The following is a 56,585-nucleotide window of genomic DNA, read 5'->3' on the forward strand; positions in this document are numbered from 1 at the left end:
CATGGTGTTGGTCCATGGGCTCTTATCGAAAAGGAAACGTCCACCCTTATTGGTTTCTGCGGGGTAGGCCCGGAGCGGGTCGGCGATGTGGAAGAGATCAATCTCGGATATCGGTTGGCGCAGCGGTGCTGGGGGAAAGGTCTCGCCACTGAGTCGGCGCTTGCGGCTCTCGCCTATGCATTTGGAACTAGGGCGTGCGATTCCGTCGTGGTCATTATCGAGCCTGAACACGTTGCGTCATTGCGAGTCGCTGAAAAGGCCGGATTCTGTCAATTCCAGGAGGTCGCGTTTCATGGAAAGACGGTTCGATTGTATCGACTGACTCATGACGATTGGACCAAATCGCATAATATAGTTTTTGATCTGACCCCAAACAAAATTGCAAACAAATGGATGACCCCAAACAAATGTTGAGATTTACTGCTCGGGCACAGATCGGCGGCTTGCCGAACTCAAGAAGCGCTACGCTGACAACTCTGTCGTACTTTCCCTGTTAGGGAAGTACGAGCCCGCAATTGAGGTGGCCTGCCAATGAGGCCTAACAGTTCATTCAAGCCGACGCCGCTTCGCGGCTCGGCTTAATTCAGGCGTTCGCCAGGAAAAAGGTCGAGGGCAGATACTCGCTAAGGATTAAGAAGAAAGAGAAACGGCAATAGACGGGAAAGCAGCAAGTATTTTCTTGTCTGTAGTGACGAGAGGGACCGAAAGGCGTGTGGCTAATGACACAAATTCACAATCGTAAGCGGAGCAGCCGGAATCAATAGCGAGGTGCAGGACGTCAAAGCTGTTCACCTCGTATTCACGGTCCGATAGAAGAGCCTCAGCTTCAGTCTGTATCGCGAAGGCCTCGTCGAAGTCCAGAAGTTTCTTGCGAAGGTACAAGGCGAGCACGTTTCGTAACTCACTTCGCCAAAGAACGGGTGCGGCCCATTCAGAATCATGAACCAGGAGTTCCTCGGCTTTCTGGGTGAACTCTGTTGGAAGGTAGAGATAAGCGATTACGTTCGTATCAACAACGATCATGGGCGGCCCTGTTCAATAGCTTGGGCAATGTCTTTGGCACTGAACCTCCGGTCCTTGAGGCTTCCCCGGAGGGCTCGGGCACGAGCCAGGTGTTCGGAGGCGGGCACTCGAGAGGGCAAGAGAACCCGCTCAAGGCAAGCGATGGCCTCATTGTTGATGCTGCGGTGGTGAGATTTAGCAACTTCACGCAACCGGGCGTAAATATCTTCGGGAACGTTCTTCAGTGTAATGGAAGTTGGCATGGGCAGGTCCATCGAAACCAATATGGTGTCATATTGGTGTTTCGTGGGGCCGATGTCAAGAGCCGAACCATGCGTTCAATCCGACCAACCTCCGCTGCGCTAGGGTCGGCGGGTTAACGCAACGTCAAGCGCAGCAGGACCATGCGTATTGAGCAATCAAAATAGCTTACCCACAATAAAAAGAATGATGGGTGTCCTGGAGTTGTTCCGGTCGTGCGTATTCCGGTGATCGTGACCGATTTTCCCATCGACGAGACACTGGGGTCGTTCTCAACGAGGCGCGGCAGCCGACCGTGAACATTCACAAAAAACGGCCCTATTACATCGCGGGCCGTTGGCGCTTTTCCTCCATCATGACTGCAATCGGTTCGCTGGACTGGTGACCCCGGCAGCGCTCCTGCCCGGCACGTCGCCAGGGATCGGGCGATGGTGAGTTCGGCCGCACATGTCCCGGTTATAGGCACAAGTCGATGGTGGTCTCCGTGCCGCGATCCCAGCCGTCCCAGAGGAAATCGTCGGCCTGGCCGTCGGCGATCAGGCGGAAGGCGTAGCGCACCTGCTCCTCGTAGAATTCACAGAAGGCGCCGGTGCGGTCCTGCCCACCGTTCATCTCCCAGGCTTCGGCGGGGCAGGGCGAGCCGCAGAAATGGCGGATGGCGCAGTCGCGGCAGGGCTGGAAGTGGTCGACGTTGCGCTCGGTGACCTTGCGGAAGGCCTCGCTCTCCAGCACCGTCTGTATCGGGTCGCGGAACAGGTTGCCGCCGTTGAACGCCTCCAGCCCGATGAATTCGCTGCACGGAAACAGGTCACCGCCGGGTGCCAGGGCGAAGAAGGCGCGTCCGCCACCACAGGGGGAAATGTCGCACATCAGCCGGCGCGCGGTGGGCGCCAGGATCGACAGCAGGATATTGGCGAAGTTGGCGACCACCAGTTTGCGCCCCGTCGCTTGGCAGAGCTGGTGGCTGCGCTCCAGTGCCGCCAGGAAGTGCCGGGCCAGCGCGGCGTCATCGGGGCGCACCTGGCGCGCGCCGGCGAGGGTGCAGCGCACCTGATTGAGCATGCAGGTGGGCACCTCGTAGTCATGAAACAGCTCCACCATCCGGGTCAGGTTGACCAGGTTTTCGGTGGTGGCGGTGGCGATGACGCTGTAGTGGGGGTAGCCGCGCAGCGCTTCCATCGCCGCCAGTACCTGGTTGTGGACGCTCTTGCCGGTCCAGGTGAGACGGGTGCGGTCGGTAATGGCCGCCAGCGGGCCGTCCAGGGAGAGGCCGATACTCACCCCGCGGGCGGTGAGGAAGTCGATGGCCTTGCTGTCCAGTTTGGTGCCGTTGGTCTGGACCCCGAACCGGAAGTCGCCGTCGAACGCATCGATGGCGGCGAACAGCGCCTTCTTGTTCATCAGTGGTTCGGCGCCATGAAAAATGATCTGCGGCTGGCGGCCGTCGTCGAGCGTGCCGGCGAAGTGCTCCTTGAGGCGGGCCAGGGCCTCGATCAATCGCTCGCTGCTCATCTGCTGGCCGTGTTTGCGCATCTCCCCCGGGATATAGCAGTAGGTGCAGTCCAGGTTACAGAGCTCGGTGGGATTGACATAGACCGCCGAGGGTTTGAGGCCGAAGCGCAGCATGCGCATCTCCTCGGCCATGGCGGCGGCCTGATCCCGGTAGGCCGCGGCCAGTTCGCCGTCGGCGATGACGTCCGCCAGTCGCTCTTTGTGCACCAGCGCCCAGAAGGCGGTCTCCGGATTGAGCATCGCCAGGTAGTCGGTGTGGCCGATATCGATCGGTACCAGCGGGGCGCCGTTGCCGCTGTTCAGGTAGTTGCCCCGGGAGGGGGCATGGAAGTCGGTTGTCCCGCTCATTCATCCCCCTCCCCGAGGCGCTTTTTATCCATCAGGATGTAATGGGAGAGGCCGACGCCGTCGGCGCGGCAGCTTTTGCGGGAGGCCATGACGCTGGCCGTCGCTGCGTGGGGATGCGGCCCACTCTCCGTCAGCGCCTGTTTATCCATCAGGATGTAGTGGGAGAGGCCCACGCCATCGGCGCGGCAGCTTTTGCGAAGCGCAATCACCGACGCTTCCGGTTGTGGTTTCCTGTTCATCCAAACGACTCCTGGGTTGTTGCCGTCCTGGTGACGGCGTTCAGACATGGAAACTGAATCACGGGCATAAAAAAAGGTTCCGGCACACGCCCATGGGCGTGCGCCGGAACCCTTACCATCAGGTCCGGTTGTCGGGATGTTCAGCAAGTCTTCTGGCTTTCGGATCGTCCCTCGGCTGCGCCTTCCCAGCGGAGTCGACTCCACCAGTGGCCGGTCGTTGTGACCTGCAGCGTTGGTCCCCGATTACAGCGGCGGGCCCGCCCGGGATTCACACCCGGCTCCTTTGACTGAAATCCCATTTCTAAAGCATGGCTATTGTCGGGGCTGGGTTTGCCTGCGTCAAGGCCGAGGCTAAGGACCCGCGCAAGACCACGACAGGCTGGACGGCAATGCCATAAATACTGAGTAATCTCCTATATTCTCCTTTGTGGATGTCCGATCACAAACACCGGGCAGCTTCTACGACGGCGACAGCGGTCAGGTGTCCCCGCTGGACCAGGGACTGATCAACGAACACGTCCGCTACTCCTGGTTCAAGCCCTACGCCGGCGGACGCCATCCCTACGACGGCGAGACGATACCCGATTTTCAGCCCGGCCACGGCAGCGGCTATCTGTTGCAGGCGCTCGTCGCGCTGGATCCGGCGCCGCCGCGGCTGCGTATCCTCACCGCCGAGATGGCGGCGCTGACCCCGTTCAGCCCTGGCCGGTGCACTCCGCCCTGTTCGAGACGGTGCGGCGTCAAGGGGTGTACGGTGCCGAGCACCGCCTGCGGGCCAGCGAGGCGCGGCTCAACGAGGCGCGGCTCAACGAGGCGCAGCGGATCGCCCGTCTGGGCAGCTGGGAGCTGGATCCGAAACACTTTGGTGCCTCCTATGCGGCATTTCTCGCCCTTGTTCACCCGGATGACCGTGCCCACGCGGAGGCGGCCTTCGCCACCTCGCTGAAGACACGCCAACCCTATGACATCGTGCATCGTCTGCTGCTGCCCGGCGGGCGGGTAAAGTGGGTCAACGAGCGTTGCATCGCGGCGATATCGTGGCGACCGTCTCCCGGCTATTGGCGGAAACCGGTCTGCCGCCCGGGTGCCTGGAGCTGGCGCTTGCCGAACGGGATCTCATGCGCACCAGCCGACAGGACCTGGATGAACTGGATGCGCTGCATGCCCTGGGCGTGCGCCTCGCCATCGACGGATTCGGCGCCGGCCAGTGCGCGCTCGCCACCCTGAACCGGCTGCCGGTGGGCAAGCTCAAGCTCGACCACTCGCTGATCGCGGACTGTTCCCCCGCGGCGGCGGGTATGGCGATGGTCCGTGCCGTGCTCGGACTGGGACAGGGGCTGGAGATGACCGTTGCCGCGGCGGGGGTGGAGAGGCGCTGCCAGGAACGCCGCCTGCGGGAGTACGGTTGCGGGCAGGTCCAGGGTGGTTACTTCGGTCCGCCGCTGGAGCCGGAGGCCTTCATGAATCTGCTCGCCTGTGCTAAAAAGGGGTAACAGGCTGACAGCCGGGTGCAATCATGGCAGCAGAACATTCCAAGGATAGACTCGATCGGGTGGTTACCGAGGCCCGCCGGGCGCGTGAAGCGCGCGAGAAAGGCTATCGCGAACAGGCGCTGAAGTTGTACCCCTGGGTGTGCGGGCGCTGCGCGCGCGAGTTCACCCGGGCAAATCTGCATGAGCTGACGGTGCACCACCGGGATCACAACCACGACAACAACCCGCCGGATGGCAGCAACTGGGAGCTGCTGTGCCTCTATTGTCATGACAACGAGCACTCGCGCTATATCGATGCGGAGTATGGCGATGCCGCCTCCGACACCGGGAACAAAACCACGACCTACAATCCGTTTGCCGACCTGGGATCCCTGCTTAAGAATAAAAAGTGACACCCCGCCATTGCCGTTAAATTCGCGGATAAATCCACTCCTGCAAAGACATGTTCCCTCAATTGCCGTAGGGTGGATAAGCCGGTAGGCGCATCCACCATTGCAGCGGTGGATGCGCTTCGCTTATCCACCCTGCAGGCTGTTCCCGGTGTTTGCAGGTGTTAACCAGTTTCGTAGGTTGGGGTGAGGAACGAACCCCAACATCATCGCGCCCACGCATGAAACCCCGTTGGGGTTCGCGGGCTCACCCCAACCTACGAGCTGAGTTAGATGGGTAATCAGGTTGAATTAAATACGATACCCAGGATGCTTCCGCGCCTCGATTTCAGATAACCCCTACAGCAGGTCAGTCGTTTATTTCAGTTATCTCGTGATGTTTTTCCGGCATGCTGGCGGGGCTCGCCAGTTGTACCCGGTTACGCCCGGATGACTTGGCGGCATAGAGCGCGCGGTCGGCGTCGTCAAGCAGCCGCTGGCCGATCGCCTGGCTGTCGCCGTCGTCGTCGGGCCGCAGCGCGGCCACCCCGATGGAGATCGTGACAGCAACCGTTTCCCCGCCATGCAGGGCGACCGGCTTGGCCTGGATCCTGTCGCGGATGCGTTCCGCCAGGTTGCCTGCCTCGGCGGCACCGGTCTGCGGCAGCAGCAGGGTGAACTCTTCGCCGCCGAAGCGGATGGCGATATCGGACAGGCGCAGGCACTCCTTGACCCTGAGTGCCAGCTCGCGCAGCACGCGGTCGCCGGCACCGTGGCCATGCCGGTCATTGATCTGCTTGAAATGGTCGGCATCGATAAACAGGCAGCTCAACGGGTACTGGTAACGCAACGCCCGGGTCACCTCCTCTTCGAGGCGGCGTTCCAGGTAGCGGCGGTTGTGCAGCCCGGTGAGGGCGTCGGTGAGTCCGGCGATCACCAGATGTTCGCGGTTGGCGGTGTTCTCCAGGCAGATGGCGCTGATGGTGGCCAGGCGGTTGAGGAAGTCGCTGGCGTGCCGGCGGGTAAAGCGCTCGGGGTCGTGGCTGCCCAGGCCGATGAAGCCGACCAGCCGCCCGCGCCGGATCATGGGCAGGATGGCGATGCTGCGCAGGTCGCCGGCCGTCGGAAACAGGGGGGCGTGCTCCTGTGCCAGATAGGCGCCGAGCCAGGGCGCCTTGTAACGGGCATGCCTGGGCGAGAAGGTGGTGATCTCATCGACGAAACGGATATCGCTGAGGCGGTCCGGCTCGATCCCGGAATGCAGCAGCAGGTGCCGCAGTTCGTGGTCCGGATCATGCAGTATCAGCTGGATGACGGGCAGGTCGAAGGAGGACTTCATGCCATCGGTCAGGCAGTCGAGCAGTTGCGGCAGGGATTCGGTGGCCAGCAGGGTCAGTTCGCGGTCATGGAACCGCTTCAACACCTCCTCGTTGTGGTGTGCCTCGCGGGTGAGACTGTCCAGCCGTTGCCTGAGCTGGCGATTGATGAAGGCCAGGTCAGAGAACGACGGGTTGGGAGGCGTCTTGGGCATGCGAGTGCTCCGTCAACGTGATAATTACGGATTCAGCGTCCCTCAACTGTCGACCATCCGCAGCTGGGCTTGAGTTTGTCCATGTACATAATACCCGGAGTGGCGGTTTGTGCCAGTGACAGTGTGTGACAACAATATAGTAAGGAGTTTCACGGATGAGAGATCAGTCGGGGCGGGATGGCCTCAAAGCGCGCGGCAGGGCCCATTTGGCGGGGATCTGGATCATACTTTTCATCGGTCTGCTGGGCCCCACGGCGCTGGTGGCCGGGGTGTTCCGCTGTCCGGACGGCAGCGGCGGGGTGATTTTTCAGCAGATCGCCTGCCCTCAGGGCGAGGCGGTCGAGCTGGATGTCCGCACCACCGAATGGGTGGCGAGCCCCCCTGGGCAGCTGCCCCGCCGAAATAGGCGCCCGTCCAAGTCGGGGGCCGGCGATCAGGCGGCGCTGTCCCGGGCCACCCGGGAGGCGCGCCGGCAGGAGCAGGCGTGCTGGCGGGCGAAACAGCGTGTCGAGCAGATCGAGGCGGAACTGCGCCACGGCTACAAGCCGTCAAGGGGCGAACGGCTGCGCCGCCAGCGTCGCCAGCAGGCTGACTACCTGCGGGCGTTTTGTCGTTAAGTCCGGCAGGGTCCTAAGTTTGCCGTGCTGGGGTGAGTCTGTAGGAGCGCCTCCGGCGCGAAGTTTTTCGCGGCAAAGCCACTCCACAGGTGCTGGTATATGTAGGGTGAGGAGTGGTACGAAGAGGTGCAGTTTACGGACCTGGGGATGGCATAGGATGTAGGGTGGATAAGCCGGTAGGCGCATCCACCAGCGCCACGGTGAGGAGTGGTACATGGATGTACCGTTTACGGACCTGAGGATGGCATGCGCTGTCGCTTATCCACCCTACAAAACTCCGGCCCCTTACCTCCGTGGTGTCATCGCTCTTGTTGCAGCCGGTCTCGCGCCAGGTACAGGGCCAGTTGCGAGCGGGCCTCGGTGAAATCCTCCTGCGCCAGCAGTTCGTCGAACGCGGCCAGTCGCCACTCCACCACCTCGATCGGTTCCGGTTCGTCGCCCGGCAGGGGTTGCGGATAGAGCTCCCGCGCCAGCACGATATGGGTGGTGTGGTAGATATAGCCCGGGGCCACGCTGACCGAGCTGAGCAGCTCCAGCTGCCGGGCCGCATAGCCGGTCTCCTCCCGCAGTTCCCGGTTGCCCGCGGCGAGCGGGTCTTCGCCCGGTTCGATATGGCCCTTCGGGAAGGCCAGTTCATAACGATTGACCCCCGCGGCGTATTCGCGGATCAGCAGCAGGGTGTCGGCATCCAGCATCGGCACCACCAACACCGCCCCCTCGTCCGAGCCCACCACCCGCTGGTAGGTGCGCCGCTGGCCGTTGGCGAACTCCAGGTCGATCTCTTCGATATGAAAGATGCCGGTTTCATTGAGGGTGCGGCGGTCTCTGATGCGGGGCGGTTTGGGCATACTGTGTTCTTCTGTTGCTATCCGGTCTTGTTCCACTGTAACTTAATTCAATGATCGACTGGAACCACATAGACACCATTCTGCTGGATATGGACGGCACCCTGCTGGACCTCCATTTCGACAACTATTTCTGGCTGGAGCACGTCCCGCGGCGCTACGCCGAGCGCCGGGGTTGTCCCCTGAGCCAGGCCCGGGAGGAGCTGGGGGATCGCTATCGCAGCGTTGAGGGCACCCTGGAGTGGTACTGCGTCGACCACTGGAGTCGCGAGCTGGGGCTGGATATCGCCCTGTTGAAGGCCGAGGTGGATCACCTGATCGCCGTGCATCCCCACGTGGTGGATTTTCTCGATGCGGCACGCGCCCTGGGCAAGCGAATTGTCCTGGTCACCAATGCCCACCAGAAGGCACTGGCGCTGAAGATGGAGCGCACCCGCCTGCGGGGCCATTTCGATGCGGTGATCTGCGCCCATGACCTCGGCCTGCCCAAGGAGCACCGGGCATTCTGGGGTCGGCTCCAGCGGATCGAGCCGTTCGACAAGGCCCGTACCCTGTTCGTTGATGACAGCCTGCCGGTGCTGGAGTCGGCGCGGGATTACGGGATCGGCTTTCTGCTGCGGGTGCTGAAGCCCGATACCCGCGGCCCGTCGCGCGAGGCGGAGGGGTTTATGGCGATCGACGATTTTTCCGCCATCCTGCCGCGCTAGCGGACAGGGCAGGTGCGTCTGGTGGAGGGCTGCCGGATGGGTGGAGGAGGTACGACGTAACCCATCAGACAGGCGCGCCTGGTGCAGGGGATGGCCGTTTGTGTTGCGCCATGCGCGCGCCGTAACCCACCCTGAATCCTGCGAAAAATCGCCCGACCGAGGGGTGGGTAAGCGGTAGCGCATCTACCATCCGCGCGGCGGACTCAGCGTTTGTCCCAGCTCTTGAAGCGCTTCCGGCAGTAGCCGAGCAGTTCGGCGTAGTTGCGGAAGTGCAGCTCGAAACCCTCCTCGGCGGGGGCGTCATACTCACACCAGTGGTTGTCGTAGTCGCGGCAGATCTGCGGCCGCTGCTCATAGATGCCGCAGGCGCCACCCGGCTGCAGGTGCTCGCAGCGGCCCAGGATCATCAGGTACCAGTCGCCCTCATCCTTGTAGATTTCCACGCCCTGGTGGGAGACCTGCCACAGCAGATGGTCGAAGTCGGCCTTGGAGCGCGGCGCCGCGCCCAGCGCCTCGGTGGTGTAGGTGCAGCAGTTGGAGTTGGTGCAGCGGCTGCACTTGTTGGCGACGGCCAGCTCCATGCGGCTAGTCCGTGGTGCTGGCCTGCTTCGGTTTTCTCCGCCGGCGCTTCTTCTTCGGCGCCTCGCTGCTGCCCTCCGGGGCCTTGGCGGCCGCGGCCGGTTTGTGCCCCGGTTTCTTTCCGCCGCTGCGGCGCCGGTCCCTGTCCCGTTCCGGACGGTCCGGTATGATCCGGCTCCTGGGGTCGATCTTGAACAGCAGTTCGCTGGTCACCGGCTCCATCGGGATGCGATGGCCGATGAAGGCCTCGATGTCCGGCAGGGCGAAGGCGTGGGTCTCGCAGGCGAAGCTGATGGCGTCGCCGCTGGCCCCGGCGCGGGCGGTGCGGCCGATGCGGTGCACGTAATCCTCGGCGTCATCGGGCAGGTCGAAGTTGAACACGTGGGAGACGTCCGGGATGTGCAGGCCGCGGGCGGCCACGTCGGTGGCCACCAGTACCGGGAGCCGGCCCTCCTGGAAATCGCTCAACAGCCTCATGCGCTTTTTCTGCGGCACGTCGCCGGAGATCACCGCGGCACCGATGCCGTTGCCCTCCAGGTAGCCCCAGACCAGGTCCGCGCCGCGCTTGGTGTTGACGAAGACGATGGTGCGATGGGCGTCCATTTGCTTCAGCAGGCCGATCAGCAGCGAGATCTTCTCGTCGTTGGCGGTCATGTAGCAGACCTGCTTGACCTTGTCGGCGGTCACCTTGTCGGTCTCGATCTTGACCGTGGTCGGGTTGTTCATGTGTTCGTAGGCCAGCTCCAGCACCCGGAACGAGAGGGTGGCTGAGAACAGCAGGCCGAGCCGCTGCTGTGGCGGCGGACAGCGCCGCAACATGAAGCGGATGTCCTTGATGAAGCCGAGATCAAACATGCGGTCGGCCTCGTCCATGACCACCACCTGGATCGCCTGCAGGTCATAGACGTGCTGTTTCAGGTAGTCGATCAGGCGGCCGGGGGTGCCGATCAGGATATCGACCCCGTCCTCCAGCTGTTTGCGCTGCTGCTCGTAGGCGGTGCCGCCGAACACCAGGCCCAGGGTGAGGCCGGTGTGCTTGCCCAGCACCTCGGCGTCCTTATGGATCTGTACCGCCAGTTCGCGGGTCGGGGCGACGATCAGTGCCCGGGGCTGGTTTTTCCGCCGCTCCTCCGCTGCCGGGTTGCTGAGCAGGTGCTGGTAGGTCGCCAGCAGGAAGGCGGCGGTCTTGCCGGTGCCGGTCTGCGCCTGCCCGGCCACATCCTGTCCCTTCAGGGCGATGGGCAGGGTTTCGGCCTGGATGGGGGTGCAGAAGGAAAAGCCAGTGTCTTCAATGCCTTGTGCGAGTTCTTTACACAGCCCGAAGCTGTTGAAACGGATATCCGTGAGGTGTTTGTCTGTCATGGTGCGCTAGGATACAGCAATTTACTGCATGTTTGGACTTGAAATGGTGAAAATATTGGGATCAAATAGATCCCTGGTTTTGGAGATTCAAACAACAACAGATCCCGGATGCAACGATAAGGGCTCGCGCAAGAATAATTTCGCAGTACCGAGGGCGTTACTGGGCCACGCCGGCAAGGCAAGCTTTGCCGGCAATGGCTGTTCCCTTGCCAAAAAGCGTAACGCCGTCGGAGGGGTCCAGTGGCGACCGAATACCGGAACTTATTTTTGCGCGAGCCCTAAGCACCGGTACAGCCCCGTACCATGTGGTGCGATATCCCAACTGAATTTTGTGGAGAATGCTAGTGAGTGAACAGATTGTTCATGTGACCGACGATAGTTTTGAGGCGGAAGTACTGAAGTCAGATCTGCCCGTGCTGGTGGATTACTGGGCTGAGTGGTGCGGTCCCTGCAAGATGATTGCGCCGGTACTGGATGAGATCTCCGGTGAGTATGCCGGCAAGATCAGGGTCGCCAAGCTGAATATTGATGAGAATCCCAATACCCCTCCGCGCTACGGCATTCGCGGTATCCCGACCCTGATGTTGTTCAAGGACGGCGAAGTAGAGGCCACCAAGGTCGGTGCCGTCTCCAAATCCCAGCTGATCGCGTTCATCGACAGCAATCTCTGAAACAGACCAAAACGCAATTAATACTGGACGTACTCCGGGATGGTGCTAGAATTCGCTTACTAGCCCTCCCGTGAGTGCTAATACCAAGAAACCAATCACCCCAGAGCGATTTTCCAATAACTCTGTTCCAGACGGGAACCCAAAGCCCGTTCCGTTCTTTTTTCAATCACGCATAACATCATGAATCTCACCGAACTTAAAAAGATGCCGGTCACAGAACTGGTCGAACTCGCCCAATCCATGAAGCTGGAGGGTATGGCACGATCCCGTAAACAGGATCTGATCTTTGCCATTCTCAAGGCCCACGCCAAAAAAGGCGAGGATATTCATGGGGATGGTGTACTGGAAATCCTCCAGGACGGCTTTGGTTTTCTGCGTGCCGCGGACAGCTCCTACCTGGCGGGCCCGGATGACATCTATGTCTCGCCCAGCCAGATCCGGCGCTTCAACCTGCGCACCGGGGATACCATCTCCGGCAAGATCCGCCCCCCCAAGGAGAGCGAGCGCTATTTCGCCCTGCTCAAGGTCAGCGAGATCAACTACGACAAGCCGGAAAACGCCAAAAACAAGATCCTGTTCGAGAACTTCACGCCGCTGTTTGCCAATGTGAAGTTCAACCTGGAGAAGGGGAACGGCAGTACCGAGGACATCACCGCGCGCACCATCGAGCTCTGTGCGCCGATCGGCAAGGGCCAGCGCGGCCTGATCGTCTCCCCGCCCAAGGCGGGCAAGACCATGCTGATGCAGAATATCGCCCAGTCCATCGCCTATAACCATCCCGAGGCGCAGCTGATTGTGCTGCTGATCGACGAGCGCCCGGAGGAGGTTACCGAGATGGCCCGTTCGGTACGCGGCGAGGTCATCTCCTCCACCTTCGACGAGCCGGCGGCACGCCACGTCCAGGTGGCCGAGATGGTGATCGAGAAGGCCAAGCGCCTGGTCGAACACAAGAAGGACGTGGTGATCCTGCTCGACTCCATCACCCGCCTGGCGCGCGCCTACAACACCGTGATCCCGTCATCGGGCAAGGTGTTGACCGGTGGTGTGGATGCCAACGCCCTGCATCGTCCCAAGCGCTTCTTCGGCGCGGCGCGTAATGTGGAGGAGGGCGGCAGCCTGACCATTATCGCCACCGCCCTGGTGGAGACCGGCTCGCGTATGGATGACGTGATCTATGAAGAGTTCAAGGGCACCGGCAACATGGAGATCCACCTGGACCGGCGGATTGCCGAGAAGCGCATCTTCCCGGCCATCAACATCAACCGCTCCGGCACCCGCCGCGAGGACCTGCTGATGAAGCCCGACGCGTTGCAGAAGATGTGGATCCTGCGCAAGATCCTGCACCCGATGGATGAACTGGCGGCGATGGAGTTCCTGTTCGACAAGCTCAAGGATACCAAGACCAACGAGGAGTTCTTCACCTCGATGAAGGGGTGATCCTCTCTGAATAAAGGCTGCTGAACACAGCCTTTTTTTGATTCAGGGCATGGGGATAGATTGGGCTTACCCTGTTGCCGTCACCGCTTGGCCCGATAAAGCGACGAGCATGGAAACAGAGACAACGACACCCCTGCATATTCTGGTCGTGGGCGACCTGATGATTGATCACTATCTCTGGGGTGAGTGTTCGCGAATTTCCCCGGAGGCTCCGGTGCAGGTGGTGGATGTCACCGAGGAGCGCGCGCTGCTGGGTGGCGCCGGCAATGTGGTCAATAATCTGGTCGCGCTCGGATCCCGGGTCTCCGTGGCCGGGGTGATCGGCGGTGACGAGGCGGGCCGGCAGCTGGTCACCATGATGCGCGACCTGGGTGTCAATACTGAGCACCTGCTGCTGGATCCGCGACGCAAGACCAGCAAGAAGAGTCGGGTGGTTGCCTCGCATCAGCAGGTGGTGCGTTTCGACAGCGAGTGCCGGGTCGATATCAGTCCGGAGCATGAACAACAGATCTTGCAGGCCGTGGAGCGGTTGCTGCCGGCGGTGGATCTGGTGTTGTTGTCGGATTACGCCAAAGGGGTGTTGACCGAGACGCTGGTTCCCCGGCTGATCGCGCTTTGCAACAACCAGGGAAAGCGTGTACTGGTGGACCCCAAGGGGAGCGATTACAGCAGGTACCAGGGGGCCTACCTGATTACGCCGAATCGGAAAGAGGCCGCGCTGGCCACCGCCATCCCCATCGGCAGGGAGGATGAGAATCTCGAATCCATGGGTTTCGCCCTGAAACGGCTGTGTAACCTCAGCTACGCCATCATCACCCTGTCCGAGGATGGCATGGCGATCTTCGGCGAGACCATGCAGCGCATCACCACCCACGCGAAAGAGGTCTACGACGTGACCGGTGCCGGCGATACGGTACTGGCCGCGCTGGGTTTCGCCCTGGCCTGCGGAAGGGATATCGAGACGGCTGCGCACTTTGCCAATTCGGCCGCCGCCGTGGTGGTGGGCAAGCTAGGCAGTGCCACCGCCACCCTGGATGAGATTGAAGAGTACGAGTCGTCACTGCACAAGGCCGCCAGCGACGCCCATATCAAGAACTTCGACAGTATCGAGCGCATTGTCGGCTATCTGAAGCGTCAGGATAAACGGATCGTATTCACCAACGGCTGTTTCGATATCCTGCACCTGGGGCACATCAAGAGTCTGGAAAAGGCCAAATCCTTTGGCGATGTGTTGGTGGTCGGGGTGAACTCCGACGCCTCGGTGCGGCGTCTGAAGGGTGCCGACCGGCCGATCAATCCCGAGTACGACCGGGCCTATCTGCTGGCGGCGCTGGAAGCTGTCGATTACGTGGTGATCTTCGATCAGGATACCCCGTACGAGCTGGTCAAACGGGTACTGCCGGATGTGCTGGTCAAGGGCAGCGATTATCGCGGCAAGGAGATCGTGGGCAGCGATCTGGCCGGCGAGGTGAAACTGGTGGATATCATTCTGGGCAAGAGTACCTCGCGGGTGATCGATGGCATCAAAGTGGAGCGCTAGCCCCGATTGGCGGCTGGCGGTATGAGGATCCTCGCTATACGTTACAGCGGCCTGGGTGACCTGGTAATGCTGCTGCCTGCGCTTGCACGCCTCAAGGCCCGCAATCCGGAGGCCCATATCACTCTGCTGACCGACCGTTCGAATCAGGCGTTTCCCGTGGTGGCCGACGGACTGGTGGACGCCACCATCCTGTTTGATCGGCGGCGCCTGAAAAAGGGGCTGTTGCCGGCCCTCGGCGCGATCGCTGCACTGTTTCGCAAGTTACGCTCCACCACCTTCGACCAGGTGATCGATTTCCACAATTTCGGCGAGACCGCCACCATAAGTTACCTGGCTAAGGCCCCGGTCAAGCGCGGGGCGCCCAAGCGTTCGAAGTATCATTACGGTTATACCGAGCGAGTACCCAGAAATGAGCGGGACCACCGCAGCCAGTTTTTCTGCCGCATTGCCGGTGTTGATGATGCCTGGACGGTGCCTTCCCTCCACCTGAGTGAATCGGGGCGGGACTATAGGGGGCGGTTGCGCGATTGCAGCGTGGACAACCGGCCGGTGCTGGGGCTCAATATCGGCTCGACTCAGGAGAATCGCCGCTGGAGTCATCACCGGTTTGCCGAGTTGGCGCGACGGCTTGGTGGGCAATACCGGGTATTGGTGTTCATCGGTCCAGGCGAGACCGCCTATGCACCGGCGTTCGAAGGAGTCTGCGAAATCGTGACCGGGGTCAGCATCCCCCAGTTGTGCGGGGCGATCTCCTGCTGTGACTACTTCATCAGCAATGATACCGGGCCGGTGCATCTGGCCGGCGCCCTGGGGGTTTCGACCCTGACCCTGTTCAGTACCGGTGAGGACTGGCAAGTGGGTGCCCTGGCGGAGCGCAAGGCCTGGATAAGAAACGCCGAGATCAACGCCATTAGCGTGGATGAGGTGATGGCCCGGCTGGCGGATCTCACCGCGGGGACGGAAGCCTGTGCCTGACCGCGTTGCCCCCATTGCCCCTGACCATGCAATGATCCTGGCCGCCGGTCGCGGCGAGCGCATGCGCCCGCTGACCGACCACACCCCCAAGCCGCTGTTGCGGGTGGCCGGCAAGCCGCTGATTCAGTACCACGTCGAGGCATTGGTCCGGGCCGGAGTGCGCCGGCTGGTGGTGAATCATGCCCACCTCGGCGAACAGATCGTGGATTACCTGGGGGATGGCGGGGCGTGGGGCGTTTCGATCGGCTATTCCGCGGAACCCGTCGGGGCGCTGGAGACCGGGGGTGGCATATTCAGGGCCCTGCCGCTGTTGGGCGCGGCCCCCTTCTGGGTGGTCAATGGGGATATCTGGACCGATTACCCCTTTACGCCACCACGCCTTGCCGCGGACGCCCTGGCCCACCTGGTCATGGTGGACAATCCCCCCCACCATCCCCGGGGTGACTTCATGCTGGCCGATAACGGGCGGCTCTCCGCCGGTACAGGTGTCCGGCTGACCTACAGCGGCATCGGTCTGTATCGGCCGGAACTGTTTGCCGGCTGTGCGGACGGCGCCTTCCCCCTGGCGCTGTTGTTGCGCCAGGCGATGGCCGCCGGCCGGGTGAGTGGCGAGTATTTTGCCGGTCGCTGGCTGGATATCGGTACGCCCGAACGGCTCAGCGAGCTGCAGGCGGACCTCGGCGGATGATGCCATCGGCGGGCTTGCCGCCGTGCCGCCGGTTTTTTCTGTCCGCCACTCTTGACTCTGAGTATTTCGACCCTATTATTAGCACTCAGTCGTGGTGAGTGCTAACGGCGCCGCCGGATAACAATCGTTTTATGTGTAAACAGCCAATCAGGAGAAATCGGTAGATGAAAATTCGTCCGCTGCAAGACCGCGTGGTCATTCGTCGTATGGAAGAGGAGCGCACCAGCGCTGGTGGCATCGTCCTGCCGGACAGTGCAACCGAGAAGCCCGCTCAGGGAGAAGTGATTGCCGTCGGCAACGGCAAGGTGCTGAACAGCGGCGAGTCTCGCCCGCTGGACGTCAAGGTCGGTGACAAGGTCCTGTTCGGCAAGTACTCCGGTAACGAGGTCAAGCTCGGCGAGGAGACCCTGCTGGTGATGCGTGAAGAAGACATCATGGGTGTGATCGAAGGCTGATCGAGCGCCAACGAAACCTCTTCAATTACTGAATCTCAAAGGAATACGAACCTATGTCTGCAAAAGAAGTGAAATTTTCCGATGACGCCCGCCAGAGAATGCTGCGTGGGGTCAACATCCTGGCCGACGCTGTAAAGGTCACCCTTGGCCCGAAGGGCCGCAACGTGGTGCTGCAGAAGAGCTTTGGCGCGCCCACCATCACCAAGGACGGCGTCTCAGTCGCCAAGGAGATCGAACTCTCCGACAATTTTGAAAACATGGGTGCCCAGATGGTGAAAGAGGTCTCTTCCCAGACCTCCGATGTGGCCGGCGACGGTACGACCACCGCGACCGTGCTGGCTCAAGCCATCGTGCGCGAAGGCCTCAAGGCCGTTGCCGCCGGCATGAACCCGATGGATCTGAAGCGCGGTATGGAGAAGGGTGCCGCCGCGGCCGTCAAGGCCCTGGCCGAGATGTCCAAGCCCTGCGCCGATGACAAGTCCATCGCCCAGGTGGGTACCATCTCCGCCAACAGCGACGAGAACATCGGCGGCATCATCGCCGAGGCGATGCAGAAAGTGGGTAAAGAGGGCGTCATCACTGTCGAAGAGGGCTCGGCCCTGGAGAACAGCCTGGATGTGGTCGAGGGTATGCAGTTTGACCGTGGCTACCTCTCTCCCTATTTCGTCAACAACCAGCAGAGCATGTCGGTGGATCTGGAAGATCCCTACATCCTGCTGCACGACAAGAAGATCTCCAACATCCGCGACCTGCTGCCGGTACTGGAGGCCGTCGCCAAGTCGGGCCGTCCGCTGCTGATCGTCTCCGAGGACGTGGAAGGCGAGGCGCTGGCCACCCTGGTGGTCAACACCATCCGTGGCATCGTCAAGGTCTGTGCCGTGAAGGCCCCCGGCTTTGGTGACCGTCGCAAGGCCATGCTGCAGGATATCGCCATCCTGACCGGTGGCACCGTGATCGCGGAAGAGGTCGGTCTGACCCTGGAGAAGGCAACCCTGAACGAGCTGGGTACCGCCAAGAAGATCCAGATCACCAAGGATGAGACCACCATCATCGATGGTGCCGGCACCGAAAACGACATCAAGGCCCGGGTTGAGCAGATCCGTGCCCAGATCGAGGAGACCTCCTCCGACTATGATCGCGAGAAGCTGCAGGAGCGCGTGGCCAAGCTGGCCGGCGGTGTGGCCGTGATCAAGGTGGGCGCGGCGACCGAAGTCGAGATGAAAGAGAAGAAGGCCCGTGTGGAAGACGCCCTGCACGCCACCCGCGCCGCGGTTGAAGAGGGTGTGGTCCCGGGTGGTGGTGTGGCCCTGATCCGTGCCCTGGCGGCGCTGAAGGATCTGACCGGTGACAACCATGACCAGGATGTCGGTATCAAGATTGCCGCGCGTGCCATGGAAGAGCCGATGCGCCAGATCGTCAGCAATGCCGGTAGCGAGGCCTCCGTGGTCGTCAACAAGGTGGCGGAGGGTGAAGGCAACTTCGGCTTCAACGCCGCCAACGGCGAGTATGGCGACATGGTGGAGATGGGTATCCTGGACCCCACCAAGGTGACCCGCACCGCACTGCAGAACGCCGTTTCCGTGGCCGGTCTGATGATCACCACCGAGGCGATGATCGCCGACGAGCCGGCCGATGAGAAGGGCGGCGGCATGCCGGACATGGGCGGCATGGGTGGCATGGGTGGCATGGGCGGCATGATGTAATCAGCCGTAGGGGCCGGCCCCTGTGCCTGCCCTTTTCCATCTGTAGGGGCAGGCCCCTGTGCCTGCCCTTTTCCATCTGTAGGGGCAGGCCCCTGTGCCTGCCCTTCCATCTGGAAGTCCATCCCTGGACAAAACCCTGCCTGGCGCTGCCAGGCAGGGTTTTTTTATACCGGTGCCGCCTGAGCCTGGGCGTGTCGTGGCGACTTTGCCGCGCCGTGGTGGATAAGCGAAAGCGCCTCCGCCATTCACCTTTGCCGGGAGTGGCGGTAGGATGGGCCGATGTTATTGGAAGGAATCGTGCCTTGAAAAATACTGATCTACCGCTGACCGCGATCGAGCCTTTTGTCCGTGAATGCCTCGGTTGTGAATGCCCGGCCCAGGTATTTGAGGCCGTTGAGGAGGAGATCCGGGAGTTGTCGGGCATCCGTTACCAGCGACTGCTGGCCGGCCGGCGCTTGCTGGTCTATCTGCTGTCGGATGCCGACCCCGAGCGACTGCCTGAGTGGCTTGACCGGCTGCAGCGGGTAGGGATCGCCGAGCGCGACGCGGCCGGCTACAATCGGCTACGCATCGTGGTGCCGGACCTGCCGAATCCGCTAACTCAAAGCGGATTGCTGGAACGGTTTGCGCAACAGGCCCCGGGTGATGAGCGGGTGCATCTGCATTTTGTGCCGAGAGAGACCTTGGCACGTTACCTTGACCATGCCTCGCATCCATGAACGACAAGCGGCGGCTGGACCGGTTTGCGGCCGCGTCTTCACAGCCATACGGCAATCTTTCAACCCCATCGGAATCCGGGAAACCCATGCAGCCTTCCGAGTACCCCGCTAAACAGGCAGAAATCAAATGGCACCACTGGCAGGCTGCCGCGCCCGAGTGGGCGGCCGAACTGCGCGCGGTAGAGGGGTTCGAGGCGGAACTGCTGCGGGTCTGGGAAGGGAGCGATTTTGTCGCCCAGTACTGCCTGAAACAGCCCGAACTGCTGATGCGGCTGCAGCGCTCTGGAGAGCTGGTGCGCTCCTACAGCGATGGAGATCTGGAGCGCCTGCTGGCCGAGCGTCTGACCGGGGTGGCGGATGAGCCGGCGCTGCACCGGGAGCTGCGGCGCTTTCGCAACGAGCAGATGGTGCGCATCATCTGGCGGGACCTGAGCCAGGCCGCCCCGCTGGCCGAGACCCTGGAGGATCTCTCCGCCCTGGCCGATGCCTGCGTGTCGCAGGCCCTGTCGCGGCTCTACGCCTGGGCGGTTGAAAAACAGGGGGTTCCCCGCAGTGCGACGGGTGAACAGCAGTACCTGGTGGTGCTGGGCATGGGCAAGCTGGGAGCCCGGGAGCTCAACCTCTCGTCCGACATCGACCTGATCTTCGCCTACCCCGAACCGGGCGGGACGGACGCCGGCCGCCCGCTCTCCAACGAGCAGTTTTTCATCCGCCTCTGCCAGCAGCTGGTCAAGGCGCTCAACAGCCAGACCGCGGATGGCTTCGTGTTCCGGGTGGATGCCCGGCTGCGGCCGTTTGGCGACGCCGGGCCGCTGGCCTTTTCGTTTGACGCCATGGAGACCTATTACCAGTCCCACGCCCGGGAGTGGGAGCGCTACGCCATGATCAAGGCGCGGGTGGTGGCGGGCGATGCGGCGGCCGGACGGGAGGTCATGGCCATGCTGCAGCCGTTCATCTACCGCCGCTATCTCGACTTCGGCGCGATCGAGTCGATCCGCGACATGAAGCGACTGATAAGCCGCGAGCTGAAGCGCAAGGGAATGGCCGATAATGTGAAGCTGGGCCCCGGCGGGATCCGCGAGATCGAATTCATCGGCCAGGCCTTCCAGCTGATTCGTGGTGGCCGTGAACCCGAACTGCAGATCCGCCCCATCCTGCCGGTGCTGCAGGTATTGGGCGAGAAGCAACAGCTGTCGGTCGAGGAGGTGGCGGAGTTGAGCGAGGCCTACCGGTTTCTGCGGCTGGTGGAGAACCGCATTCAGGCGTGGAAGGATCGCCAGACCCACCTGCTGCCGGAGAGTGAGGCCGGCCGTCTGCGCATTGCCCGGAGCATGGGATTTGCCGATTGGGCGTCGTTCTTCGCGCTCCTGGAGCTGCATCGGCTGCGGGTCCAGGCCCACTTCGACAACGTCTTCGCCCTCAGCGAGGAGGTGGTGGCGGAGTCCCCGCTCCAGGCGCTCTGGGAACAGGAGTTGGAGGATGAACAGGCCGTCGCACTGCTGGAGCAGTCGGGCTATGCGGCTGGCGAGGCGGTGCTGGCCCGGCTGGAAGCGTTCCGCGAGGGCCATGCCTGCCGCCGCCTGGGGCAGCGCGGCCGGCATCGCCTGAAAGAGCTGATGCCGGTGCTGCTGGAGGCGGTGGCGCTATCCCCGGTACCGGATGTGACCCTGGAGCGGATACTGAAAATCCTGGAGTCGATCGCCCGGCGCACCGCCTACCTGGCGCTGCTGGTGGAGAACCCGACCGCCCTGACCCAACTGGTCAAGCTGGCCGGCATCAGTCCCTGGATCGCCCAGCAGGTGGCCCGTCATCCGCTACTGCTGGACGAGATGCTGGACCCGCGGAGGCTTTACACACCGCTGAAACGGGAGGGCCTGGAGGCGGAGTTGGAGACGGCACTGGCTGCGGTCGATGCCGATGATCTGGAGCAGCAGATGGAGCGCATGCGCCAGTTCACCCAGAGCAACATGCTGCGGGTGGCGGCCGCCGACCTGACCGGCGGGATCCCGCTGATGGTGGTGAGCGACTACCTGACCGAGATCGCCGAGACCGTCACCCGCAAGGTGCTGGAGCAGGCGTGGGATTGCCTGGTCGCCAAGTACGGCCGGCCGAGCAATGTGGTCGGGGAGGGAAAGGGTTTCGCGGTGATCGGTTACGGCAAGCTCGGCGGCATCGAGCTGGGCTACGGATCGGATCTGGACATGGTGTTCCTGCACGGCAACGACAACCCGAACCGGATGACCGATGGCGGGCGCCCGATCGCCAACGACCTGTTCTATGCCCGCATGGGGCAGCGCATGATCCACATGTACACCACCCGCACCCCGGCCGGGACCCTGTACGAGGTGGATATGCGGCTGCGTCCCAACGGCAATTCCGGCATGCTGGTCAGCTCGCTGGAGGCGTTCGAAGAGTACCAGAAAAACGCCGCCTGGACCTGGGAGCATCAGGCGCTGCTGCGGGCCCGGGCGGTGGCCGGCGACACGGCGGTGATCGCCCGGTTCCAGCGCATTCGCCGCGAGGTGCTGGGGCGCGAGCGCGACCCGGAGCGGCTGCGCGAGGATGTGCGCGAGATGCGCGAGAAGATGCGCGCCGCACTGGACAAGAGCAAGGACGGGCATTTTGATATAAAGCAGGGCGCTGGCGGTATCGCGGATATTGAATTTATGGTTCAATACGGCGTTCTGCGCTGGGCACACAAATACCCCGATCTGCTTGATTGGACAGATAATATTCGCCTGCTGGACGCACTTGCACGGCATCGTCTGTTTACCGGGGAAGTGGCGGAACAGCTGGCCGGGAATTACCGTGCGCTGCGCGCCGCCTACCATCGCAAGGCGTTGAGCGAGCTGCCCGGGCTGGTTTCCGGTGATGAGCTGTTGCAGGAGCGGGCGCAGGTACGGGCGCTGTGGCAGCGGCTGATGCTGTCAGGTTCCCAAAAATGAGCTGATCCGGGAGCTTGCCGGCGTTGTGACATAACATACAGTAGGAGTGGCGCCCCCGCCGCGATAATTAACCCGATGGCGGTGCGTTGGCCAATCGGTACGGGGGCGGGCCTCCTGCAATATCGTAGGGTGGATAAGCGACAGCGCATCCACCACGCCAATGGTGGATGCGCCCACCGGCTTATCCACCCTACAAAACGCTCTCTGCTTCTGTGGTGCAGATCGGGGCAAGTAGTTACATTTTTACAATATTGAGTTGAGTGGAGAGAATCAATGGCGAATTTCGCGGACCGCGACGGCTGGATTTGGCTGGACGGCGAGATGGTGCCCTGGCGCGAGGCCAAGGTGCACGTGTTAACCCACACCCTGCATTACGGTCTGGGCGTGTTCGAGGGGGTCCGCGCCTACAAGACGGCCCAGGGACCGGCGATCTTCAAGTTGGCGGAGCACACCCGGCGGCTGTTCCAGTCGGCCCACATCATGGGCATGAAGATGCCCTATGACGAGGCCACCCTGAACCAGGCGCAGATCGACGTGGTGCACGAGAACGGCCTCGATTCCGCCTACCTGCGGCCGCTCTGTTTCTACGGCTCCGAGGGCATGGGCATCCGCGCCGACAGTCTCGCCGTGCACGTGATGATCGCCGCCTGGGAGTGGGGCGCCTATCTGGGAGAGGACAACCTGAAGAACGGCATCCGCATCCGCGTCTCCTCCTACACCCGCCACCAGGTCAACTCCATGATGTGCAAGGCCAAGGCCACCGGCAACTACATCAACTCCATGCTGGCGCTGCAGGAGGCGGTGAACGACGGCTATGACGAGGCGCTGATCCTGGATGCCAGCGGTTATGTGATGGAGGGTTCCGGCGAGAACTTCTTCCTGGTCAAGGACGGCGTCATCTATACCCCCGATCTCACCTCGGCGCTGAACGGCATTACCCGCAAGACCATCTTCTCCTTTTCCGAGGAGCTGGGTATCCCGATTGTCGAAAAACGCATCACCCGCGATGAGGTATATATCGCCGATGAGGCATTCTTCACCGGCACCGCCGCCGAGGTAACCCCGATCCGCGAGGTGGACAATCGCACTATAGGCGGCGGCAGCCGCGGCCCGATCACCGAGAAACTGCAGACCCTGTATTTCGACCAGGTGCACGGCCGCCGCGCCGAGCATCCGGAGTGGCTCACCTACGTGTGACGGCTCCTCAGGAACAGAAAACAGGTGACGGTAAGCCGCTGGTCATCTGGCGGCTCACCGACGGCAAGCCGGGGCATGAGAACCAGTCGCTCGGCCTGTCCAATGCCCTGGCCCGACAGCTGGCGGTCACGCGGTACGACATCCCGGCCGGCGGTCGTCTCACCACCTGGACACACTGGCTGAGCGGCCATTTCCCCGCCGGGGAGGGACTGCCACCACCGGACCTGATCATCGGGGCCGGCCATCAAACCCACCTGGCCCTGCTGGCGGCACGGCGGGCCAGCGGTGGCCGGGCGGTGGTGATCATGAAACCCTCCCTGCCGCGCGGCCTGTTCGACCTCTGTGTGATTCCCGAGCACGACAATGTGTCGGGAGCAAATGTCTTCGTGACCCGGGGCGTGATGAATTCGGTCGCCCCCGGCAGGAGCGCCCCTGGCGCGAAAGCTGTTCATGGCGAAACCGTCGGACGCGGCGATACGGAACAGACATTGCTGCTGCTGGGTGGACCCTCCCGTCACTATGTTTGGCAGGATGAACAGGTGGTAACCCAGGTCGCGGCCATTGTGCGGCAGCAGCCCGGGGAGCGGTTTCTCCTCAGCGACTCGCGCCGGACACCGACCGGCTGCATGGAAAAAATCACCGCCCTGCGGCTGGCCAATCTCGACCTGATCCCCTGGCAGCAGACCGGCCCGGGCTGGGTGGCGGAGCAGCTGGGGCTGAGTCGTGCCGTCTGGGTGAGCGAGGATTCGGTCTCCATGGTCTACGAGGCGATCACCTCGGGTGCCGCCGTGGGGCTGATCACCCTGGAGCGGGGTCGGCCCGACCGCATCAGCCGCGGCGTGCAGTGGCTGATCGACGAGCGCTGGGTGACCCCCTACCGGCGTTGGCAGGAGACCGGGGCGCTATCCGCGCCCCCTGGTCGTTTCAATGAGGCCGCGCGCTGCGCCGAGTGGATGGTGGCGCAATGGCTGTAGGTCGTTATCCTATTTTACCTACCCAGGGTCGCGCTGTTAGTGCCCTGTTGAATAGTGCGGCGTAAGATGAAAAAAGTAGGGATAATCCGTTTTAGCGCATTGGGTGACATTGCCTCCACAATACCCATAGTGCGGGGCTGCAAGTATCCCCCGGTACTGGTCACTTCTCCGTTGGGGAAAGCGCTCTATGAGGATGAGTGTGACTCTTTTCTTGTACTGCGCAATAAAAGTTTCAAGGAGGTACTCAGGCTGTTGAGGGAGTTGTGGCGTGGCCGTTTTGACATGCTTGTGGACCTGCAGAGTAATGATCGCAGCAAAATGCTCACCGCCTTGGCGATGACGCCGCGGGTCAACTCCATCGGTATAAATCAGCAACAACAGACGACAAAAATCCTCTCGGATATCGCCCAAAGAACCGACTGCTTTTATCCGCTGGATATGACCCCGGAGAAACGCGAACAGAGTTACATCGTGCTGAACGCGGGTTCTAGCGAAAAGTGGCGTTCCAAACGGCTTCCGGATCATAAATGGGTTGAATTTTCACGGCGGTTGCTGGATCGCTTTGGTCTGCCGTTTGTATTGACCGGCAGCGAAGAAGAGCGTGAATATGTTCAGCACATCGCTCGGCTGGTCCCCGGAAAGGTTGAGGTTTTGGCTGGAAAAACAACTATTCAGGAATTGAAAAAGTTACTCAAGGAGGCCTGTCTGACCGTCTCCACCGACTCGGGACCGATGCACCTCTCGGCCGTGCAGAAAACGCCGACCATCGGACTGTTCGGGGCCACCAGCTGGATAAAATCGGCACCATTCGGTCCCTGGAGCGTGGCGCTGTATGATCATGTTTATTATGCGGAGGGACGGCCTCCATCCAGTAGTCGGCTGGTGGTTGATGATTATTACAGTAACATCCGTATTGAGGAGGGGCTTGAGGCCCTGAGGCCGGTATTGTGCTAGTGGTTTGCTGGGGCGTGTCCGCGTGTGGATGGTTTCTGCCTGCAGAACAACCCCAGCCAACAAAGCTGTGTAGCAATCTTATTACGGGCCTATTTCCCGCTGCGAGATGATGTTGCAAACACCTTGGCGACAAATATGAAAATTATTCAGTTATTGCCTGAATTGAACGAAGGTGGCGTAGAGCGCGGCGTTGTGGAACTCAACCGTGAGTTCGTAAAACTAGGCCACACCAGCATTGTGATCAGCAATGGCGGAAGGCTGGCTCCAATGATTTCTGCAGCGGGTGGGGAGCACATTACCCTTGATGTCTGTAGCAAAAATCCGCTGTCGGTCCCGTTTCGCAGTTATAAGCTGAGCAAGCTGTTTGACCGGCTGCAACCCGATATCATTCATGCCAGAAGCCGGGTTCCGGCCTGGCTTTGTCACTTTGCCAACCATAACCGGCGTTTCCCGTTTATTACCACGGTTCATGGAATGAACAGTGTGGGTCGCTATAGCCGGATCATGACCACGGGTGACCGGGTGATCTGTGTCAGTGAGGTGATCAAGGGGTATCTGCTGGAAAACTACCCGGACCTTAATGGTGAAACGCTGCATGTGATACAGCGTGGCGTGGATATGCAGATGTTTGACCCGGAGGCGGTTGACCGGGAGTTTGTCGACGAACTCAGGCGCCAGCTTGGACTGAATGATGCCTTTATTGTCGGCAGTGTTGGGCGCATCACCTACCTGAAGGATTATGAAACCTTCATTGCCGCGATTGCGCAATGTGCCGAGTCTATTCCGAGTATACGCGGTGTTATCGTCGGAGGGGTACGGGCGGACAAGCAGGAGTATCTGGCTGGCTTGAAACGGCTGGCGGCCTCGCTGGGGGTTGCGGAGCGTATTGTTTTCGCCGGCAGCCAGAGTCGTATGCCGGAGATCTATGACCTGTTTGATGTGATGGTCAACGCCTCGCTTAAAATGGGTAATGTAGGGCGTACCGTAACAGAAGGGCTGGCGATGAATACGCCGGTCATCGCCACCACATTTGAAGGGTTGCGCAATCTGGTGGTTGATAATGTGAATGGCTTCATTATCAATAATCAGGATGTGGATGGCCTCGCCAAGAGCATAGAAAAATTATACAGAACGCCAATACGGAGCACGCGCTCGACCGTTGATCCGGAATTCACCCTAGACGCCATGGTGGAGAAGACACTCACCATCTACGGGCAGGTGCTATGAAGGTATGCCACTTCATCGCATCACGTGGTCTTGGCCGGGGTGAGTTCTATGTGGATCTCGTCAATGAGCTGTCGGGTCTGTGTGATATTACATTGATGATTCCAGCGGGTGCCCGTTATCTGAACAGGGTTTCAAGTGCTGTTTCTGTTTGTCAGTATCAGCATAAAAATTCCAGAAAAAATCCACTGCTTTTATGGGAGCTGGGAAAGCAGTTCAAATCCCTCAAGCCAGATATCGTGCATACCCATTTTGGTAAGGCGACAGGGATATTCCGCTTTCTCAACAGAGTGCTGCACCTGCCGCACGTGGCGACGAAACACAATCCGCGGAAAGGACGGGTTTTTGATCGGGTGGCGCATGTCATTGCCGTTTCTGATCAAGTAAGGGAGACGATTAAAAATCCGCATGTGCACGTCATACACAATGCAATAACCCCCGTCCCTATTACGCATAGAAAGTGCCGTCCCGCGAGGTTCACCCTGATGGCTGTCGGCAGGCTGGATCCGATCAAGGGGTTCGATCTGCTACTGAAAGATATCGCCAGGCTGGAGTTCGATTTTCTGCTGAAGATTATCGGTTCAGGAGCAGAAAAGCAGCACCTGATGGAGCTTGTCTCAACGCTGGGACTTGCCGGGCGCGTTGAGTTGTTGGGCTTTCGGGAAGATATTCCGCAACAGTTGAACGAGGCGGATTTGGTCGTTATCAGTTCGCGCAGCGAAGGTGGCCCGGTGGTCGCCTTGGAAACGCTGTTTTATGGAAATTTGCTGATCTCCACCCCGGTAGGTATCGTGCCTGAGATTTTGCCCGCTGATCTGTTGGTCGAGCAGGGTGGTTTTGCAAAAAAAATAGAGCAGGTTTATCGCGATTATGCGCACTACGCACAACTGTTCAGCCGGCTGCAGCAAACACATCAGCGGGATTTTTTACTCTCAACTATCGCGGCTCAGCATATCGGACTATATAGCGACATGCTGGGTTGTAGTATGACGTCAGAACATAATAAACATTAAGCGTGTGGGGATAGTACTTGTAGGGTGGATGCGCTGATGCTTATCCACCCTACGCAGTCAGCGATTCGGGCTTTGTGAAATGAACTCCGAAACTTGAGATAATAAACATTAAGTGTGTGGGGATAGATTTGCAGCATGTATTCTGATTTGCAGGGCAGTATCAAACAAACCTCCGGGATTGCCGGTTGGTTCATGCGTCACGCGCTCCTGTTACCCGTGATTGTGATAGCGAGTTACCACATTGGCAGGGGCATGGGCGATTCACTGCAGTTGCTCTATCTGTTGTGTGGTCTCTATGCATTGAAAAGCATGGATATCGGGCCCCACCGGAAGCTTGTCTATCTGCTCATACTGTTGCTCGCCTTGATGCTGCTATCGGTGTTCTATCCTACATTTTCTGCGCAGAGTTTGAAGTATTGGGTGCTTTATGCGTTGTCCGGGTTGGTGCTGGTCTTTACGGTCGGTGCCTCTCCGCCGGAGCGGCAGCAGCCCGATTATCGATTGATGGCATGGATCCCGATCGCACTGCTGGCGGGTTTTACGATCAAACTGGGGTATCTGTTTTTCTTCGCTAAAAGTTTTGACCCCGCCTTCCAGATCAATGGCATGATTCTGGCGGCGTTGTCGCCGCTGGTTTTTCTTATTGGCAGGCCTGAAAAATATGCACGGGTTACTATATATGCCCTGTTTTACCTGACGGCCCTGCTGGCCTTGTCCGCTGCCGATAGCAGAACCGAGTTGCTGATGCTGCTATCGGGTGGCGCTTTTTTCGTCGCCATCTATACCAGAAGACTCGCCGCGCTGTTTATTATCGTACCCTTCGTGTTGGTGGTGACCATAGCGGCTGACAGTTATCTATTCAGACCGCAAGGCTTGACCATCACTGGTGACCCTTTTCAATGGCTGGATACGCTCAGTTCCAAGCGTTTGAGCATCTGGGTTGGTGCATTATCCCATCCTCCGGAAAACTATTTGACCGGGGTGGGGATGCGACGATCCATTGAGTTTCTCCCTGAACTCAATTACGTCAAGCATCTGCATAACCTGTTTATCGAGATCTGGTTTGAGACCGGTCTGCTGGGTCTGCTGGCCTATCTGGCGCTGGTCTCGCTACTGCTGTCCGGGTTGCCGCGTGCCTACCGGATGCTGCAGGGTATCGACAGGCGGGTCTATGCGGTATTTTTCGCCTCGGGCATGGCGGCCTTGATCGGGGGGCTGCTGGATAAAGGGTATCTGCATCCGCTGACACGCTATTACATGCTGTTCTGTTTTACGGTGCTCTATCTTTATCACCGGCGTTGCGGTAAAGCCAAAGCCGGCGACTGATTGGGACGGGGGTTTCCAGTCAGCTGAACAGGGTCTGTTCCAGGGTGTGGCACAGGGCGTGGATGATCACGATATGCTGCTCCTGGATGGTGCCGGTCTCGGTCCCCTTGGCCAGGATGACATGGTCGGCCAGCGCGGCCGCCCGGCCGCCCTGGTGTCCCGACAGCAGGATGCTGGTCAGCCGCTGGGCACGACACTGTTCCAGCGCCCGCAGGATGTTGGGCGAGTTGCCGGAGGTGGTGATGGCGAGGAACAGGTCGCCCGGTTGCATCTTGCCCTCCACCTGGCGGCTGAAGATATGGTCGTAGCCATAATCGTTGCCGATGGCGGTCAGGATGGAGCTGTCCACGGTGAACGCCTCCGCCGCTAGTGCCGGGCGGTCCTTGCCGAAGCGGCAGACCAGTTCGGCGGCCAGGTGCTGGGCGTCGGCGGCCGAGCCGCCATTGCCGGCGATATAGAGGCGCCCGCCCTGCCGGTAACAGGCGATGATGGTCTGCATGGCCCGGTCGAAGGCCGCCAGCTGCTCCTGATCCTGCAGTAGCGCCTGCTTTGCCTCGATGGATTTTTCAAGAAACCGTTTCAATTGGTCCGCGTGGCTCATATTTTCCTCGTTACCCTGGTAAGCACCAATATTCAAAAACAAACCCAATGCCTGCAATCTGGAGAAACGACTCACCACAAAGACACAAAGGGCACCAAGAAAAAGTATCTCTTTGTGTGCCTTGTGACTTTGTGGTTAATTAGTGTCTATCCAAAAACTGCAGAAATCGTCATTCCGGCGAATGCCGGAATCCAGTAACTTGTTGGAACCCCTGGACCCCGGCCTCCGCCGGGGTGACGACATTTTAAATTACGTGCGTTTCTGGATGGATACTAATTATTTTCTGAGTAGCCCTGCAGGAAATAAAACTTTCCGTGGTTTCAGTGTCCTTCCGTGGCTAAAGCACCTTCCAGGACGCGACTGTCGGCTAGTCATGCCGCTGTTCGATTTGCTCAAGGACGCGTTCCAGTATCCGCACATTGTCCCGCAGATGGTCCGGGTTGATGGTGCCGACAATCATGCCACTGACGCCGGGCTGGGAGAAGACAAAGCGCATCGATTCCTCGACACCTTGCGCTCCCGGTATATGGCCGCTCTGCAGGCCCTTCTTGATCAGCACGCCTTTATTATTGGCGGCGGCCGCCTGCAGTACCGGCAACTCCTCGTTATAGGCGAGGTTACAGGTGGCCATCACGATGTCCATCTCTTCCACCACCCGCAGTCCGCCCGCGATGCTCTTGCTGGACATGCCGTGGGCGCGGACCAGCCCGCGCTGTTTCAGGGTGCGCAGGGCATCCAGGGCACCCTCCCGTTCCAGAATGGCGATGTCGTTGCCGTCGGAGTGAATCAGGACGGCATCCAGGTACTCGGTATTCAAAGTGCGCAGGCTCTGCTCCACCACCGCGACGGTGGTCCGGTAGCCGAAGTCGAAGCGGGACTGGCCCTGCTCGAAAAATTCGCCCACCTTGGAGACGATGACCCAGTCACTTCTGGGGCCCGGCAGCAGCCTCCCCAGCCGCTCCTGGCTGCTGCCATAAGCGGGCGCGGTGTCGAGCAGGTTGATCCCCAGCGACCGCGCCTGGGCCAGCAGATTGCGCACGCTGCGATCATCCGGGATCTCGAAATGGCTGGGATATTTGACCTGCTGGTTACGGCCGAATTTGACCGTGCCCAGTCCCAGGGGGCTGATCCGGATGCCGGTGTTGCCCAGTTCCCGCCACTTCATTCCGATAGCTCCTGCCAGGGTGGCGCGGCCAGCGGTGGCTTTGGCAGCCGCTGCAGGATCTCCGGTTGTGGGGCTGCCGGTTTTACGCCCTGCGATTGCAGCAGTTCAGTGATTTCGCTGGCGAGGCGCGGCGCGAAGGCGAGCTTGGTCGGCCAGGCGGTGATGATCTCCCGGTCACTGTGCAGGCAGCAGCTGTCGGGCCGAACGCCACTGGTGATCCGGGGTTCCGCCCGTTCGATCATGAGGGAGCGCCAGCGGACACCGCTGAAATCGATCCAGGGCATGGTGGCCTGCAGTTCCTGTTGGGCTACCTCAATCTGCCGTTCGGTACCCAGGTCGATCCCGTTTTCCGCCAGCTGTCCACCGATATACCAGACCTGTTCCCCATCCGGGAGCGGGTAGCTGGTGATGGTGAGTCGCGGATTGGCCTGGGCGCCGAGGCAGTGGGCGAACAGCGGCGGCAGTTGGCCCTGCAGGATCAGCATATGTAGGGGTCTGAGCTGCATGGCCGGGCGCTCGCGACCGAGTTGTTGCAACAAGGCGGCATTGCCCTTGCCGGCGGTCAGGATGATCCGCTGACTCTCCAGGGTGACCCGCTCTCCTCCGCTGTCAACGGTAAGGGTGCCGGGGCTGGCCGGGTTCAGCGTGAGCCCCCCGGGTGGCACCAGCAGGATCCGCTCCCTGATCTGCTCGGCCAATACCCGGGTCAGGGAGGGTATGTCCAGCACCGGTTCATCCAGTTGATAGAGCCGGCCATGGAATCCCGGGGCATCGAAGGGGGCGGGGCGCGAGGGTCCGTCGATCGGCCGCATGCGGCTGCGCATCGCCTTGCCGGCGAAGAAACCGGCCAGTTGCGAGATGAGGTTGTCCGTCGACCAGAGGTGCTGGTGTTGCGCCAGGACGCGTACCTGGCGCAGATCCAGCGGGCCGTCGCCCGCCAGGCAGGCGCGCCAGATGCCGGGCATTTCGGCGATCGCCCGGGCCGATTCGTTCAGGTTGCCGCGCAGGGCATACTTGGTGCCGCCGTGAATGATGCCCTGGGAGGCGACCGTCTGGATGCCGCCAATGGCCCGGGATTCGATCAGGGCCACCGAATAGCCCTGCCGGGTCAGCGTGGCGGCGCTCCACAGGCCGGCGATACCGCCACCCAGCAGGGTGATATCAACCCGCACCGTGTCGCTCACGGTGTCTTGCCGTGAAGCTCGCTGTCGCGGATGGTCTTGATCATCCCGGTGGTGGAGCAGTCGTCGACAAACTGCATGATCCGCACCTCGCCGCCACTCTCACGGACACAACGTGCGCCGGGGATCTTGTCGGGATCGTTGTCCCCACCCTTGACCAGAAAGTCCGGCTTGAGCCGGCAGATCAGTCGCTCCGGGGTCTCCTCCGAGAACGGCACCACCCAGTCGACACAACCGAGGGCGGCCAGCACGGTCATGCGTCGCCACAGGGTGTTGACCGGCCGGTCGGCGCCCTTGAGGGCGCGCACCGTCTCGTCCACATTGACCGCCACGATCAGCCGGTCACCGAGGCGGCTGGCCTGCTCCAGGTAGGTGACGTGTCCGGCATGCAGGATATCGAAACAGCCGTTGGTCATGACAATGGATTCGCCGCGCGCCCGGGCCAGGGCCATCGCCTCCAGCAGTTCCTCTTCCGTGACCGCGCCGGTATGGGCCACCTGCCGTTCCTGCAAGGCATATTTCAGCTCGTCCAGGCTGACCGTGGAGGTGCCCAGTTTGCCCACCACGATACCGGCCGCGATATTGGCCAGTTGGGTGGCGGCATCCAGCGGCATGCCGCTGGCCAGGGCCGTCGCCAGGATGGAGATGACGGTGTCCCCGGCGCCGGTGACGTCGTAGACCTCCTGGGCGTGGGTCGGGTGGTGCCGGGCCGGCCGGTCCCGCTGCAACAGGGTCATGCCCAACTCGCCGCGAGTGATCAGCAGGGCGTCGAAATCGTACTGCGCCATCAGCGCCACTCCCTTGGCCGCCAGGTCGTCGTCGTCGGCCACGCTGCCGGCGACCGCCTCGAACTCGGACAGATTGGGGGTGACCAGGGTGGCGCCCCGGTAGCGCTCAAAGTCGGTCCCCTTGGGGTCGACGATGACCGGCTTTCCGGCCGACCTGGCCAGGCGGATCAGTTCGCCGACCTCCTGAAGCGTGCCTTTGCCATAATCCGACAGGATCACCAGATCGGTCTCGCCGAGCTGTTCGTGGTAGGCGGCCGTCAGATCCCGGGTGGCCAGGTTATTGAAACCATCTTCGAAGTCCAGCCGGATCAGCTGTTGCTGACGGCTGATGATGCGCAGCTTGGTGATGGTCGGGCGCAGCTCGTGGCGCTGAAACCGGCAGCTGACCCCTTTGTCGGCGAGCAGCCGCTCAAGCTCTTCCGCCTCCGGGTCCTTGCCGGTGATTCCGAGCAGGGTGGCCCGGGCCCCGACCGAGGCGATATTCAGGGCCACGTTGCCGGCCCCGCCGGGGCGGGATTCATCCCCCTCGATCCGCACCACCGGTACCGGCGCCTCGGGTGAAATGCGGTGGGTGCCGCCGTGCCAGTAGCGGTCCAACATGACATCGCCGGCGACGAGTATGTGTACGGGTGTGAAGTCCGGAAGATCAAGCGACATGGCTATTGGGGATGCAGTGAAAACAGGGCTGTGAATATACCACAAGCCGCCATTGCCCCCTAAATTCGGTAGTCGACGGCTGTCAGCGAGTCACGGAAAACACGGAATCCACGGTAAGTTTTTATTGTCTGCGTCTTCCGTGACCAATGATGCATACCCTGTGCGCGCCCGATGCGGAAAACTTTTTCACCACTAAGTTACAAAGCACACGAAGGAATGCCTTTCTCTTGAAGGCTTTGTGAGCTTGGTGCCTTTGTGGTGAGGCTGTTCAGCCACGGGCACACACGGAATCGACCGAATATTTTTTTAGTGTCTTCGGTGCTCTTCCGTGGCCAACAATCAATACAACCCAGGTTCTCCTTCGGGGCGCGTTTTAAAACGCCGGTGAATCCAGAAATACTGTTCCGGCGCTTCCAGAATCGCCTGCTCCAACAGGGCATTGATACGCAGGGTATCCTGTTCATCATCGCCGGTGGCGAAACCCTCCAGGGGCGGGTGTACCCTGATGAGGTAGGTGCCGTCCGCCCGGCGTTTCGGAAAACAGGGTAGTACCACCGACTTACCCATGGCGGCGAAACGCGATGTGGTGGTAATGGTTGCCGCCGGGATGCCAAAAAAAGGGATGAACAGGGCGTGATCCAGCCCGTAGTTCTGGTCATAGGCGTAGTAAATCGCCTCTCCCCGGCGCAGGCAGCGGGTCATGGTACGGATATCATCCCGGGGAATTATGGAGCCCATGCGGCGGCCGCGGCCACGCAGCAGCAGCAGGTCCATGAGCGGGTTTTTCATTGGACGGTACATGGCCCCCGTCCGGTTGAACAGGCAGAGCATTTGTCCCGCCAGCTCTGTCGTGCTGAAATGACCGGTGACCACAAGCACACCGGATCCATCCGCTTTGGCATGTTGGATGTGCTCGAGGCCCTCAATCTCCACCCGGCTCTTCAGCGCCTCGTCGCTTCCCCACCAGGAGAATGCGGTCTCAAAAATGCCCATGCCGATCGCCTCGAAATGTTTCCGAAGCAGCTGTTTCTGCTGTTCCGGCGACAGCTCGGGAAAGCAGAGTCTGATATTGGTGCGGGCGATATGAACGCGTCGTGACAGCAGCCGTTGCGCCAGTCGGCCCAGTTGCCGGCCGATACCCAGTTGGACACTGAACGGCAGCAGACTGAGCAGCCGCAGAATGCCCATCCCTGCCCAGGTGGGCCAGAAACGGGGATGGATAAACCGTTGCCATGGGAATCGGCCTTGGGATGGTGGTTTTGTCGTCATGAGTCGCTTTATCCAGCAGAGAACTGCAGCTGGTGGAGCTTTTTATACAACCCCTGCTGTGCCAGGAGTTCACCATGGGAGCCGGTCTCGACCACCCGGCCATCCTTCAGTACCACGATGCGGTCGGCATTCTCGATAGTGGAGAGCCGGTGGGCGATGGTCAGGGTGGTGCGGCCGGACCTGAGCCGTTCCATCGCCTCCTGGATCAGCTGCTCGGACTCGGTATCCAGGGCGGAAGTGGCCTCGTCCAGGATCAGGATGGGGGCGTCCTTGAGCAGGGCGCGGGCGATGGCCAGGCGCTGGCGCTGTCCGCCGGAGAGCCGGACGCCGTTGTCCCCGATGGTGGTGCCAAACCCTTCCGGCATCCCCTCGATGAACGCCAGGGCGTTGGCGGCCCGGGCGGCCTCCCGGACCTGCTCGTCCGTGGCGCTGCTGTTGATTCCATAGGCGATATTGGCACGGACACTGTCGTTGAACAGAAATACGTCCTGGGAGACCAGGGAGACGTTGGCCCGCAGCACCGACAGGGGCAGGTTGCTGATATCGGTTCCGTCGATCAGGATCTGCCCCCGGCTGGGACGGTAAAACAGCGGGATCAGGCTGGCCAGTGTGGTCTTGCCGCTGCCGGAGGGACCGACCAGGGCGATGTTTTCGCCGGGGGCTACGGTCAGCTGGATATTACTTAGGGTAGGGGTGGTCTCGGTCCCATCGCCCGGTCCCCCATCATGCGCATAACGAAACTCCAGATTGCGCCACTCCAGCAGGCCTTTGGGTGACGGCAGCTCGGCCGTGCCCTGGTCCTGCTCCGCGGGCTCATCGAGCAGCTCAAACACGCTCTCCGCGGCGGCCAGGCCGCGCTGCAGCTCATTGTTGATGCTGGTGAGCTTCTTCAGGGGCGACAGGATCATCGCCATGGCGCCGAAGAAGGCGACAAACTCGCCCACGGTGAAACTGCCGGCCGCCGACTGCTGTGCCGACAGATAGGCCATCAGCGCCAGACCGCAGACCGCCACCAGCTGGTTCACCTGGACGCTGCCGTTATGGGCCAGCACCGCTTTCATCTTGAACTGACGCACCTTGTTGGCCGAGTCGAAGAAGCGGCGTGCCTCGTGCGCCTGGCCGCCGAACAGTTTGATCACCTTGTTGCCGGTGATCACCTCCTCCAGTACGTGAGTCATCTCTCCCATACGCTTTTGCAGGGCGCGGTTGATGGTACGTAAGCGCTTGCTAACCACGCGGACGAAAAAGGCCACGGCCGGGATCAGGGCGAAGGCGATCAGGGTCAGCTTCCAGTTGAGGTAGAGCATCAGGCCCAACAGGCCGAGGATGGAAAGGGTATCCCGGATCAATGTGACGATCACATAGGAGGCGGAGCTGGTGAGCTGCTCCACGTTGTAGGTCACCTTGGACAGCACCACCCCGGCTGAATTGTTGTCGTAGAAGCGGGTCGGCAGGACCAGCAGTTTCTGCAGCATCAGCTCGCGCAGATTGAACACCACCCGGGTTGCCACCGACTCCATGGCCACCGAACTGACGATGGTCGCCAACCCCTGAATCAGGGCCAGCCCGATCAGCAACAGCGGGACCAGGATGATCATCCGCGGGTCCTTCTCGACGAAGCTGCCATCCAGCAGCGGCTTCATCAGGTAGGGCATGGCGGGCTGAGTGGCCGCCAGGACGATGGTTCCCAGTATCGAGACCAGGAATATCCGCCAGTGCGGGCGGACATAGCGCAGGAGTCTTTTGTACTGGGCGAGGGAAGTCATGGGAAAGGGGTGTTTACCTGGGTGGATTTTTTAAGTAATTGTTTAAAAAGGGGGTATTGGAAAAACAGTTGCGCGCATGATAACCGAAAAGCCATATGGCATGTACCGGTTTTTCGGAAAGTGCCGTATATCGTTTCACGCCATCTGGGGTATCCTCGGTCGATCTTCCAAAGAATTACTCGCAAAACTTCCATTAGCGTACCATCCGCAGGTAGGATATCGCAGAGGATCAATCATTTCTGTCATGTTGCCATGATGGGAGTGTTCGCCGGATCCTGGTTGTTCAGCTTATCCACGACTGACCTACCGGTTTAACGAACCATGAGGCCTTCTGCGACCCAATGCGCCTGTCCAGTCAAACACGAAAAACAATTCGAGATACCGTGAACGAAATATTCGGCGCGGATGCGACCGTCATGTTATTTGGCTCCAGAGTCGATGACACGGCGCGTGGCGGGGACCTGGACTTACTGGTGCAGTCGGACAAGCCAGTTCAGCAACGTGAACGAAAAGCATTGCAACTCGTCGCCAGGTTGCAACTCCGTTTGGGCGATCAACCGATTGACGTCGTGGTGCTCGATCCCGAAACGACCTATCAACCAATACATAAAGAGGCGCTCCGCACGGGTGTGAGGTTATGACCATAAGCAGCATCCTGCCGGTTGACCGCTTTCTCCTGACCCTGGATATCGTCTCGCGCGAAGGCGGTCACCTGGCCTACAGCTGGAATCGACTTTATCAACGCCAGGTCATCGACGTGACGTGGGTAAATAGTCTGGAAACCCATCCGGAACTGGCCGAGCGCGTGGAAGCCTTCATATCGCGTTTTGGCCGCATGCAGGACACCATTGCGGACAAACTCTTGCCACGTTGGCTGATGGCCCTGGCGGAAACTCCCGGAAGCCAGATCGAAACCCTCAACCGCGCCGAGAGGCTCGGTATAATCGAAAACGTTGAGCATTGGCTCGAAGCGAGAAAGCTGCGTAATAAATTGGTCCACGAATACATGGAGAGTGCGGAGACCTTCGCCGAAGACCTCATGCTGGGAAAGGAGTATGCCTTGATGCTATTGGACAGCTTCAACCGTCTGCGTGAGTTCGCGGCTGTCAGGATGGGTATCGAAGAGGCACAATTACCGAAACCACTCCGGTTATAGAGGCCCGGACGCAAAGGTTTTCGTAGGAGCGCCTGTGGCGCGAAGGCCGGGTGGCTACACCCGTGAACGCATCCGCCGCCAGACTACAACACGGCGATACTATCCGTCGGTACCTCGATGCGATTCATTTTCCCAATCAGGTTGAGCAGGATAATCGCCCGGTTCTCGGCACGCTGTTCGCTGAAAATGGCCTCATAATCCGCAAATGGACCGCTCACCAGCCGAACCCGATCGCCTTTACAAAAGTTTTTGAGCGGAAGCCGGTGCAGACCGTCGGCATCTGCTCTTTTTCTAATGGCATCAATCAGTTGGTCGGATATTTTGGCCGGATTCATACCCACCCGCACCAGCGAACTGACGCCCCGGGTCGAGCGGATCGGTGTCCAGTCATCCAGGCCGGCGGTCAGGCGGATAAACAGGTAGCGGGGGAAGAGCGGGGTGATGGTGTTCTGGGGATGACTCGGCTGCCCGATCAGGGGAAGATAAGTCATATATCCCTGTCTTTCCAGCTGTTCGCATGCGGTCCTTTCCTGGCGTGGTTTGGTGTGTATCAGGTGCCAGGCTGCTTGATTGTCCATCTGGATTCCCTTTCTGAAACAGTGGTTTCATTACCAGCCGCGTATGTTGATCGGAAAATCCGTAATGTTCAACCCCATTGGAGCAGGCAGAGTTGGTTTTGTGTGCTTTTTTGTCTGAAATGAGATTTGAATACAATAATCTCTTGTAAGGTTCTCCAGAATTAGTGTGGGAGCGATGGTCTCCCCATCTCGGGGGGTGATTGGGCAATTAAAGTTGTCCAAAATGCCCCCCCAGCCGAGTGGCAGGGGTCCACCACTATACAAGCGTCTGATTCGTGCCTGAAATACGAAGCCCCTCCAGTCGAACGGGATGGTTTCAAGCTCTATCGTCGGTGCGAATACAACCACGCTGCTGCGCGGCGGGAAATGCTTGACCTGGTTGAGTGGGCGCTGGTCGAGTATTGCCAAAAACGGGTTGAGCTTCGCAAACAGAATCCGCTGTCCGTTTGATTGTTTTGAAATTGCAAACCAATCCCACGTGGTGCTACCATGCCCGCTTCTGAACAAGTGGGCTCGGTTGGTGTTCTAACCTGCTGATTTCAGAATCTTCAATACGTTTTCAGTCAGGCTTGCAGACCCGGCAAGTCATGGCGGTAGCGTGGTTGAAGCCATTAAAGTCACCAAGAAGTCCACAGTTTTCAACTGCGGAAAATGTTTGAAAACCTCGAAGTTTGAGAACGACCCGCACGCCTCATCTCAGCCATATTGGATCTGCTGAGGCGATAGATTTCCTGGCGATGTCGGTTCCTTGTCTTGGCCCCTATTCCGATTTGTAGCATCTCAAGCCCTTGATCGTGGCGGTGACCTATACCCCGATGTCGGTGATGCCCTAAAGGCGGCCAATCGCGAGCTGTTCTTCAATATCATGGGCGAGAGTCGAGTCATCGCCCAATGGGCAGGGAAGCACGTAATTAGCGACTTTGTATAAATATATCAACACCCTGGCCATCGTCGCCGCCTGCAGCGAGCCACCCAGTATCAGATCAAGAGGCCATTGCCGATGCTGGCGCATCAGAATGGGCTCAAGGCGGCAAAAAGGCAACCTTAATAATCAATCATCCATATAACCCATGAAATTACTCATCACCGGCGGCGCAGGATTCATCGGTTCTGCCGTCATCCGCCACCTGCTCACCGAGACCGATAATCAGGTACTCAATCTCGACAAGCTGACCTACGCCGGGAACATCGAATCGCTGGCATCCGTTTCGGACAACCCCCGCTACCATTTTGTACGAGGCGATATCTGTGACAGGGATATGGTTTCCAGCCTGTTTGTTAAATTCCAGCCTGATGTTGTGATGCATCTTGCGGCGGAATCTCATGTCGATCGTTCCATAGAAGGCCCGGCCGAGTTCATCCAGACCAATATAGTTGGCACCTCGGTGCTATTGGAGGTGGCGCGCTCCTACTGGAGCAATTTGCCAGCCGGCAGGAAAGCCAACTTCCGTTTTCACCACATCTCCACCGACGAGGTCTACGGCAGCCTGAGCGCAGATGGACTCTTCACCGAGGAGACTCCCTACGACCCAAGTTCGCCGTACTCCGCATCCAAGGCCAGTTCCGACCACCTTGTGCGTGCCTGGCATCGTACCTACGGCTTCCCCGTTCTGGTAACAAACTGTTCCAATAACTACGGTCCCTACCAGTTCCCTGAAAAACTCATTCCGTTGATTATTCTCAACGCCCTGGATGGCAAGCCCCTCCCGGTTTATGGAGATGGTCGGCAAATCCGTGACTGGCTCCATGTCGAGGATCATGCCCGCGCCCTCTACCGGGTCGTCACCGAGGGTCGGGTCGGGGGAACCTACAATATCGGCGGTCACAACGAGAAAACCAACATCGAGGTGGTTCATGCGGTTTGCGATCTGCTGGATGAGTTCCGCCCTGACCGCCCTGACGGTATCGCCTCCTACCGGGATCTGATCACGTTTGTGGCTGATCGCCCCGGTCACGACCAACGCTACGCCATCGATGCGTCCAGGATCCAGGCAGAACTCGGCTGGGTACCCGAGGAGACCTTTGAGAGCGGCCTCAGAAAAACCGTGCAGTGGTATCTGGACAATTCCGTTTGGTGCCGGCATGTCCAGGACGGCAGCTACCAGCGCCAGCGGCTGGGAATTATTGAATGCCCGTAAAGATGCTTCTTTTTGGCAAGACCGGCCAAGTTGGTACGGAGCTCCAACGCACCTTGCCGCAATTGGGGCAACTCAAGTCCTGTGGCAGAGAAGTGGCGGACCTTGAAGACCAGGAGAGCTTGAAGGCGGTTATCCGGGACTATCGCCCGGATATTATCGTCAACGCCGCAGCTTACACGGCTGTAGACCGGGCGGAAGCGGAACCGGGCAAGGCCAATCGCATCAACGCTGAAGCAGTTAGTCTGTTGGCAGAAGAAGCTAAGCGTCTCGACGCTTGGCTGGTCCATTACTCCACCGACTATGTATTCGATGGAACCAATGACCAACCCTATATCGAAACCGACCAGCCAAATCCGCTCGGCATATACGGCGAGACCAAACTGAAAGGCGAAGAGTCGATAAGACGAAGCGGATGCAAATACCTCATCTTCCGCACCAGTTGGGTCTATGGGGCGCACGGGAGCAACTTTATCAAAACCATCCTGCGACTTGCCAGGGAACGGGAAGCATTGAATATTGTAGCCGATCAGCACGGCGCCCCCACCTCAGCGGCACTGATTGCGGAGATAAGCGCCAAAGCCATACCCGCTATCCTGAGTGGCGCAATGCACCCGGGCACCTACCATTTGGCAGCATCAGGCGATACGACCTGGCATGAACTGGCGCGAAGGATAGTAAGCCGGGCGCACCAATTGGGGATGCCGCTTCTCCTTAAACCTGAGCAAGTACAACCTATCCCAACAATAGATTATCCAACCCCTGCAACTCGACCGATGAATTCGAGACTGGATTCATCTCTCCTTGCCACGACGCTTGGTACCACCTTGCCGGATTGGCAGTCGGAGGTCGATTGCTTCATTGATAATTTGGTCAGAGAGGAAGAGCAGCAATGACCCGTAAAGGCATCATCCTCGCCGGAGGTTCGGGTACGCGACTCTACCCCGCCACCCAAGTGGTCTCCAAACAGCTTCTACCCGTATTTGACAAGCCGATGGTGTACTACCCGCTGTCAACACTGATGTTGGCCGGGATTCGGGAAATTCTGGTGATCTCAACCCCCCAAGACACACCAAGGTTCAGGGAGTTGTTGGGCGACGGCTCCCAATGGGGCCTGAGTCTTCAATATGCGGTACAACCCTCACCCGATGGTCTGGCGCAGGCACTGATCATTGGCGAGGCATTTTTGGATGGGGCGCCAAGCGCACTTGTTTTGGGGGACAATATTTTTTATGGCCACTCCCTGAATCAAAATCTACGATCTGCGAACGCCAGATCAGGTGGCGCTACGGTATTTGCCTACCATGTACGCGACCCGGAGCGTTACGGTGTTGTCGAGTTTGACAGCGCCGGAAAGGCGATCAGCCTGGAGGAAAAACCGGCGCAACCCAAATCGAGCTATGCAGTCACCGGACTCTACTTCTATGATCACCTCGCCGTCGAGTATGCTAAGCAACTAAAGCCCTCCGCCCGAGGCGAACTTGAAATCACCGATCTGAATCGAATCTACCTGGACAAGGAAACGCTTGCGGTTGAGCGTATGGGGCGGGGTTACGCCTGGCTGGATACTGGAACCCATGAGAGTCTGCTCGAAGCACATCAATTCGTACAAACGATCGAGCATCGGCAGGGGCTGAAGATTGCCTGTCCTGAAGAGATTGCGTTCCGAAATGGATGGATTGACGTCTGTCAAATGGAGAAGCTGGCTCAGCCAATGCTGAAGAATGGGTATGGGCAGTATCTTCTATCCCTCCTAAGCGAGGCGAAACGCAAATGAGGGTCATACCTGCGGCCATTCCAGATGTACTGATAATCGAACCGGAAGTATTCGAGGACGCGCGTGGCTTTTTTTACGAGAGTTTTAATCAGAGTGGGTTTCAAGAAGCAACTGGCCTGAACGTGACATTCGTCCAGGACAACCACAGCCATAGCAAGGAAGGAGTTCTTAGGGGGCTGCATTACCAACTGCCCCCGGCTGCCCAAGGCAAGTTGATTCGTGTTGTGCGCGGAGCGATTTTTGATGTGGCAGTGGACATTCGAAAGTCATCACCGACCTTTGGCAAATGGATTAGTGAAACCCTATCTGCAGATAACAGACGTCAACTTTGGGTGCCCGAGGGTTTCGCCCATGGTTTCCTTACGTTAGACAACTTCTCCGAATGTATCTACAAAACTACAAGTTACTATGCTCCAGAGCATGAATGTTGCATAGCATGGAATGATCCGGAAATTGGCATCACTTGGCCAGACATGTCATCCCCAATACTATCCACGAAAGATCAAAGAGGTCTCGACTTAGCTCAGGCAAGGGTGTTCTTAGAGTGAGCGGTTTCAAAAAAAATTTCTCTACAGGCTGGGCAGATATCCAAGCTGCGATAACCAGTCATCACCAAATCACAGTGCTTGGTTGGCAGGATGTCGCTACACGATATCGACGCTCTAAAATTGGCGCATGGTGGCTTACCATAAACATGGCTGTATTGATTGGTGCGCTGGGCTTTGTGTTCGGCATGCTCTTTCAGCAACCCGTGGAGGAATATCTACCCTATCTGACGGCAGGTTTTATTCTTTGGGGTTTTATTTCAACAACCATCGGTGAAGGCTGCACTAGCTTTGTTTCCGCCAGCGACACCATTTTGCAAATACGCATGCCCTTGTTCACTCACGTGGGACGCACGTTGTGGCGTAATCTTGCGATTTCCTCTCACAATCTGCTTATCTTGCCGATAGTTTTTCTTGCATTCTTCAAGCAACCGAGTTGGGCTGCTTTGATGGCAGTACCAGGTTTATTCATGCTGATCCTAAATCTGACTTGGATAATGCTCATTGCCGCAGTGGTAAGCACGCGCTTTCGGGATGCCACACAGATCATTCAAAACTTTTTACAGGTAATGTTTTATCTCACACCGGTCATTTGGAACCCGGAATTAGTGCCTGAACGCGCAGGTACTTTTATTTTAGACATGAACCCTTTTTATCACCTTTTGCAGTTGGTTCGAGCGCCACTTTTAGGAGAAGTCGTCTCAGTAGCCACTTGGACAATTACTACTTTAATGGCGGCTGTCGGATGGCTGGCTGCAGTCGCGTTTTTAGGTGCATACCGCAAACGCATCCCCTATTGGTTATGAACATGAAAACCAGCGCCTTCATAAAACTTGAAAATGTGTCGGTCCACTTTCCAGTTCTCCATGCAGCTAGTCAGTCCATTAAAAACCGCGTACTTGGAGCTGTGACAGGCGGCCTATTCAACCGTTCTGATGGGGGTCAACTAGTTGTTGAAGGCTTAAAAAATATCACCCTCAATATTCAACGTGGTGAACGTGTTGGTTTGATCGGCCACAACGGTGCGGGAAAAAGCACGATGTTGCGCATACTCGCCGGTATATACCAGCCCACACAGGGCAGCGCCAAGATTTACGGGAATGCGGTGTCGTTGATTAATATCGGCTTAGGAATAGACCCCGAGGCCAGTGGCTTGGAAAATATCAGATTACGCGCCGTGATGATGGGTTTGGCTTTGGACGAAATACATGAGCGCGTTGATGAAATTGTTGCTTTCTCAGGTTTGGGTGAATTTATTCATATGCCTTTTCGAACCTATTCGTCTGGAATGCAGATGCGGCTGGCTTTTTCGGTTTCAACGACCATTCGCCCCCAAGTTCTTATTATGGACGAATGGTTATCCTTGGGTGATGCGGAGTTTGCCGAGCGTGCTAAAAGGCGGATGGATGCACTAGTTGACGCTACTGAAATATTAATCCTTGCGAGTCACTCTAGGGATTTACTTTTGCAAAATTGCTCTCGATTGATCTGGTTGGAACATGGGCAGATAAAAATGGATGGGCCTGTAGAAGAAATAGCCAACATTTATTTCGGCAGTACAGTTTAGTATCCACATGCGATTACCCCCCCCGGAACATCTCATCCCCGACTTACTCGATAAGGTTCGCGTCATGCGCGACAATTTGTCACGTCAAAAAAAATATTGTCTTGCCCTGCGTCCCTGATTATGCAGAGCCGGTCTGGCATCTCTACGTCATCCGCAGTCAACAGCGAGAGGTATTAAAAGCGGATTTGGAAAATATGGTGTTTCGACCGTTATCCACTACCCCATTCCGCCCCATCTACAAGCCTGTTACCAAGGTTATCAAGCAATTGCGGAAATATTGGCTGATAAGGTACTGAGTTTACCGATCTCGCCAGTAATGACAGATGAGGAGGTTGAGCTTGTGGCGCGCATAATCATAACTCGGCCCGGTAAGAAAGAGGGGTCATCCGACCAAAGCGTTCTTTGTCTTGATAAACCAGAGAGGGTGCAGCCAATGAGATCGCTCAAGCATGAATCATTGTGGATAGGTATTATTTATTTTCTAAGCTTGCTGGGCATCGCATTATGGGTACGTGATATCCCGAATCAACCGGATCCATTTACAACAATTCAGCAGCTTATAGAAGTAAGCACAATGGGCGATCCCGCCAGTTTTGCCACAGCTGCTATTGATATTGCTCAAAACGGCTGGATCAGTAGTTCTAATAACTGGATTTTCAATCTGTGGCCACCAGGCTTTGTATTGCTTGAAGCATCAATAATAAAGCTACTGGGGCCAAGTGTGCCCATAATCTTGGTACTGCAAATATTGGCGACCGTATTATTTTCAATCGTCTTGGTTCTGCTTTATGATCTACTGCGCACATGTTTAAAAAGGAAGGTTATTGCATTCACCTTGCCATTGCTAATCTTTTCGTTCCCAGTGGCTCGAGTTTTTTTGCTTCAGCCAAAAGGGATAACGTTAGGAGAGAGCTTTGCAATTGGCTTTTTTCTGCTATCTATCTTGCTGGTATACCGTTCTGTAGTACGAAGCTCACTTCGTTACGCAGTTTATGCGGGACTTTGTTTGGCTTTATCCGCCTATTTTCGTTCACAGTTTGAAATCCTTCTCCTTTCACTGACTGGCTGGGGGATTTTGTTGGTCATTGCTATTCAGCTAACTCGTTTACGAAATTCCATTGAGTCGAAGTTCGTAAAGCCATCAATAAAAACGATTATAATCGTACTTTTTATTGCACATGCGACCACTTTTCCGTGGAGAGCTTATCACTGGATTTATGAGGGAAGCCCAGCGTGGGTGTATACATCATCCCTTACATTTAGGAACTCAGTGATGACTTCCAGCTACCTTGAAAGCATACAGGGAGGGTGGATCGTTGCTGGAGGGGGTAATCTGGTTTGCAGAATTGACCCTTCGACTTGTGGTGACACAGCACATGCGAAGAAGTTATTTGTTAAAACGTTCATTACCCACCCCATTGAATGGTATACACTTAAATTTGATGTGATCGGAAAATACTGGTTTTCATCGGTGCGGAACTGGGGGAATGTATCTGTTGAATCTACTTCTATGGACATGGTAACTAATGGATTGCTTCTGATTGTACTGGTTACCCTGGTTACCCTGGTGTTTACTCGCAAGGTAAGATTGCATGGTTCCTGGGTTTTACTAATCTGGTTTAATGCATCATTGTTTTCAGCATATATGCTGATATTTACTGTTGCGCAATTCGAAGTTCGTTACTTTTACTTTCCCAAAATTGCCGGAATATTTATGGCAATAATAGTCACTTGTTTATATTTCAGGCCAATGAAAACTCAAGTCCATATTAGTAATGACTGAAAGATTGATGATTTTACCTTTTAAAATTTTCCCATGATTATTGGTTCTGGTTTATTGGCGCGTGGGTTTGCAACCCAATATCAAAACCGGGCTGACGTGTGTATTTACGCGGCGGGTGTTTCAAATTCAAGCAATACGGTCTTGAGTGAATTCGCCCGAGAACGAGCACGCTTAGTTGTGGCATTGCAATCAGCTAATGATGTTGATGCGTTTGTGTATTTTGGGACATGTAGCGTGGCGGATTCCGAGGTTCAACAGACACCGTATGTGCAACATAAGCTGGCGATGGAACAACTGGTTGCCGAGCATCCGCAGCACCTGATTCTGCGGTTGCCGCAAGTGGCTGGACATACACCTAATCCTCACACTCTGTTAAATTATCTGTATGCACGTATAGTGCGTAGTGAGGCTTTTAGTGTGTGGCGCGATGCTTACCGCAACATAATTGATGTCGATGATGTGGCGACTCTAGCAAATGTATTAATTGAAAATCAATCGATGCGGCGCTGTACTTTAAATCTGGCAAATCCATGCGGATATTCAATGCCGGAAATCGTGAAAACAATGGAACAGGTGGTCGGCAAACAGGCAATTTATGACGTAGTGGAACGTGGTCGCCATTATGAAATTGAGGTTACGACGATGTTGACAGCATTGTCTCAAACCCAGATTCACTTTGATGAACATTACCTTAGCAGAGTGTTACGGAAATACTATGAAAAATCCTGATATGCATTGCACCTTGTCAATCGTCGTCCCAGTTTATCGTAGCGCGGCGATTTTGTCGTTGCTGGTAGAAACCATACAACAGGAAATGCGGGCTGCAAATCTGCTTGATTCCTTTGAGTTATTGCTGGTCAATGATGCGAGCCCCGATAATAGCTGGCAAGTGATTCGCAAACTGGCAACGCAATATCCTTTTGTTAAAGGAATTTCACTCCGTCGTAATTTTGGACAGCATAACGCAACAATGGCGGGTATGAATCATGCGATTGGCGACATAGTGGTGATTATGGATGATGATTTGCAACATCCACCGGAAGCAATTATCAGGATGATTGGCGCGATAAATGAAGGATATGACGTGTGTTATACACATTATCTCAATCGCCAGCATGCAACCTGGAAAAAGCTCGGCAGCCGGTTCAACGATTTGGTTGCCACTCGTTTGCTAGGAAAACCAAAAGGTCTTTATTTGTCTTCCTTCAAGGCGATTCGTAAGAAAGTGGTTGAGGAAGTAATTAAATATAACGGGCCATATGCTTATCTGGATGGGCTAATTTTGGATGTGACACAATCGATAACCACGATCAACATTGAACACGAGGCACGCCATGAAGGAGAGGGAAATTACAATCTTAGGCGTTCATTGTCTTTGTGGTTGAAAATGGCGACCAGTTTTTCTGTATTCCCTTTGCGGATGGCTTCATTCATGGGGTTCATCCTCGCCGGATTCAGTATGATGATGATAGGCTATGTGGCGGTACAAAAGATGTTGCATCCTGAAATCTCAGCCGGCTGGACGTCGCTTATTGCAACCATTCTGTTGATTGGCGGCATACAAACTTTATGTATCGGTATGGTAGGTGAATATCTAGGGCGCACTTATCTAAAATTGAATGGTAAACCGCAATTTGTGGTGGCAAGTCGTACTTGGAAAGAATCGACATGAGTGAACCAGAATTTGATCAATATGCCGAAAATTATGATCGCTTACTGAATGCGAGCATCCCGGATAGCTTGAATGAAGGGGGTTATTTTGCTGAATATAAAGTTGCTCTGATGGCCGCATGGCTTAAAGATAGCCAGCCCAAGCGCATCCTTGATTTTGGTTGTGGTTCAGGACGTAGTTTGCCTTATCTGGTTCAGTATTTCCCTAGTGCCGAGTTGTGGGGTTATGATGTTTCCCCTGGGTCATTAAAATTCGCCGGAAGACGTGCCCCACAGGCACGATTATTTTCTGATTGGAACGAAATTGGGACGATACAGTTTGATGCAATTATTGCAGCAAATGTTTTTCATCACATTCCTCTGCCGCAACGAAAATTCGCATTCCAGCAGTGTTACCATACGTTGAGCGAACAGGGTCAATTTTTCTTGTTTGAACATAATCCGTATAATCCAGCGACACGCTGGATATTCGAACGTTGTCCCTTTGATGCAGATGCAGAAATGCTGAGTTTACAAATGGCAATGCAGCTGTCCCAACAAGCGGGATTTACGATAAAACAACACGGCTACACAATGTTTTTCCCTCGCCCCTTTGCGTTTTTACGCAGATTGGAACCATATTTGAAATTATTACCGCTTGGTGCGCAATACTATGTCCAGTTGGCGAGGTGAATCTGTTTTGATGACGCGCTATCTGGGGAGTGGTGCTTTGAACACCATTGTTGGCTTCATCGTCATCTTCTCTGCAATGGCGATGGGGTTTTCACCGATGGTTTCTAATATTGCTGGATATGTCGTGGGATTTACACTGGGATTTGTGTTGTCAAAAAACTTCGTATTTCGAAGTGATGGCTGCTTCGTTATGGAAAGTGCTCGTTATCTCATTGCTTTTGCAATTTCTTTTTTGTTCAATCTGTTCGTGTTGCATTCTGCATTAAATATTAACTTTCATGCGATAGTCAGCCAAGTTGCTGCAGCGATGAGTTATACACTACTCATGTACATACTGGCTCGTTTATTTGTATTTGAAACCAAGGTACAGCACGGAAGTAAAGATTAAACGCCTCGTCAGAAAAATTCATGGGTTACACCCTGGCTCCTTTTTTCTTGTCGATGGTTGGTCGCACTTCCATCTTCTCAGAGATTTGGAGCAGGGTGCACCGGCTACCGTGATTGGGTCAGAAAATCTTAAAATCTTATGCGTCTGAAACTTTATTCCTCTCGGGTTTTACCCACAATTTTTCCGAAGAACCGAAAAATTACTGGAGCAGGTTATGGCTCATCTTCAGCAGAGTGAATCACGGCAGCAGTCATCGATGCCATGTTCTGACTCTGACTCCCCCACCCCCGCATGGTCGCCAGATAAGGATGGCGCTGAGGTGGCTGGATTACTTCCGACACCAAAGCTTCGCAAAGTAGAGCAATGCATTGGCACGCCTGACATTCTCAGTCGTTTAAAGGGAACTCCGATCGGTCATTTCTATGCAAAGCACCTCAAGCAGATTCCAATTGTACGCTGGATAGTTATATGGGCTTGGCGAAATCTATATCCCGTCTATACCAATTACATAGTTGTTTCCTTTGGTTTCAATGTTGCCAAGCGCTGGCGCCCTTTAGTCAAGCTAGAAGAGTATGTCAAAACCACGAACATCCAGACGGTAAAAGTGCTCGATGCGGCAAAGGTTGAAACCCCTGTACCTAAAGTATTTCCGGTCGAAGACCTTGCATATTTAGTGTCACCACACGACCACTATGAGTTTCCGCCAGCCTATGTAGCGGAGATAAGCGATGCAAAGGTTTATGGCGGAACAAATCTCGTATTCGCTCGTGATGCAGTGATCTGCCATGATCTCTATGACTTTGAGCGCGATTACACCAGCGAAGAGTTGTATGGACGTCATCTGATTGATGCAATAAAGCGCCGTATGCGCCTGTTGTGCCATGATTCAGCGCCAGAACGGATCCCGGCAGCAGCCACTTTTGTTGATGCTTGTGCCCCCAACTATGCACACTGGCTGACCGAAGTGCTGCCGCGCGTTGCTGCGTTTTGTTCCGAAGAGCGGTTTGCGAATATTCCCATTATTGTCAATGATGGGTTGCACCATAACATCATCGAATCCCTGGCCTTGGTAGCGGGGACTGATCGTGTGATTATTTCACTGCCGATAGGCAGGGCGATTAGAGTCGATTCTCTTTACGTTACATCGGTAACCGGTTACGTGCCATTTGAACGTCGCGATAACAAGCTGACCGGTCATTCTCATGGCTTGTTCAGTCCATTGGCTTTTGATTTGATGAGGAGGCGTGTTTTTTCTTTTGTGGACAATTTTCCGTCACAAGATTGGCCTAAAAAAATTTATTTACGTCGAACATCTGGAGCACGGAAAGTAACGAATGCTACGGAACTTGAGAATGTTCTATCTAACAATGGTTACGTTGCTGTAGAGCCAGAGAAGCTAACTTTTTTGCAGCAAGTTGCTCTATTTAGAAATGTAGATGATATCGTTGGCTCTTCAGGTGCTGCCTTGGCGAATTTTATATTTGCGTCACCGAAGGCTAATATACATATTTTAATTGGGAAGTACGATGGCACAAGTTATTGGTATTGGCAAAATATGGCTGTGGCATCAGGGAAGCTAGTGCAGTATTTTCTCGGGGATACAACGATCGGGAACATTAAAGGTATTCACGATGACTTCTCTATATGCGAAGATGAAGTATTTAAAGTACTATCACAAGGAGGTGTGAATTGACTAACTTAATTCACCCGACAGCGATTATTCAAGGCGATGTCGAAATCGGTGATTGCAACGAGATAGGTCCATACTCAGTGATCTACGGGCCACTCACTATAGGAAATGGCAACTGGATCGGTCCGCATGTCACCATTGGGACGCCTGGGCAGGACACACGCAATCCACGATATGACAGTTCGCAGTCACGTATAGAGATTGGTAACGACAACATCATTCGTGAATACACGGCTATCCAGAAGCCTTGTTATAAAGATATTACTCGGATTGGTAACCGGGTTTACATCATGCAGAGTGTACACGTGCCTCATGATGCGATCATCCATGATGACGTGGTGCTTACACCAATGGTCGTCATGGGTGGAATCGTAAATATCCTTCAGGGCGCAACTCTTGCAGTTGGGTGCTCGGTACATCAGTATTCGGTCGTGGGGCATTACTCGATTGTTGCTATGGGGGCTGCGCTTGCTAAAAATGTTAGGCCGTTCGTAAAGTACGTTCCTCGTAGCGCTGTATCCGTCAATGACTATGCAATAAAGAAATATGGCTTCGAGGACGTGCGTGACCAAATCGTCGGTTACCTCATGGAGGGAGTGAGGCCGATGGATGCACGGTTGGTGAAGATTGTGGATGAGTTTGAATTGTTGAGTTCAGAGTCCGGGCGAGGCGTCTATTGAGATTTGATTTATGAGTATTCAAGACTGCAATATTATTGATTTGCCACGAATCACCGATCCCAGGGGTAACCTGACCTTTGTCGAAGCAAATAGGCACATACCTTATGATATACGCCGAGTTTACTATTTGTACGACGTTCCTGGTGGTGCCGAGCGTGGTGGTCATGCCCACAAGGCATTGCATCAACTGATCATCGCCATGTCCGGATCGTTTGATATCCACCTTGATGACGGCTGTGCGAAAAAGACAATACACCTGAACCGAAGCTATAACGGGCTCTATGTTTGTCCCATGATCTGGCGAGAAATAGACAATTTTTCCTCGGGTGCTGTGTGCATGGTGTTAGCATCGGATTATTACGATGAAAGCGACTACTATCGCAATTACAGCACTTTTATCATCGATGTGAAAAAGACTGTCAAATAATGAAAGTTCCGTTTCTCGATATTGGTCGCCTACATCAAACTATCCGTGGGCAACTCGACGAAGCATATAGTCGTGTAATGGACTCTGGCTGGTTCATTATGGGCCCAGAGTTGGAAGCTTTTGAGTCGGAATTTGCTGCTTTCAGTGAGGTTAAGCACTGCGTAGGTGTCGGTAATGGGTTGGAAGCTCTCCATCTACTACTGCGTGCCTACGGGGTTGGGGCGGGTGATGAGGTCATTGTTCCGTCCAACACCTTTATCGCCACTTGGCTGGCCGTGAGTCAATGCGGTGCGAAGCCAGTGCCGGTGGAGCCGGATATCAAAACCCATAATATTCATCCCGCATTAATCGCTGCAGCCATAACGCCTCGAACTCGTGCCATCATGCCAGTGCACTTGTACGGGCAACCTGCGGACATGGATCCAATTAATGAACTAGCTCAAAAACATGGGCTGATCGTCATTGAAGACGCTGCTCAAGCGCAGGGAGCGAGATATAAGGGGCGGCGGGTCGGTTCACTGGGTCATGCATCCGGAACCAGTTTTTACCCAGGAAAAAACCTTGGTGCGCTGGGCGATGGTGGCGCGGTACTAACAAACGATGATGCAATCGCCAGCAAAGTCCGCCTTCTACGTAACTATGGTTCCACGATCAAATATCAGCATGACTTGGCCGGTTACAACAGTCGCCTGGATGAACTACAGGCGGCGTTTCTAAGAGCCAAGTTGAAAGTACTGGATGAATGGAATGCTCGGCGCAGAGAGATTGCTGCCTCCTATTCAACAATGCTAGACGGCTCCGGTAACGAGTTGCCATTCGTGCCCGAGTATGCTGAACCGGTGTGGCATCTTTATGTAATCCGCAGCGAAAGGCGCGATGCACTGAAGGCACATCTTGAAAAAGCGGGAGTCTCGACTGTTATCCACTACCCGACACCTCCGAATCAGCAGGCTTGTTATGCAGGTTTTATGTTTGGACAGCTCCCAATTGCCGAACAGTTCGCCAGCGAAGTATTGAGTCTACCAATGTCGCCAACCCTATGCGGCAGAGAGATACGGCAAGTTGTCGATGCCGTTCGGAGTTTTGATGAGGATCGCTGATTTTCTACGTAGCCTGCGCGGGTGGATTACGGGGCTGAACGCGATCTCTGCCCGGTTCGATATTGTGCAAACTCGGCTGGACTCGGCTCTAGCTGCTGATGACAAAAATATTCAAGCATTAAAGAAAATCGAAGAAACTGCAGAAAGAATCGAAAAAAGTGTTGCCTCACTACACTCATTTAAAATAATCAATACACCCTCGCTTGACATATTTCCAACTATCCAGATTTCACCACCGGCCTCGTTTTGCGATCCACGTAATACCGGTAGAAACAAATTGGCGTTTTTACTGCATAGTTTGGAATTATGCAATCACTTTGGACCAGTGTGGGATATGCTGTCAAAGGGTAGTTTTGATGTGCTACTCCATGGCCCCGATGAGATCGAGGCTCGGGAGACCTTAAGCCGGTGGCATTGTAGTATTCGTAGCACCTCAGAAGTATTAGAGTCTGGCTCTCGTTATAGCTATTTGGTTTCAAATCATCCAGTTGATATAAGTGAGCCACCTCTCATTCAACGCTTGGCTGATCACAATGTCCGGTTCATGTATGCAGCAGGCAAATCCGGATGGAATCTCTCAGGTTGGAACGCTTTATATGACGTGATATTAAGCTTTGGCCCTTATCACGCCACAGCATTTGGAGAGGTATCAGATGCGACAGTGGTTCAGATGGGTTATCCACGTTTTGATCGTTACTTCAACGAACGACCAGATCGTTTGGATTTGCTATCGCGTTATGGATGCGACCCAGCCCGCAGAACGGTTGTATGGCTACCTACATGGAAAGGGTTGTCATCGGTAGGCTGGTTCGATGAGGAAATCAATGAGCTGACTTCGGAATACAACGTCGTAGTCAAATTACATCCACTGATGAGGGAACACGAGCTCGATCGTGTAAATAGTCTGCACAAATATCATTTCAATTGCTTGATTACTGATGCCAGCGACAACTTGCCTCTCTATCAGTTGGCAGACTATATGTTGTTTGATTATGGCGGTCCGCCAATGGCTGCCATTTATGCGGACAAGAATCTTTTATTGCTTGATGTACCTGGGGCGGAAAATGACCCCTTGACTGGTTCAGATTCGCCGGATGTGCTAATTCGTAAGGCATTTGGAAGCGTGACCCATGCGGAATATCGCATTGCCACCCAATTAGCTGATTCCCATTTGTGGGAGGTTCAGGCCTTACTACGGCGACAATTACGTAAGTCCTATTTTGCGCCTTATTACGGATTTTCTGCCAGTGTTGCGGCCAATGCTTTGATGCGGCTAGAAGCACTGGTAGAACAAAATACTTCAGAACGATAGCGGTAAGGTTATGGTCATTTGGCTCATTGGCATGTCGGGTTCGGGAAAGACGACGCTCGGGAGAGAGGTCGCTAAGAAATCCCGGAAGTTTGCCTCAAATACGGTGTTACTCGATGGCGACGAGGTTCGTGAAATCTTTACGCATGATCATGGTGAAGCCCCATACACCATTGAAGGACGCCGAATCAATGCTGAACGGCTCACCGCCTTGTGCGAAATGCTCGATAGGCAGGGAATACATGTGGTGTGCTGCATTCTGTCAATCTTTCCAGAGATGCGAGCAGGTAATCGAGAACGGTTTAGTGACTATTTCGAGGTGTTTATGGATGCCCCGTTGGAAGTACTTGAAGCAAGAGATGTAAAAGGTTTATATGCCGCGGCGCGGCGAGGCCAGGTAAGCAATGTTGTAGGTATTGATATTCCGTTTGCACGGCCTGATAGAGCTGATATGGTGATTGATTCTTCCGGTAGTTTGGAAATGCCTGATGAACTTGCTACTCAAGTTCTCAAGGCGGCGGGACTGCTTAAATGAGCAACTATCCCTATGGCACGGGCAACCGTCTCGAGGATAGGAATACTTATTTTTATTCCCCTTACCTCGGGCGCGATCTGTTTATCGCATGGCAGAATCAGCGCGCCAACTCTCTTAAAGTAACTTGCAGTATCGCTCCAGGATCTGGCCTAAATAAGCCAACGGATGTAGTTCTTGCCGGTTTATTGTTGACCTTGGCGCGAGGAGAGGATGAGCCTACAGTTTGGCTGATAATTGATAAATTGCTGCAGCGATTTGAAGTAAGCAAGCGTCTGCATGGTGAATACAACACCAACTGGCGTCCCGTTGATCCAACCGACTACGACAGCAGCGAACGTTATGTTCTTTTCGCTGAGTTGATGGACCTGGCCTTCCAATCGAGTGGGAAGCTTCAGTACTTGAATGTGCTTCTTAAGTGCATGGATACATTAACTTCTTGTGTTGACAGACTAGAAGAAATTCAGTTGGAGAGGGTAAAAAACTTGGCTAGGCGTGAGCAGGATCATGTCGAAAAACTGGCTAATCGTTTGGGAGTTGAGCAGGTCTTTTCAGTTGAACAGGTGGTTATATGAGCACAGCTCCTTACTGTGTCCTCCAGGGAGTCGTATTACTTGCTGCGAGGACGTCAAGGTCCAAAGCGTATATTCAGACTCTGGTTGCTTGGGGGATGCTTCCTGAAAGTGTCATCCTTCTTGGGGGGAATGCGTCGGATGTATCAAAAAAGGTGGGTGATAAAAAAGAATGGGAAGGGATACTCTTGCCCGACCTGAATGAGTCGGTCGCCAGTACATGCGAACATGCGGAAGTCCCGATAGTTCATGTTGCCGAGAACGATGTAAATGCAGAGTTGACTCATGAGGCTATCTCTATAGCATCGCCGGACATCCTTATTTATTCAGGGTCCGGCGGTCAAATTGTTTCTGAGAAAACTCTTGCTCTCGGCCCTAAATTTCTTCACATGCATTCTGGTTGGCTTCCAGATTATCGCGGCAGTACCACGCTTTACTACGCCATGCTTGAAGGTAAACTGCCGGCAGTTAGCGCCATTATTCTCGATAGTGAAATCGACACTGGACCTGTGGTGGCACAGCGCCATTACCCCCGCCCTTCAACTGAAATAGATATAGATCGAGTTTACGATAGCGCTATCCGGGCTGACCTAATGGCGCGTGTCTTGGTAGAGTACAAAACGACAGGGCAGCTTCCTGCAGTCGAGTCGCAGTTCCTGCATCGAGGCACACCTTACTATGTGATTCATCCTATTCTGAAGCACTTAAGCATACTCTCGCTCAGACAGGGTAGATGTCAATGAGTGTCCTCCCTCCTCCGCAGGGTTTCACCTTCGGCACAAAAGCTGAAACATTGATCCGATTGAGATCGAAGCTTCAGGGGGCACTTATTCCCGAGCTATTCCACTTCACGATCGAACAATGGGCGTCTGATCGCCAGATCGTATTGAGGACTATAGGTGACAGGTTCGGAAAGTCACTACTTGCGGTGCGTAGCAGTGCGGTGGTAGAGGACGGTGCGGCTTCCTCGCACGCAGGTGCCTTTCTGAGTGTTCTCAAGGTGAGTAATTCCGAGCACGAGTTAGCAACAACGATCGACAGGGTGGTTACCTCCATGTCCGGGGATCCTCGAGACCAAGTGCTTATCCAAGTAATGGCAGAAGATATGGTGCTCAGCGGTGTCATCATGACCTACGATATGGTTCATGGCGCTCCTTACTATTGCATCGAATACGAAGATGAATCCGGCCGAACAGACGTAGTGACCTGTGGCAGCGCCATACATAAGGGCTTATATGTCTATCGTCATGCCGATCATGCCAATATTCGTTCGTCTCGTATAGCCGCTTTCCTTGCCTTGGCGCGAGAGCTGGAAATAGTTTGCAATTGTTCAGCGCTCGATATTGAGTTCGGCATGGCCAGGGATGGGCAGCTAACTTTGTTCCAGGTCCGTCGTATTGTATTGGCGCAGAGTTGGCATCCTTCTGCAGAGATCAGGGTGAAGCGACAGATACAGTACGTATCTGATTTTATCCGGAACTGCTCCCGTAGGAGAGATGGTGTCTTAGGCGAACGCACAATACTGGCTGTCATGCCGGATTGGAATCCTGCCGAAATTATCGGCACTACACCGCGTCCGCTAGCTGCGAGCCTTTATCGGGAACTGATCACTCGAGATATCTGGTGTAAGGCGCGTGCCCAAATGGGTTACAGGGAACTACCGCTCAATGAGCTCATGGTCCTATTGAGTGGTCACCCTTATATTGATGTGCGCCTAAGTTTCAACTCATTCCTGCCGCGAGATCTGCCTGAACCAATTGGGGAACGGCTAATTAACGCTTGGCTTGACAGGCTTGAAGCGTGTCCAGAACTGCACGACAAGGTTGAATTCGAAATTGTGCCAACTTGCATAGATTTTTGCTTTGATAATGATTTCCAAGCACGCTACCCT

General features: G+C 56.5%; 57 protein-coding genes, 1 pseudogene and 1 riboswitch (1 of these 59 running past the window's edge). Of the genes and pseudogenes, 43 read left to right on the forward strand and 15 right to left on the reverse strand.

Going from position 1 to position 56,585, the window contains the following annotated elements; translation table 11 throughout:
• Positions 1 to 414: GNAT family N-acetyltransferase (locus tag O9K64_RS16635; protein ID WP_275099225.1), on the forward strand; the 414-nt coding region annotated here is incomplete at its 5' end.
• Between the two features lie 216 nt (positions 415 to 630).
• Here the strand turns inward: O9K64_RS16635 and O9K64_RS16640 are convergent.
• The 4 genes from O9K64_RS16640 to cbpA all read right to left on the reverse strand — a co-directional run bounded on the left by O9K64_RS16640 (position 631) and on the right by cbpA (position 3,362).
• Entirely contained in the window at positions 631 to 1,023 is a 393-nt protein-coding gene (locus tag O9K64_RS16640; RefSeq protein ID WP_275099226.1) for a type II toxin-antitoxin system VapC family toxin, read from the reverse strand.
• A complete protein-coding gene (locus O9K64_RS16645) occupies positions 1,020 to 1,277 on the reverse strand; it encodes a FitA-like ribbon-helix-helix domain-containing protein (RefSeq protein WP_335342311.1) in 258 nt (85 codons plus the stop codon). The genes O9K64_RS16640 and O9K64_RS16645 overlap by 4 nt, the downstream gene beginning before the upstream one ends.
• A 442-nt stretch (positions 1,278 to 1,719) precedes the next feature.
• Positions 1,720 to 3,123 (reverse strand): peptide-modifying radical SAM enzyme CbpB, encoded by a 1,404-nt coding sequence (cbpB, locus tag O9K64_RS16650; protein WP_275099229.1) that lies wholly within the window; start codon positions 3,121 to 3,123, stop codon positions 1,720 to 1,722.
• Positions 3,120 to 3,362: a modified peptide precursor CbpA gene (cbpA, locus tag O9K64_RS16655; RefSeq protein WP_275099230.1), complete on the reverse strand. Its 243-nt coding sequence runs from the start codon at positions 3,360 to 3,362 to the stop codon at positions 3,120 to 3,122. The genes cbpB and cbpA overlap by 4 nt, the downstream gene beginning before the upstream one ends.
• Positions 3,363 to 3,486: 124 nt before the next feature.
• Positions 3,487 to 3,669, reverse strand: a riboswitch (cobalamin riboswitch).
• 440 nt (positions 3,670 to 4,109) lie between these two features.
• Between cbpA and O9K64_RS23810 the strand changes: the two are divergent.
• From O9K64_RS23810 to O9K64_RS16670, 3 genes and pseudogenes are all read left to right on the forward strand, one after another.
• Positions 4,110 to 4,334: pseudogene (locus O9K64_RS23810) on the forward strand (hypothetical protein); the annotation flags it as partial.
• A 32-nt stretch (positions 4,335 to 4,366) separates the two neighbouring features.
• A complete protein-coding gene (locus O9K64_RS16665; protein ID WP_275099231.1) occupies positions 4,367 to 4,855 on the forward strand; it encodes an EAL domain-containing protein in 489 nt (162 codons plus the stop codon).
• A gap of 23 nt (positions 4,856 to 4,878) precedes the next feature.
• Positions 4,879 to 5,247 carry a YajD family HNH nuclease gene (locus O9K64_RS16670; protein ID WP_275099232.1) on the forward strand — a complete coding sequence of 123 codons (369 nt, stop codon included), beginning with the start codon at positions 4,879 to 4,881 and terminating at the stop codon, positions 5,245 to 5,247.
• Positions 5,248 to 5,593: 346 nt separating this feature from the next.
• On the opposite strand, the gene O9K64_RS16675 is transcribed toward O9K64_RS16670, so the two are convergent.
• Positions 5,594 to 6,754 (reverse strand): sensor domain-containing diguanylate cyclase, encoded by a 1,161-nt coding sequence (locus O9K64_RS16675; RefSeq protein WP_275099233.1) that lies wholly within the window; start codon positions 6,752 to 6,754, stop codon positions 5,594 to 5,596.
• Between the two features lie 155 nt (positions 6,755 to 6,909).
• Between O9K64_RS16675 and O9K64_RS16680 the strand changes: the two genes are divergently transcribed.
• Positions 6,910 to 7,371 (forward strand): hypothetical protein, encoded by a 462-nt coding sequence (locus O9K64_RS16680; RefSeq protein ID WP_275099234.1) that lies wholly within the window; start codon positions 6,910 to 6,912, stop codon positions 7,369 to 7,371.
• Positions 7,372 to 7,670: 299 nt separating this feature from the next.
• On the opposite strand, the gene nudE is transcribed toward O9K64_RS16680, so the two are convergent.
• On the reverse strand, positions 7,671 to 8,219 hold the full coding sequence (gene nudE / locus O9K64_RS16685; protein WP_275099235.1) for an ADP compounds hydrolase NudE: 549 nt from the start codon (positions 8,217 to 8,219) through the stop codon (positions 7,671 to 7,673).
• Between the two features lie 50 nt (positions 8,220 to 8,269).
• Here nudE and yrfG point away from each other — a divergent pair, with 50 nt between their 5' ends.
• Positions 8,270 to 8,923, forward strand: coding sequence for a GMP/IMP nucleotidase (yrfG, locus tag O9K64_RS16690; protein ID WP_275099236.1), 654 nt, complete (start codon positions 8,270 to 8,272; stop codon positions 8,921 to 8,923).
• A 203-nt stretch (positions 8,924 to 9,126) separates the two neighbouring features.
• Here the strand turns inward: yrfG and O9K64_RS16695 are convergent, their stop codons facing one another.
• Both O9K64_RS16695 and rhlB read right to left on the reverse strand, forming a co-directional pair.
• Entirely contained in the window at positions 9,127 to 9,504 is a 378-nt protein-coding gene (locus O9K64_RS16695; RefSeq protein ID WP_275099237.1) for a YkgJ family cysteine cluster protein, read from the reverse strand.
• 4 nt (positions 9,505 to 9,508) lie between these two features.
• Positions 9,509 to 10,864, reverse strand: coding sequence for an ATP-dependent RNA helicase RhlB (gene rhlB, locus O9K64_RS16700; protein WP_275099238.1), 1,356 nt, complete (start codon positions 10,862 to 10,864; stop codon positions 9,509 to 9,511).
• Positions 10,865 to 11,202: 338 nt separating this feature from the next.
• Between rhlB and trxA the strand changes: the two genes are divergently transcribed.
• The 15 genes from trxA to O9K64_RS16775 all read left to right on the forward strand — a co-directional run bounded on the left by trxA (position 11,203) and on the right by O9K64_RS16775 (position 28,685).
• Positions 11,203 to 11,535 (forward strand): thioredoxin TrxA, encoded by a 333-nt coding sequence (gene trxA, locus O9K64_RS16705; RefSeq protein ID WP_305793174.1) that lies wholly within the window; start codon positions 11,203 to 11,205, stop codon positions 11,533 to 11,535.
• 180 nt (positions 11,536 to 11,715) lie between these two features.
• On the forward strand, positions 11,716 to 12,972 hold the full coding sequence (rho, locus tag O9K64_RS16710; protein WP_275099240.1) for a transcription termination factor Rho: 1,257 nt from the start codon (positions 11,716 to 11,718) through the stop codon (positions 12,970 to 12,972).
• A gap of 109 nt (positions 12,973 to 13,081) precedes the next feature.
• The gene (rfaE1, locus tag O9K64_RS16715; protein ID WP_275099242.1) at positions 13,082 to 14,512 is read left to right on the forward strand and encodes a D-glycero-beta-D-manno-heptose-7-phosphate kinase; all 1,431 of its coding nucleotides are present in this window, start codon (positions 13,082 to 13,084) and stop codon (positions 14,510 to 14,512) included.
• A gap of 21 nt (positions 14,513 to 14,533) precedes the next feature.
• Positions 14,534 to 15,487, forward strand: coding sequence for a glycosyltransferase family 9 protein (locus tag O9K64_RS16720; protein ID WP_275099243.1), 954 nt, complete (start codon positions 14,534 to 14,536; stop codon positions 15,485 to 15,487).
• Positions 15,488 to 15,518: 31 nt separating this feature from the next.
• Positions 15,519 to 16,175: an N-acetylmuramate alpha-1-phosphate uridylyltransferase MurU gene (gene murU / locus O9K64_RS16725; RefSeq protein ID WP_275099296.1), complete on the forward strand. Its 657-nt coding sequence runs from the start codon at positions 15,519 to 15,521 to the stop codon at positions 16,173 to 16,175.
• 164 nt (positions 16,176 to 16,339) lie between these two features.
• Entirely contained in the window at positions 16,340 to 16,630 is a 291-nt protein-coding gene (locus O9K64_RS16730) for a co-chaperone GroES (RefSeq protein ID WP_260293600.1), read from the forward strand.
• A gap of 53 nt (positions 16,631 to 16,683) precedes the next feature.
• Positions 16,684 to 18,333 (forward strand): chaperonin GroEL, encoded by a 1,650-nt coding sequence (gene groL / locus O9K64_RS16735; protein ID WP_275099244.1) that lies wholly within the window; start codon positions 16,684 to 16,686, stop codon positions 18,331 to 18,333.
• 302 nt (positions 18,334 to 18,635) lie between these two features.
• Positions 18,636 to 19,052 carry a hypothetical protein gene (locus O9K64_RS16740; RefSeq protein ID WP_275099245.1) on the forward strand — a complete coding sequence of 139 codons (417 nt, stop codon included), beginning with the start codon at positions 18,636 to 18,638 and terminating at the stop codon, positions 19,050 to 19,052.
• A gap of 86 nt (positions 19,053 to 19,138) precedes the next feature.
• Positions 19,139 to 21,997: a bifunctional [glutamate--ammonia ligase]-adenylyl-L-tyrosine phosphorylase/[glutamate--ammonia-ligase] adenylyltransferase gene (glnE, locus tag O9K64_RS16745; RefSeq protein WP_275099247.1), complete on the forward strand. Its 2,859-nt coding sequence runs from the start codon at positions 19,139 to 19,141 to the stop codon at positions 21,995 to 21,997.
• A gap of 273 nt (positions 21,998 to 22,270) precedes the next feature.
• Positions 22,271 to 23,194 (forward strand): branched-chain amino acid transaminase, encoded by a 924-nt coding sequence (locus O9K64_RS16750; RefSeq protein WP_275099248.1) that lies wholly within the window; start codon positions 22,271 to 22,273, stop codon positions 23,192 to 23,194.
• Complete coding sequence (locus tag O9K64_RS16755; protein ID WP_275099249.1) at positions 23,191 to 24,168, forward strand: mitochondrial fission ELM1 family protein; 978 nt, start codon at positions 23,191 to 23,193, stop codon at positions 24,166 to 24,168. The genes O9K64_RS16750 and O9K64_RS16755 overlap by 4 nt, the downstream gene beginning before the upstream one ends.
• Before the next feature lie 66 nt (positions 24,169 to 24,234).
• Complete coding sequence (locus O9K64_RS16760; RefSeq protein WP_275099250.1) at positions 24,235 to 25,122, forward strand: glycosyltransferase family 9 protein; 888 nt, start codon at positions 24,235 to 24,237, stop codon at positions 25,120 to 25,122.
• Between the two features lie 24 nt (positions 25,123 to 25,146).
• On the forward strand, positions 25,147 to 26,349 hold the full coding sequence (locus tag O9K64_RS16765; protein WP_275099251.1) for a glycosyltransferase family 4 protein: 1,203 nt from the start codon (positions 25,147 to 25,149) through the stop codon (positions 26,347 to 26,349).
• On the forward strand, positions 26,346 to 27,359 hold the full coding sequence (locus tag O9K64_RS16770) for a glycosyltransferase (protein ID WP_275099252.1): 1,014 nt from the start codon (positions 26,346 to 26,348) through the stop codon (positions 27,357 to 27,359). The genes O9K64_RS16765 and O9K64_RS16770 overlap by 4 nt, the downstream gene beginning before the upstream one ends.
• A 135-nt stretch (positions 27,360 to 27,494) precedes the next feature.
• Complete coding sequence (locus O9K64_RS16775; RefSeq protein ID WP_275099253.1) at positions 27,495 to 28,685, forward strand: O-antigen ligase family protein; 1,191 nt, start codon at positions 27,495 to 27,497, stop codon at positions 28,683 to 28,685.
• A gap of 19 nt (positions 28,686 to 28,704) precedes the next feature.
• On the opposite strand, the gene O9K64_RS16780 is transcribed toward O9K64_RS16775, so the two are convergent.
• The 6 genes from O9K64_RS16780 to msbA all read right to left on the reverse strand — a co-directional run bounded on the left by O9K64_RS16780 (position 28,705) and on the right by msbA (position 36,112).
• A complete protein-coding gene (locus tag O9K64_RS16780) occupies positions 28,705 to 29,286 on the reverse strand; it encodes a D-sedoheptulose-7-phosphate isomerase (protein ID WP_275099254.1) in 582 nt (193 codons plus the stop codon).
• 367 nt (positions 29,287 to 29,653) lie between these two features.
• A complete protein-coding gene (locus O9K64_RS16785) occupies positions 29,654 to 30,451 on the reverse strand; it encodes an aldo/keto reductase (protein ID WP_275099255.1) in 798 nt (265 codons plus the stop codon).
• Complete coding sequence (locus O9K64_RS16790) at positions 30,448 to 31,635, reverse strand: FAD-dependent oxidoreductase (RefSeq protein ID WP_275099256.1); 1,188 nt, start codon at positions 31,633 to 31,635, stop codon at positions 30,448 to 30,450. Before O9K64_RS16790 ends, O9K64_RS16785 begins: the two co-directional genes overlap by 4 nt.
• Positions 31,632 to 33,077, reverse strand: coding sequence for a bifunctional D-glycero-beta-D-manno-heptose-7-phosphate kinase/D-glycero-beta-D-manno-heptose 1-phosphate adenylyltransferase HldE (gene hldE / locus O9K64_RS16795; RefSeq protein WP_275099257.1), 1,446 nt, complete (start codon positions 33,075 to 33,077; stop codon positions 31,632 to 31,634). The genes O9K64_RS16790 and hldE overlap by 4 nt, the downstream gene beginning before the upstream one ends.
• Positions 33,078 to 33,416: 339 nt before the next feature.
• Entirely contained in the window at positions 33,417 to 34,346 is a 930-nt protein-coding gene (gene lpxL, locus O9K64_RS16800; RefSeq protein WP_275099258.1) for an LpxL/LpxP family Kdo(2)-lipid IV(A) lauroyl/palmitoleoyl acyltransferase, read from the reverse strand.
• Between the two features lie 8 nt (positions 34,347 to 34,354).
• Complete coding sequence (gene msbA, locus O9K64_RS16805) at positions 34,355 to 36,112, reverse strand: lipid A export permease/ATP-binding protein MsbA (protein ID WP_275099259.1); 1,758 nt, start codon at positions 36,110 to 36,112, stop codon at positions 34,355 to 34,357.
• A gap of 341 nt (positions 36,113 to 36,453) precedes the next feature.
• Here msbA and O9K64_RS16810 point away from each other — a divergent pair, with 341 nt between their 5' ends.
• Together O9K64_RS16810 and O9K64_RS16815 are read left to right on the forward strand one after the other, a co-directional pair.
• Positions 36,454 to 36,753, forward strand: a complete 300-nt coding sequence (locus tag O9K64_RS16810) for a nucleotidyltransferase domain-containing protein (RefSeq protein WP_275099260.1) — start codon at positions 36,454 to 36,456, stop codon at positions 36,751 to 36,753.
• A complete protein-coding gene (locus tag O9K64_RS16815; protein ID WP_275099261.1) occupies positions 36,750 to 37,268 on the forward strand; it encodes a hypothetical protein in 519 nt (172 codons plus the stop codon). The genes O9K64_RS16810 and O9K64_RS16815 overlap by 4 nt, the downstream gene beginning before the upstream one ends.
• Before the next feature lie 83 nt (positions 37,269 to 37,351).
• Here the strand turns inward: O9K64_RS16815 and rfaH are convergent, their stop codons facing one another.
• Entirely contained in the window at positions 37,352 to 37,846 is a 495-nt protein-coding gene (gene rfaH / locus O9K64_RS16820; RefSeq protein ID WP_275099262.1) for a transcription/translation regulatory transformer protein RfaH, read from the reverse strand.
• A 1,070-nt stretch (positions 37,847 to 38,916) separates the two neighbouring features.
• On the opposite strand from rfaH, the gene rfbB reads away from it, so the two are divergent.
• The 20 genes from rfbB to O9K64_RS16920 all read left to right on the forward strand — a co-directional run.
• Positions 38,917 to 39,984 (forward strand): dTDP-glucose 4,6-dehydratase, encoded by a 1,068-nt coding sequence (rfbB, locus tag O9K64_RS16825; RefSeq protein WP_275099263.1) that lies wholly within the window; start codon positions 38,917 to 38,919, stop codon positions 39,982 to 39,984.
• Positions 39,975 to 40,877 (forward strand): dTDP-4-dehydrorhamnose reductase, encoded by a 903-nt coding sequence (gene rfbD, locus O9K64_RS16830; protein WP_275099264.1) that lies wholly within the window; start codon positions 39,975 to 39,977, stop codon positions 40,875 to 40,877. Before rfbB ends, rfbD begins: the two co-directional genes overlap by 10 nt.
• On the forward strand, positions 40,874 to 41,758 hold the full coding sequence (gene rfbA, locus O9K64_RS16835) for a glucose-1-phosphate thymidylyltransferase RfbA (RefSeq protein WP_275099265.1): 885 nt from the start codon (positions 40,874 to 40,876) through the stop codon (positions 41,756 to 41,758). The genes rfbD and rfbA overlap by 4 nt, the downstream gene beginning before the upstream one ends.
• A complete protein-coding gene (gene rfbC / locus O9K64_RS16840) occupies positions 41,755 to 42,306 on the forward strand; it encodes a dTDP-4-dehydrorhamnose 3,5-epimerase (RefSeq protein ID WP_275099266.1) in 552 nt (183 codons plus the stop codon). The genes rfbA and rfbC overlap by 4 nt, the downstream gene beginning before the upstream one ends.
• The gene (locus tag O9K64_RS16845) at positions 42,303 to 43,109 is read left to right on the forward strand and encodes an ABC transporter permease (RefSeq protein ID WP_275099267.1); all 807 of its coding nucleotides are present in this window, start codon (positions 42,303 to 42,305) and stop codon (positions 43,107 to 43,109) included. The genes rfbC and O9K64_RS16845 overlap by 4 nt, the downstream gene beginning before the upstream one ends.
• A gap of 2 nt (positions 43,110 to 43,111) precedes the next feature.
• Entirely contained in the window at positions 43,112 to 43,870 is a 759-nt protein-coding gene (locus O9K64_RS16850) for an ABC transporter ATP-binding protein (RefSeq protein WP_275099268.1), read from the forward strand.
• A gap of 277 nt (positions 43,871 to 44,147) precedes the next feature.
• Entirely contained in the window at positions 44,148 to 45,653 is a 1,506-nt protein-coding gene (locus O9K64_RS16855; protein WP_275099269.1) for a hypothetical protein, read from the forward strand.
• 33 nt (positions 45,654 to 45,686) lie between these two features.
• On the forward strand, positions 45,687 to 46,382 hold the full coding sequence (locus tag O9K64_RS16860) for an NAD-dependent epimerase/dehydratase family protein (RefSeq protein WP_275099270.1): 696 nt from the start codon (positions 45,687 to 45,689) through the stop codon (positions 46,380 to 46,382).
• Positions 46,369 to 47,325, forward strand: a complete 957-nt coding sequence (locus O9K64_RS16865) for a glycosyltransferase family 2 protein (RefSeq protein ID WP_275099271.1) — start codon at positions 46,369 to 46,371, stop codon at positions 47,323 to 47,325. Before O9K64_RS16860 ends, O9K64_RS16865 begins: the two co-directional genes overlap by 14 nt.
• Entirely contained in the window at positions 47,322 to 47,996 is a 675-nt protein-coding gene (locus O9K64_RS16870; RefSeq protein WP_275099272.1) for a class I SAM-dependent methyltransferase, read from the forward strand. Before O9K64_RS16865 ends, O9K64_RS16870 begins: the two co-directional genes overlap by 4 nt.
• Positions 47,997 to 48,006: 10 nt before the next feature.
• On the forward strand, positions 48,007 to 48,384 hold the full coding sequence (locus O9K64_RS16875; protein ID WP_275099273.1) for a GtrA family protein: 378 nt from the start codon (positions 48,007 to 48,009) through the stop codon (positions 48,382 to 48,384).
• 214 nt (positions 48,385 to 48,598) lie between these two features.
• Complete coding sequence (locus O9K64_RS16880) at positions 48,599 to 50,077, forward strand: glycosyltransferase family 61 protein (RefSeq protein ID WP_275099274.1); 1,479 nt, start codon at positions 48,599 to 48,601, stop codon at positions 50,075 to 50,077.
• A complete protein-coding gene (locus tag O9K64_RS16885; RefSeq protein ID WP_275099275.1) occupies positions 50,074 to 50,754 on the forward strand; it encodes a hypothetical protein in 681 nt (226 codons plus the stop codon). The genes O9K64_RS16880 and O9K64_RS16885 overlap by 4 nt, the downstream gene beginning before the upstream one ends.
• A gap of 10 nt (positions 50,755 to 50,764) precedes the next feature.
• Entirely contained in the window at positions 50,765 to 51,181 is a 417-nt protein-coding gene (locus O9K64_RS16890; RefSeq protein WP_275099276.1) for a sugar 3,4-ketoisomerase, read from the forward strand.
• Positions 51,181 to 52,281 (forward strand): DegT/DnrJ/EryC1/StrS family aminotransferase, encoded by a 1,101-nt coding sequence (locus O9K64_RS16895; protein WP_275099277.1) that lies wholly within the window; start codon positions 51,181 to 51,183, stop codon positions 52,279 to 52,281. Before O9K64_RS16890 ends, O9K64_RS16895 begins: the two co-directional genes overlap by 1 nt.
• Positions 52,268 to 53,593: a CDP-glycerol glycerophosphotransferase family protein gene (locus O9K64_RS16900; RefSeq protein ID WP_275099278.1), complete on the forward strand. Its 1,326-nt coding sequence runs from the start codon at positions 52,268 to 52,270 to the stop codon at positions 53,591 to 53,593. Before O9K64_RS16895 ends, O9K64_RS16900 begins: the two co-directional genes overlap by 14 nt.
• 10 nt (positions 53,594 to 53,603) lie before the next feature.
• Positions 53,604 to 54,125 carry an adenylyl-sulfate kinase gene (locus tag O9K64_RS16905; RefSeq protein ID WP_275099279.1) on the forward strand — a complete coding sequence of 174 codons (522 nt, stop codon included), beginning with the start codon at positions 53,604 to 53,606 and terminating at the stop codon, positions 54,123 to 54,125.
• Complete coding sequence (locus O9K64_RS16910; protein ID WP_275099280.1) at positions 54,122 to 54,697, forward strand: hypothetical protein; 576 nt, start codon at positions 54,122 to 54,124, stop codon at positions 54,695 to 54,697. The genes O9K64_RS16905 and O9K64_RS16910 overlap by 4 nt, the downstream gene beginning before the upstream one ends.
• 95 nt (positions 54,698 to 54,792) lie before the next feature.
• Positions 54,793 to 55,437, forward strand: a complete 645-nt coding sequence (locus O9K64_RS16915) for a formyltransferase family protein (RefSeq protein WP_275099281.1) — start codon at positions 54,793 to 54,795, stop codon at positions 55,435 to 55,437.
• Positions 55,434 to 56,585, forward strand: partial view of a PEP-utilizing enzyme gene (locus O9K64_RS16920; RefSeq protein ID WP_275099282.1) — the beginning only. 1,242 nt of this gene lie beyond the right edge of the window; only the first 1,152 of its 2,394 coding nucleotides appear in the window; the start codon lies at positions 55,434 to 55,436; its stop codon lies off the right edge, out of view. The genes O9K64_RS16915 and O9K64_RS16920 overlap by 4 nt, the downstream gene beginning before the upstream one ends.

Source organism: Sedimenticola hydrogenitrophicus, from assembly GCF_029017505.1.
Taxonomy (GTDB): domain Bacteria; phylum Pseudomonadota; class Gammaproteobacteria; order Chromatiales; family Chromatiaceae; genus Sedimenticola; species Sedimenticola hydrogenitrophicus_A.

Excerpts from the sequence above, each read along its gene's own strand:
- hldE (WP_275099257.1), bottom strand. The coding sequence starts at position 33,077 with ATGTCGCTTGATCTTCCGGACTTCACACCCGTACACATACTCGTCGCC.
- O9K64_RS16785 (WP_275099255.1), bottom strand. The coding sequence starts at position 30,451 with ATGAAGTGGCGGGAACTGGGCAACACCGGCATCCGGATCAGCCCCCTG.
- O9K64_RS16780 (WP_275099254.1), bottom strand. The coding sequence starts at position 29,286 with ATGAGCCACGCGGACCAATTGAAACGGTTTCTTGAAAAATCCATCGAG.
- O9K64_RS16910 (WP_275099280.1), top strand. The coding sequence starts at position 54,122 with ATGAGCAACTATCCCTATGGCACGGGCAACCGTCTCGAGGATAGGAAT.
- murU (WP_275099296.1), top strand. The coding sequence starts at position 15,519 with ATGATCCTGGCCGCCGGTCGCGGCGAGCGCATGCGCCCGCTGACCGAC.
- O9K64_RS16680 (WP_275099234.1), top strand. The coding sequence starts at position 6,910 with ATGAGAGATCAGTCGGGGCGGGATGGCCTCAAAGCGCGCGGCAGGGCC.
- glnE (WP_275099247.1), top strand. The coding sequence starts at position 19,139 with ATGCAGCCTTCCGAGTACCCCGCTAAACAGGCAGAAATCAAATGGCAC.
- rho (WP_275099240.1), top strand. The coding sequence starts at position 11,716 with ATGAATCTCACCGAACTTAAAAAGATGCCGGTCACAGAACTGGTCGAA.
- cbpA (WP_275099230.1), bottom strand. The coding sequence starts at position 3,362 with ATGAACAGGAAACCACAACCGGAAGCGTCGGTGATTGCGCTTCGCAAA.
- O9K64_RS16890 (WP_275099276.1), top strand. The coding sequence starts at position 50,765 with ATGAGTATTCAAGACTGCAATATTATTGATTTGCCACGAATCACCGAT.
- rfbD (WP_275099264.1), top strand. The coding sequence starts at position 39,975 with ATGCCCGTAAAGATGCTTCTTTTTGGCAAGACCGGCCAAGTTGGTACG.
- O9K64_RS16770 (WP_275099252.1), top strand. The coding sequence starts at position 26,346 with ATGAAGGTATGCCACTTCATCGCATCACGTGGTCTTGGCCGGGGTGAG.
- O9K64_RS16775 (WP_275099253.1), top strand. The coding sequence starts at position 27,495 with ATGTATTCTGATTTGCAGGGCAGTATCAAACAAACCTCCGGGATTGCC.
- O9K64_RS16860 (WP_275099270.1), top strand. The coding sequence starts at position 45,687 with ATGATTATTGGTTCTGGTTTATTGGCGCGTGGGTTTGCAACCCAATAT.
- lpxL (WP_275099258.1), bottom strand. The coding sequence starts at position 34,346 with ATGACGACAAAACCACCATCCCAAGGCCGATTCCCATGGCAACGGTTT.
- O9K64_RS16640 (WP_275099226.1), bottom strand. The coding sequence starts at position 1,023 with ATGATCGTTGTTGATACGAACGTAATCGCTTATCTCTACCTTCCAACA.
- groL (WP_275099244.1), top strand. The coding sequence starts at position 16,684 with ATGTCTGCAAAAGAAGTGAAATTTTCCGATGACGCCCGCCAGAGAATG.
- O9K64_RS16880 (WP_275099274.1), top strand. The coding sequence starts at position 48,599 with ATGGCTCATCTTCAGCAGAGTGAATCACGGCAGCAGTCATCGATGCCA.
- O9K64_RS16870 (WP_275099272.1), top strand. The coding sequence starts at position 47,322 with ATGAGTGAACCAGAATTTGATCAATATGCCGAAAATTATGATCGCTTA.
- O9K64_RS16915 (WP_275099281.1), top strand. The coding sequence starts at position 54,793 with ATGCTTCCTGAAAGTGTCATCCTTCTTGGGGGGAATGCGTCGGATGTA.
- yrfG (WP_275099236.1), top strand. The coding sequence starts at position 8,270 with ATGATCGACTGGAACCACATAGACACCATTCTGCTGGATATGGACGGC.
- O9K64_RS16875 (WP_275099273.1), top strand. The coding sequence starts at position 48,007 with ATGACGCGCTATCTGGGGAGTGGTGCTTTGAACACCATTGTTGGCTTC.
- O9K64_RS16810 (WP_275099260.1), top strand. The coding sequence starts at position 36,454 with ATGCGCCTGTCCAGTCAAACACGAAAAACAATTCGAGATACCGTGAAC.
- O9K64_RS16865 (WP_275099271.1), top strand. The coding sequence starts at position 46,369 with ATGAAAAATCCTGATATGCATTGCACCTTGTCAATCGTCGTCCCAGTT.
- rhlB (WP_275099238.1), bottom strand. The coding sequence starts at position 10,864 with ATGACAGACAAACACCTCACGGATATCCGTTTCAACAGCTTCGGGCTG.
- O9K64_RS16900 (WP_275099278.1), top strand. The coding sequence starts at position 52,268 with ATGAGGATCGCTGATTTTCTACGTAGCCTGCGCGGGTGGATTACGGGG.
- O9K64_RS16905 (WP_275099279.1), top strand. The coding sequence starts at position 53,604 with ATGGTCATTTGGCTCATTGGCATGTCGGGTTCGGGAAAGACGACGCTC.
- msbA (WP_275099259.1), bottom strand. The coding sequence starts at position 36,112 with ATGACTTCCCTCGCCCAGTACAAAAGACTCCTGCGCTATGTCCGCCCG.
- O9K64_RS16695 (WP_275099237.1), bottom strand. The coding sequence starts at position 9,504 with ATGGAGCTGGCCGTCGCCAACAAGTGCAGCCGCTGCACCAACTCCAAC.
- O9K64_RS16645 (WP_335342311.1), bottom strand. The coding sequence starts at position 1,277 with ATGGACCTGCCCATGCCAACTTCCATTACACTGAAGAACGTTCCCGAA.
- O9K64_RS16730 (WP_260293600.1), top strand. The coding sequence starts at position 16,340 with ATGAAAATTCGTCCGCTGCAAGACCGCGTGGTCATTCGTCGTATGGAA.
- O9K64_RS16675 (WP_275099233.1), bottom strand. The coding sequence starts at position 6,754 with ATGCCCAAGACGCCTCCCAACCCGTCGTTCTCTGACCTGGCCTTCATC.
- O9K64_RS16750 (WP_275099248.1), top strand. The coding sequence starts at position 22,271 with ATGGCGAATTTCGCGGACCGCGACGGCTGGATTTGGCTGGACGGCGAG.
- rfaE1 (WP_275099242.1), top strand. The coding sequence starts at position 13,082 with ATGGAAACAGAGACAACGACACCCCTGCATATTCTGGTCGTGGGCGAC.
- O9K64_RS16720 (WP_275099243.1), top strand. The coding sequence starts at position 14,534 with ATGAGGATCCTCGCTATACGTTACAGCGGCCTGGGTGACCTGGTAATG.
- nudE (WP_275099235.1), bottom strand. The coding sequence starts at position 8,219 with ATGCCCAAACCGCCCCGCATCAGAGACCGCCGCACCCTCAATGAAACC.
- O9K64_RS16670 (WP_275099232.1), top strand. The coding sequence starts at position 4,879 with ATGGCAGCAGAACATTCCAAGGATAGACTCGATCGGGTGGTTACCGAG.
- trxA (WP_305793174.1), top strand. The coding sequence starts at position 11,203 with ATGCTAGTGAGTGAACAGATTGTTCATGTGACCGACGATAGTTTTGAG.
- O9K64_RS16760 (WP_275099250.1), top strand. The coding sequence starts at position 24,235 with ATGAAAAAAGTAGGGATAATCCGTTTTAGCGCATTGGGTGACATTGCC.
- cbpB (WP_275099229.1), bottom strand. The coding sequence starts at position 3,123 with ATGAGCGGGACAACCGACTTCCATGCCCCCTCCCGGGGCAACTACCTG.
- O9K64_RS16895 (WP_275099277.1), top strand. The coding sequence starts at position 51,181 with ATGAAAGTTCCGTTTCTCGATATTGGTCGCCTACATCAAACTATCCGT.
- O9K64_RS16815 (WP_275099261.1), top strand. The coding sequence starts at position 36,750 with ATGACCATAAGCAGCATCCTGCCGGTTGACCGCTTTCTCCTGACCCTG.
- rfbC (WP_275099266.1), top strand. The coding sequence starts at position 41,755 with ATGAGGGTCATACCTGCGGCCATTCCAGATGTACTGATAATCGAACCG.
- rfaH (WP_275099262.1), bottom strand. The coding sequence starts at position 37,846 with ATGGACAATCAAGCAGCCTGGCACCTGATACACACCAAACCACGCCAG.
- rfbB (WP_275099263.1), top strand. The coding sequence starts at position 38,917 with ATGAAATTACTCATCACCGGCGGCGCAGGATTCATCGGTTCTGCCGTC.
- rfbA (WP_275099265.1), top strand. The coding sequence starts at position 40,874 with ATGACCCGTAAAGGCATCATCCTCGCCGGAGGTTCGGGTACGCGACTC.
- O9K64_RS16850 (WP_275099268.1), top strand. The coding sequence starts at position 43,112 with ATGAAAACCAGCGCCTTCATAAAACTTGAAAATGTGTCGGTCCACTTT.